The sequence below is a fragment of the Paenibacillus sp. sgz302115 genome (genome assembly GCF_056120445.1).
Map to the genome: position 1 here is coordinate 1 of NZ_JBVYOK010000026.1, position 57671 is coordinate 57671.

Consider the following 57671-nt stretch of genomic DNA (forward strand, 5'->3'; position numbering starts at 1 on the left):
TCCCAGAGAGTGCTTCTTTCACAATCTCGAGTCGGATTTCCTCATAGGCTTTTCTCTTCTTCATGAAACTCGCCTCCCTCTTCTTTCAGTGTAATAAATTGGGGGGCAACTCTCCAGTTTCATTAGGGGGCCTAGGAGGAAATGCCGTTGTTGGAGCAAGATGGGGTGGTAGGCCCAGAAATAACGGCAGAAATGCCGTTGTTGGAACGTGGAGGGTGAAGTGGAGAAATTCCAACTCAGTTACCTGGCAAATAGGGTGAACGCTTTCGAAGCCATTATTTCCTGAAACTTTGAGTACAGGGTTGAAAACAATCCGTAAGCAGTTGCCCCGGGGTTTTGCCGAAAAGCGCCAGATGCTGTGCCCGGATGATGGTATACTGATAAGATTGAAGGGGGATGAGTGCGTTGTACATATGTGGCGGGGTAATACCGGTCCTTACAGGACAGAGAGTGAAGCTGCGCGCGATGGCTGCTCAGGATGCAGCGGCGCTGTATGCGGTCTGGCGTCATCCCCTGGTTACCCCTTGGCTGGATGCACCGCCGCTCTCTTCACCGCAGGATGCAGAGGAGCTGATACGCCTCCTTGTGCAAATGGCGGCTGTGGAAGAGAGTCTGCGCTGGAGTATTGTCGGGCCGGAAGGTGAAGTGATCGGCAGTTGCGGTTATAACAGTTGGCAGCTCCAGGGAGCTTACCGGGGCGAGATCGGGTGCGAGCTGCTGCCGGCTTATTGGGGACAGGGCTATATGCGGGAGGCGCTTGCGCTTGCGCTGGCTTTTGGCTTCGGCACGATGGGCCTGAACCGGATTGAGGGGTTATGCCATCCTGACAATACCCGGGCCGAGGGGCTGTTCCGGGGACTCGGTTTTCAGCGGGAAGGCTTGCTGCGTGAGTACCGGCATACGGCGGCGGGTTTTCAGGACGTTGTTCTGTATGCCCTGCTGCGCAGCGGGCAGCTATGAAGTAAGGAAAGGATCAAGCAGAGAGAGGATATGGATTCATTGAACGCAATTGCAGGAACAGAACGCAAGCTTATATTGACAGGGGTGCTGCTGGCTACATTTCTAGCGGCGATTGAAGGGACCGTAACCGGACCGGCTGGACCTTCTATCGTCAGCGAGTTTCAAGGGATGCAGTGGCTGAGCTGGATATTTACGGCCTATCTGCTGGCGATGGCGGTTACAACGCCGATCTTCGGCAAGCTCAGCGACCTGATTGGCCGGAAGCCGGTGTTCATCGGCGGAACGGCTGTTTTTCTCATGGGCTCACTGCTGTGCGGTGTTTCGCAGAGTATGGAGCAGCTGATTATTTTTCGGGGCATTCAGGGAATTGGTGCTGGTGCGCTGATTCCGATGACCTTTACGATTATAGGAGATATTTACAGCATTAAGGAACGGGCCAAAACCCAGGGGCTGGTTAGCTCCGTATGGGGCATCTCCTCTCTGGTAGGCCCGCTGCTGGGCGGGTATGTGGTGGATTACCTGAGCTGGCGCTGGGTATTCGTATTTAATCTGCCTTTTGGGCTATTATCCATTGTCTTTATCACCCGCTTCCTGAAGGAAGAGAGAGTTAAGCGCAAGACAAAGATTGACGTGTTAGGGGGACTGCTGTTCGCGGCAGGCATGGGGGCACTGCTCTTCGGACTTACCGTAGGAGGCCAGAATCTGCCTTGGAACTCTCCGCTGCTGCTGCTCACACTCGCTGCCGCCGTCTGTCTGCTGGTCTTCTTCTGGTTTGTGGAGCGCCGCACTGAGGAGCCGATGCTTCCGCTTGGACTGTTCTCCATCCGCAATATCGCGGTGTCCACCGGGGCCAATCTGCTAGTGAGCACCCTGATTATTGGCTTAACCACATATGTGCCGCTTTGGGTACAAGGAGTGTTCGGAAAAAGCGCGGCCCTATCAGGACTGCTCTTGGCCCCGATGTCCGTAGGCTGGATGCTGGGCTCGATCGCCGGGGGAAGAATGATTTTGCGCTCCGGCTCACGGCGGACAACCATGCTTGGTCTGACTTTAATCGCAGTAGGGGCCATCGGCCTGACATTTATGACCGCGGAGTCTTCGCAACTACTGCTCCTGTGTCTGATGCTGTTCTGCGGCGTAGGCTTCGGTTATGCCTCCACCGTGTTCACGATTATCGCCCAGTCCTCGGTTGAGCACAACCAGCGCGGAGCTTCTACAGCACTTAATACCTTTACACGCTCGCTTGGACAGACAGTGGGGGTGGCGATTTTTGGCTCCTGGCTGAACCTGAGTATCGACAGGCAACTGGCCGAAGAGCCAGGTGCTGCTGCAGCCGGCACTGACATCAATCAACTGCTTCACCCGCATGAAGGTGCTGCATTGTCCGGCGAAGCCTGGAGCAGTCTGCGGGGCGCGCTGGAAGGCGGTCTGCATTCGCTTTTTATTGTGATGGCTGTGTTTGCTGTTCTATCGCTGGTGATATCCTCAGGGCTGCATAAAGGTCTGCCGTCGGTCATGGAGGAGAATAAGGCACTTAAGAAGGTTTAGCTCTCGTTGTTCGAATCATATTTCTGTGCAAAAAAAGCTGCACCACCCTGAACAGGATGTTGCAGCTTTTTGCAGCATATAGCCGATGATCTAATAAGTGAATAGATTCACAACCCCTGTTGACTTAAGCTACTTGCGGGGAAGAGGAGAGAGCTTCTCAGCCTGCAGGCCCATCTTCTTCAAAAGGGTAATCATTTGTTCCTTCTCTTCATCACTCAGTCCGCTGAACGCAAGATGCAGGCGCTCTGAATACTTCGGATACATTTCGTTCATCAGGCGTTCGCCCTCTGTAGTCAGCTCGGCAAAAATCACCCGCCGGTCGCTCGGACAAGGCTTGCGCTGCAGGTAGCCGCGTTCTTCCAGCTTGTCGATGACATAAGTAACGTTGCCGCTCTGCAGCAGCAGCTTGGCGCCGATCTGCTGGATAGGCTGTGGTCCTTTATAATAAAGAACCTCCATTACGGCAAAGGCTGTAGGATTGAAGCCTTCGATCTTGCTGCCGGTTACGGCGTGCTCATTAATGCTCTTGAAGGACTTGGCAAAAACCCGGTACAAATGCAGTGTCAGTTGAGTATCGCGTTCATAGGATTGTATCATGCTTCTCCACCTCTATTGTTAATCGTGAGGGTTGCCCCGCACGGTTTGGAATATAAACGTTATTGATATAATCTTACAATACGGCAAACAATGGACGAAGAACATGTGATTTGTCACAATGAGCACACTTTTAATTATTAAAAATCAAACAATTTTTCGACGGTGCATGAAAGTTGTGAAAATCCTTCTTTTTTTATCGTTATCCGCCTTGAGTTGGAGAGGATATTCAGCCTCTGGCGCAGCAGACAGTTACACCTGCGGGTCGATGAATATACCTTCAAATTTCCTTAAGATGGGTTACAGGAGATAACCAATCGAACGGGAGAGTGGACGAAGGATGAGTAAGTCTCAAGGTTATGAAGAAAAGACGGGTAAACTGACTGCGAACAAGCCGTTTATGCTGCTGATCTCAGCACAGCTTGTGTCGAACGTAGGGGATTGGCTGCATGTGCTGGCGCTGTTAACTATGGTTGGCTTGAAGTGGCAGGCTACACCTTGGGAGATTACGGCAGTATCGCTGTGTATGGCGGTGCCTATGCTGCTGGGCGGACCCTTTGCGGGGTATTTAAGCGATAAGATGGACCGCAAAGCAATCATGATCGGATCAGATCTTGTGCGTGCGGGAATCGTGGTTTGTCTGGTATTTGCCGGATCATTATGGCAGGTGTATATTCTGCTGCTGGCCAAGGGAGTTCTGGATGTGCTGTTCTCTCCGGCCAAAAGCGGCAAGCTCAAGGAGCTTGTACCTCCCGGACAAATGGATCAGGCTGTGGCGCTTAGCGCATCCATTGAGCAGCTTACGAAGATTGTCGGCCCGGCCCTTGGCGGCCTGCTCGTTGCGGCCTTCGGCATTTCCGCGTGTTATGTAATCGACTCGGCAAGTTATCTGGTGTCTGCGGTCATCCTGCTGGGACTGCCGCGAGTGGGGATGTTCAAGACAGAACGGGCAAGTGATAATGCAGAGAACCCGCAGGTGCGCAAATCATTCCGCAGTGAAGCGGGTGCCGGCTTGCGGCTGATTGCAAGTATGCCGGTAGTGCTCAGCGGAGTTGTGATGATTGTAGCGGTGCTTCTGGTGCTTCAAATTGCTGATTCCCAGACGATAACCCTGTTCCGGGAAATTCCTGGTGTGAGCGGCGATTTGCTGGGCTGGTGTGTAGCCGCCAGCGGCTTCGGCACACTGCTCGCGGCGGTGACATCAGGAAGGCTGGGGAGCAGTAAACGTCCGCTTGTCTTTATGGGTGCAGGCACTTTTCTTATGGGCTCGGTCTTTACCATTGCCGCACTGGTGACCGCTTACGGTCAGGCAGGCCTCTGGATGAACATCATTCTGTTCGGAACGTTTATTCTGGCAGGAATGGGCGGCGGCTTTGTTATCATTCCTTTTAATTCGCTGCTGCAGAACCGGACGCCGGAAGCCTACACAGGCCGGGTATTCGGAATCATTGGCAGCCTGACGAGCGCTGCGGTTATTCTTGGACCGGTAGCCGGGGGAGCCCTGGTTACAGCCTCAGGACCGGTTCCGGCTTTTATTGTCTCGGGGGTGCTTGCGGCCCTGCTCGGGGCCCTGCTGCTCTTCCTGCGGACCGGGATTGAGAACAGGGATGCGGCGGCTGCACGAACCTTGGCGGAACCGGCAGCAGATCTTTCCTAGCATAGGGCCGCTGAGGGTGATATGATCGGATTACTGGATTCTACTCAGTCCGGTAAGCGATATATACCAAAGCTATTAATGTAGGAGATGGAGCTGCATGGAAGAGACGGAAGCGCTGCAGGCACAGAAGCCTGAAGCAATCAAAGAAAGTGAAGAGGACAGCACAGAGCGTGACATCGTACTCGATGTCTTCATTGACCAGGCCGGTTACGAGGCTGGCGATGCAAGGATCTCCAACATCTCCTTTAAGGTGCGGCGGGGCCAGCTTCTGGGATTAATTGGACCGAACGGGGCCGGCAAAAGCACTACGATCAAGACGCTGCTCGGGCTGCTGAAGCATGCCAAAGCCAAGGTGAGCCTTGGCGGAGAGAACAAATCCTATGCTTACGTGCCGGAGCAGCCTGTCTTTTATGAGGATTTAACGCTGTGGGAGCATCTGGATCTGGCTGCCGCAGCTTATGGCTTGACTTATGAAGCCTTTGAGGCGACTGCCGGGAAGCTTCTGACCCAGTTCGGCATGGAGCATGTGCGCAACGATCTCCCGGCAGGCTTCTCCAAGGGCATGAAGCAAAAAATGATGCTAATGCTGGGCTTCCTGGTCCAGCCTGATGTCTACATCGTGGATGAGCCGTTCATCGGGCTTGACCCGCGCGCGACGAAGGACTTCCTGCGGCTGCTTGCGGCGGAGCGGGAGCGGGGAGCCGGGGTGCTGATGTCTACGCACGTACTGGATACGGCTGAGAAGATTTGCGACAGCTTCGTGCTGATCTCCGGCGGGAGAATGAGCGCCACGGGTACACTGGAAGAGATCCGCACTCAGGCGGGATTGCCGGAGGGGTCGTTGTTTGATTGCTTCGACGAGTTGACATGAGCAGGAATTCATTTGCTTTTCCTACGGCGCAAAGATTGTTTCGGCGGCGGCTGACCTCTCACTGGCGCGAGCAGTGGGCAATTATCCGCACTGCGGCAGACTGGACGGTGCTGCTGTATATTATTATTCCCGGGGGGCTGCTCGGCGGACGTTTTTATTACGGGTTATGGAATCATGATCTGCCCTCCTGGGTGACAGTTCTGCCCTTCATGATGCTTCCGGTCCTGCTGGCTATTATTGTGGCTACGGGAGGGATGGTTCTGCTTCTGCAAGAGGGCGATCTGCTGTTCCTCAGGCAGAGGGAGGGCTGGATCAGGACGATTATGCTGCGGGGGATGAGCTACAGTCTCATTGTTACAGCACTGAAAATGGCTGCTGTGTATGTTGTTTTGCTCCCCTTCACAATCCGGGGCTACGGAGTCAGCCCGGGAGCGGCCTGGGCCCTGCTCGCTATGACCATTGCGTGTAGCTGGTGCGTCAAGCTGCTGGGGCATATCGTCAAGGTCCAGCGTCAGGGGTTCCGCCGCTGGCTGTGGCTGATTCCGGCGGTGACCGTGCCCTGTGCCATCTATATCCGGGCTGCGCTGTACTGGAAGGACAGCCCGCTGCTTCTGCTGCTGACCACCGCCGTATTTGCGGCAGTGACGGCCTGGGCGATCCTCTACCGCTTGCGGCTGCGCGGCACGTTCATGAATGATGTGCGCGAGGACTACAAGCAGCGGATGAGGATCGCCGCGCTCATGCTGCGTAATGTTCTGGACAAGCCGCGCCCTACACGGCATAAGCCGTGGATCTTCCGCAAGTCGCAGCCGCTGCTGAAATCCAAGCTGCCGGAGAGCCGGTTCACGGCGGCGGCAATCAAAGCGCTGCTGCGGAATCCGGCGCATTTCAAGCTGTACCTGCAGTTTACGGGGGTGGGGCTGGTAGCGGTGCTCATCGTGCCTTCCGTGCTGAAGTGGCTCATCTTCGCGCTGCTGATCGCGTTAATGTCCTACTGGCTGTCTTCCTTCTGGCTGCTGTTCTCCGGGGATGATTATATCGGAATTCTGCCGTTTACCAAGCAGCAGAAGGCGGAGGCCGGCTCGAAGGCGCTGCCGATCATGCTGATGCCGTTTGCCCTGCTGTGCTCGGCGGCTGTCTGTCTGCCGCTGTATGGCTGGTGGGGGCTTGTGCTGTTTATCCCTATTGGCGGTGTGGCCGGATATTTAATCTCCTCCATGTTCAGTGCATTTCGTTTTGCCAAATAATTCTGAATTAAAAAAAGCCAGCCTCCGGTTGTATTGGAGGCTGGCTTCTTTACTATTATTATGAACCTGCACGAAGAACTGGCGGTTCCTTATTGATCCCGCTGCAATGCCGCATGTTTGCCTGCGGTATATCCTGTGGAGAAGGCGGCGGTAATATTGTAGCCTCCGGTATACCCATGAATATCGAGCACCTCGCCGCAAAAATAGAGCCCCTGCATCAGCTTCGATTCCATCGTTTTGGGATCAATCTCCTTCAGATTGACGCCCCCTCCGGTAACAAAAGCTTCTGCCAGGGAACGGGTGCCATGCACATGAACAGGCATCCGTTTCAGCAGAGCCGTTATCGCCTGTTGTCCACTTTTGGGCAGCTGATGGCCGGTGATGTCGCCGTTCAGCCCCGCTTTATCCAGCAGCAGCGGTATAAGGCGTTCCGGGAGCAGCCCCTTCAGCGAATTGCGGATCGCTTTCCTCTGCTCCAGCTCCAGCTTGTTCTGCAGCTCAGCCTCCACCTCCTGCAGATTGAGATCGGGGAACAGGTCGATAGACAGCTCCACGGTGTCTGTCCCGGATTTGCGCTGAACCTGGCGCAGAAATTGGCTGCAGCGCAGCGCAATTGGCCCGGACAGGCCAAAATGGGTGAAAATCATGTCGCCCCGGTGCGAGATCACCTTCTTGCCCTTGGGATTCCAGACCGTAAGCGTTACATCGCGCAGAGAGAGGCCTTGAAGCTCCCCCGACTTAATCCATTCCTCCCGTGAGACAATGGGGACTTCTGTTGGGAAAAGCTCGGTGATGGTGTGCCCTGCGGCAATGGCCCACGGGTATCCATCTCCTGTAGAGCCGGTCTGCGGCACAGATTTGCCGCCGGTGGCGATTACAACAGCGCCCGCGGTCAGCTTTTTCCCGGAGGATAAAAGAACGCCTTCCACCCGGCCGTCCCCGTACAGCACTTCCCGCACCGGACTATCCTTTATGATCTGCACACCAAGACTGCGAACCTTGCCTACGAGTGCGGAGACGACGCTTGAAGCTTTATCGGAGACGGGGAACATGCGGCCGTTGTCTTCTTCTTTTAGGGCAATGCCAAGCTCCTCGAAGAAATTGATAATATCAAGATTGTTGAAGTGATCAAACGCGCTGTACAAAAAACGGCCGTTGCCGGGAATATGGGCGATCAGCTCGGAGGTTTCCTTGACGTTGGTCACATTGCAGCGGCCGCCGCCGGATATCCCCAGCTTCCGTCCCAGCTTGGCCCCTTTATCCACCAGCAGAACGGCTGCTCCGCGCTCGGCTGCGGCGATACTGGCCATCAGGCCGGAGGGACCCCCTCCAATGATGATCACATCGTAATTGCTCATGAATATGCTCCTTTACATGTTAAGGCACTGTGAAAACCGGTGCTTCTCTAACCGCATCATACCATTCCGGCAGCGGATGGGCCAGGGCTGCGGGGGTGACGCTGTTTTACATTGTCAGGATAGCGCGGGTATGCTTTAATTTAAGAGAATAGGGTAATTTGTCCAATTTGAGGAGTGATTGCAATTATTTATGCTGTAAAGGATATTTTATTGCAAATCTCGGCTGCGTGCTCCTTTTTGTTCATGTTTCAGTGGTGGCTGGATCAGAGCCACATTGTCCGCAGGAAACACAGATTTCCGGACGACCAGTCATTTTTGATCATCTGCTGTGCGCTTAGCATTGTGTTCTGCATGGTTCTGTCCACTACTCTGTTTGGAGTCGTCTATCTGAATTTAGCGATTTTACCGGCCTATATCGGCATTCTATACGCAGGCTTCCGCTCGGGGATCAGCCTGGCTGGTTTTTTTCTGCTCTGTACGGCCTTATTCTCCGAGCCGCCCGGAATCACCAATCTGGTGCTGAATACAGGATTGCTCTTCTATCCGCTATTGTTCGCGATCGCCAAATCCTTTAAGAAGGGCACACTTATGGAGAAGATCGGCATGTTATGGAGTGTTCTGTTCCCGAGCATGCTGTTTATTGTGCTTGCGCCCAAAATGTACGACAGGAGGATATCAAATGCCTATACGAGTGAAATGCTTCTGTTAATCATATATTTCCTGGTCTCGGTTATCCTGGGAGGGGGCTTTGTATATTTTATAGAGACCGCCTGGGACAGGCTGCAAATCAAGGAACAATTGAAGGGAATCTCTGAGAAATTCGAACGTGAATCGGAAAAGCTGCAGCAGATCACCAATGCGGTGCCGCTTAATATTATGACACTTGATGATAACGGTTATGTGACAGACCTTAATGAATGTATGCTGAACCTGATCCGGTGCCACATTCCCCAGATCACCAGAGAAGCAATTATTGACCGGCCAGCCAGTCAGTTGATCGGCTATCAAATGGATGATACGATGCGGCGTTTCTCGGAGACCGCCAATAATAAACAACGGTGCAGTGAGAAGATTATTTATGATTCCAGGACCTATCATGTATTCTCTGCTCCTCTGCAGCATGGAATCGGGGGAGGACCAGGCGGAAGAGTGGTGATTGTCCAGGACCTGACGGATGAAGAGAAATTCCGCAGCGAGCTGGATAACGTGGAACGGCTAACCCTGGTCGGGCAGATGGCGGCTGGAATCACCCATGAAATCCGCAACCCGATGGCGGTTGTGCGCGGGTTTCTGCAGCTTATGCGGGAGAAAAGCCCCGGGGAGCTGGATTCGTATTATCAGATTGTAATGGAGGAGCTGGACCGGGCCAACGGAATCATCAATGATTTTCTATCATTGGCGCAGAGCCGGATTTCGGATAAAGAGACTGTGCAACTGCATCATATAATAGAAGAGCTTACTCCGCTTCTCTGGGCGGACGCCAATCTTCGCGGCCAAAGCGTGGAGCTGAGATTATGCCCGTCGCTGCCGCTGTTCCAGTTAAACAAAAGAGAAATTAAGCAGCTCATTCTCAATCTGGCCCGCAACGGCATGGAGGCGATGGAGGCCAAGGGGGTGCTGGTTCTGGAGACGCGGATAAGCGCTGACAGGGCAGAGCTGATTATACGGGATACAGGCAGCGGCATTCCCCAGAGTCAGCTTGAAAAGCTGTTTGTGCCTTTTTTTACAACAAAAAGCCAGGGGACGGGCCTCGGATTGCCGCTGTGCTTGAGCATCGCCGAACGGCATAATGGCACAATCACGGTGGACTCCAAGGAAGGGTCCGGCACGGCGTTTACCGTATCTTTGCCATACGGGCAGGAATACAGGATGGAAGCCGCAACTGCAAAGGAATAAAGACATGTGTACAGCCTTCACGTTATGCAGGACGGACGAGCCCTTTTTGTTTGCTTTCACAGAGTATGTATGTATAATAAAGTTAGTAAAATTTAATGGATTAAAGGAGAGTGCCAAGAATGTCCATGTCATTCAATCAATATATGAGAGACTCCATTCAGCCAATGCGTGATGATCTGACAAGCATCGGGTTTCAGGAGCTGTTGACTCCAGAAGAGGTGGAAGCCGCTCTTCCGAACGCCAAAGGAACTTCACTTGTTGTCATCAATTCCGTCTGCGGGTGTGCCGCCGGCCAATGCCGTCCCGGTGTAGCGCAGGCGCTGCAGAATGAAATCCTGCCGGATCACTTGTTCACCGTATTCGCCGGACAGGAGAAGGAAGCCACCGCGAAAGCGCGCGAGTACTTTGCTCCATATCCGCCTTCTTCGCCTTCCATCGCTCTAATGAAGGATGGGGAGCTCGTTCATTTCATTGAACGTCATGGGGTAGAAGACCGTTCGGCTGCTGAAATCGCCGCTGAGCTGAAGGATGTATTCAACCGTCTGTGCCAATAGAATAATACGGTATTATAGGTCTCGCAGGCAACCGGAAGTCCGGCGGTCTGCGGGATTTTTTGTTTTTGTTGAAGACGATGAAACGGGGTGTATCTGGTGAGTATGCAGGCAGAGATTATAGCCGCCCTTGGGGTAAAGCCGTCCATTACGGTGGAGGCGGAGGTGCGCAGACGTGTGGATTTCTTGAAAAAGTATGTGCTGGAAGCCGGGGCAAAAGGACTGCTGATCGCCATCAGCGGCGGGGTGGACAGCGCGGTGGCTGCAGGACTGTGCAAGCAGGCGACGGATGAGCTGACCGCCGGGGAAGGCAAGGAGTATATCACGCTTGGCGTCTTCCAGCCTTATGGCGTTCAGGAGGATATCGGGCACAGCTATGCGGTGGCTGAGGCTTTTAAGCTGGCCCATACGGTGGAGACCAATATTGAGGATACTGTTAACGAGATTGCGCTTGAGGTTGAGCACAGCCTGAAATCGCTGGGGCAATACCGTCATCTGACACATCAAGGCAAAGGCAATGTAAAAGCGAGAACCCGCATGGTGATGCAGTATGCGCTTGCCTTCGAGAACAATCTGCTGGTAGTAGGGACAGACCATGCTTCCGAAGCTATAACCGGATTCTATACCAAGTGGGGGGATGGTGCAGTGGATATTACGCCGTTAAGCTCCCTGAACAAACGTCAGGTGCGCCAGTTGGCTGAATTTCTTGGAGTGCCTGCGGATATTGTGACCAAAGCGCCGACGGCAGGCCTCTGGCCAGGACAGACGGATGAGACCGAGCTGGGCGTTACCTACGATGACAACAGTGATTATCTGGAGGGCAAGCCGGTAAACCCCAAAGTGGCGGAGAAGCTGGAAGGCTTCTACCGGAGAACCGCGCATAAGCGGAATGCGATTCCAGGCATCTAAGGGCTTGTGACAAAAGAACCGCCGGGGAAGCTATGATTCTTCGCAGACTTTGCGGCGGTTCTCTATGTGCCGGCTACCCGGCTAATGTGCGGCTGATGAACTCTTCGGTTGCGGATATCGCCTGCTCCAGTTGTGGAGTGGCTCCGGCAAAAGGATGGACGGTGCCGAAGGTGTGATTGCCGCCCGGTATTCTCACCCAGCCGATGTCCGGGCGGAGCTTGACTAGCTGCTCTGATCCGCGCTGCAGCTTCTCGCCGTCCTCGCTTCCCTGAACCAGAACAACCGGGAAGCTGGCATGCTTCATCCGCTCCAGTATATTGTACCGCTCTGCCTGCTGCTCCAGATCCTCCATGATCACGGCATCCAGTGGCATCTGCTGGCCTGTCCGTCCATTAAGCACATGCGTCCGGCCCTTTTCTCTCATTTCACGCTTCTGATCCTCCGTGAGCAAATCAAGATTGGTTACGCCGTTCCAGGAGATGACACCGAATATTTCATCCGGGTGGTCCAGGGCGTAAACCAGGCTGACGCCGCCCCCCAGACTGTGTCCCAGCAGGAATACTGGCAGACTTCCGAACTTGTGATGCTGGCTGAGATAGGAGAGCAGAATCTCCATATCCTTGATCTCGCGCTGGGCGGTATTGCGGGCGAACTTCTCCAGCTCGGTGAAATTCTGCAGGTCCTCGCCGATTCCGCCATGTGAGAAGTTGAAGCTGATCACCTCATGCTCACGGCTCAGCGCAGCGGCGATGTAAGGGAACATGCCCCAATCCTTAAAGCCCTTGTATCCGTGTGCAATAACAATAAGGCTTTTGGCTGCGCTTTGGGCAGGGAAATGGGAGCAGCGGAGAAACGCATCCTCGCCGGCAGGCAGTTCAAAATTACGGTTCATAGGGTAATCTCCCTTTTGTCAATTTTGAGAAGCGGGAACAGGCCCGCAATAGACTTTGGCGGTTTTTTCTTTTAAGATAGCAGAAAGAATGCGCTAAGACTATCATTTATAGCATTTACGAACCTTGTTTATTGGCTATCTTTGTAAAGAACAATCAGGAAGATCATACCATTACTATCCCCGTTAAGGATAGAAGGTATATTATAGCGGTTAACGACTGCACGTCCATGAGGAGCGTGGAATTTTTGATTTACGGAATCGGACATGATGTGCTGGAAATTCAGCGGATTGCAAATATAACGAGCCGGGGGCTCGGCTCCAAATTCATCTCCCGCATTCTTACGGAGCAGGAGCTTGTGCTGGCTGAGCGGCGGGGCGGTAACGCAGCGGAATTCATCGCCGGACGTTTCTCGGCCAAGGAAGCAGTGGTGAAGGCGCTTGGCTGCGGAATCGGAGCGGAGGTGGGGTTTCAGGATATCGAGATTCTGCCTGATGCGCACGGCAAGCCTGTAGCCGCACTCTCGGAACAGGCGTGGGCCCGGCTTCATTTGACGGAGCGGGAGTATACTATTCATCTTACAATTACACACAGCCGTGATCTGGCTTCGGCGTTTGCTGTGGTGGAACAAATAAATTAACGGCAAGGAGAAAAATGATGACAACGCATGAACAGCAGGAGCAAGCGCAGCAGGATGCCAAGTTGTTTTTCAGCCGCTATCTGCTGGAATGGTATCAGGGACAGAAACGGGATTTGCCATGGCGGCGCCACCGCAATCCATACTATATCTGGATTTCAGAAATCATGCTGCAGCAGACGAGAGTGGATACGGTTATTCCTTACTTCAACCGCTTTATTGAGCGTTTCCCTACGGTAGAGTCGCTTGCTGATGCGCCGGAGGAAGATGTACTGAAATGCTGGGAGGGGCTGGGCTACTATTCGCGCGCCCGGAACCTGCAGCATGCAGCAAGGCAGGTGAAGGAGCAATACGGCGGACAGGTCCCGGATGACCGCGATGCCGTATTTGGCCTCAAGGGGGTAGGCCCCTACACCGCAGGGGCCATTCTCAGCATTGCCTTCAACCGGCCTGAGCCTGCGGTGGACGGCAATGTCATGCGGGTGCTGTCCCGTTATTTCCTGATCGAGGACGATATCGCCAAGGGACCCACCCGCGTGAAAATGGAGCGCCTGGCGGCAGAGCTGATCCCGGAGGGAGAGGCTTCGCATTTCAACCAGGCGCTGATGGAGCTTGGCGCGCTGGTCTGCACGCCGAAATCACCGCGCTGCCTGCCCTGCCCGGTGATGAAGCACTGCGCCGCGCGGCTGGCGGGCTGCGAGACCTCGCTGCCCGTCAAGACCAAGGCCAAGCCGCCGCGCCCGGAGGAGCGGCTGGCGGCCCTGGTGGAGGGCCGCGGCGCACACGCGGGCCGGGTGCTCATCCGGCAGCGGCCATCCAGCGGGCTACTAGCCCGCATGTGGGAGCTGCCGCACTGGCCTGCGCCGCCTACGGAGGGCGGCGCGACCGGGGCGCTGCTGCCGGAGGCCGCAGCGCAGGACCGGCTGCGCCGGTCCTTGCGGCAGGCCGGGATTCTCGCCCGGCCTGAAGGGCACTGGATGGCTGCGGAGCATACATTCAGCCATATTGTGTGGACCCTGCAGGTCTACCGCTGCAGGGAAGAGGCCGCCAGCAGCCTGCCCCTGGCGGCGGAAGGGCGCGCGGCTTACAACGCGGAATCTGCCGATAACGGCAATATTCCGCCCGATTTGTTCGCCGCTGACAGCTCCATAGAGCTGTTCGCGGACGGAAGCGGGGACCCCGGGGACGGGGGAGCCATAAGGTGGATCAACCGTGAGGAAATGGCGAATTATGCGTTTCCGAACGTGTTTTTGAAGCTGCTGAACAGTTACTTTGACGAACAGGCTGCTACGTAGCTGGGATTTTCTTTTGTCGCAGATAAGGATGGAATCCGAAGGGCGACGGTGCGCTTCAACAACGGCAGAAATGCCGTTGTTGAAGCCCCGCTGGCCGATCCGCCCGGAAACAGCGGCAAAAATGCCGTTGTTGAAGCCCCGCTGGCCGATCCGCCCGGAAACAGCGGCAAAAATGCCGTTGTTGAAGCCCTGCTGGCCGATCCGCCCAGAAACAACGGTAAAAATGCCGTTGTTGAGTCCCCAGTGGCCGATCCGCCCGGATACAACGCCTAAATGCCATAAAAAAACAACCCCGACCTCCACTTACCGTGGATTTCGGGGTTGTTTTTGAACAGAGATTTATTTTGCGTTATCGTAGCGTTTGCCGACTTCTTCCCAGTTCACTACATTCCAGAAGGCTTTGATGTAGTCAGGGCGTTTGTTCTGATAGTTCAGGTAGTACGCATGCTCCCAAACATCCAGTCCAAGGATCGGAGTTGCGCCTTCGCTGATTGGGCTGTCCTGGTTCGGTGTGCTGGTAACCGCCAGCTTGCCGTCTTTAACCACGAGCCATGCCCAGCCGCTGCCGAAACGGGTAGTTGCCGCTGCAGCGAAATCTTCTTTGAATTTATCGAAGCCGCCGAGCTCGCTGTCAATTGCAGATGCCAGTGCGCCAGTTGGAGCGCCGCCGCCATTTGGTCCGATAACTTCCCAGAACAAAGTATGGTTGGCATGTCCGCCGCCATTGTTGCGAACGGCAGTGCGGATAGCTTCCGGTACAGCGTTCAGGTCTGTAAGTAGCTCGTCGATGCTCTTGTTTTGAAGTTCAGGTGCCTTTTCCAGAGCAGCGTTCAGGTTCGTCACGTATGTGTTGTGGTGTCTGTCATGGTGAATTTCCATCGTCAATGCGTCGATGTGCGGTTCAAGAGCGTTGTTCGGATAAGGAAGTGCCGGTAATTGAAATGCCATGGAAAAATCCCTCCTGAGTATATTGTATTTGTTTTGATATCCCTAATGGATCCTATAGGTTATTTACCCGATAAGATACTTTTATTAAACCGTATTTGGAACAATAATGCAACACTAAACAAACGAAAATGTTTAAAAACTGTGGATCAACCGGACCTGACTGTTAGTGTTAACGCTGTGTTAATGATATAGCACTCCGTCGCCGGACCGCGTTTACCTCTGGTTAATTTCCTGATTATGAAATTTGTGTAATCAAATCTAATGTAATCGCTTTATATTAAGCGCTTTCAAAAGAAAAATGATGATAACACAAGAAAAGTATGCTTTAATAGACTTAAAAGCAGGTATTCCTCGTTTTTTGGTGATTGAAGAAGCTGCTGACCTCCTTAACATTAGGTTAATACTTCTCTGATCATATGAAAAGCTTTTGGGAATGATGGATTCGCCGATTTCCTCGGGCTGGCGTCCATGTTGCTTTTCTTTGCTGTTTCCTCTACACACCGTCGTTACGGGAGCTTCCTTCTTTTTGTTAAATTCTAAGCCATAGAAAAGGGAGATTTTAAAGAATGCACGTTCGTTCCTTTCAATTAAGCGACGTTACCCCTGTAACTGAACTGCTGCAGACCGCATTATCGGAAGAATGTTTCGAGAGCACTATGGAACCTTTCTCCAGGCAGCTTTCATGGGATTCCGATCTCATTGTAGTTGCCGAAGATGAAGGAGAGATTGTTGGTGCGCTGATTGGTACGATTGAGAAGAATCACGGCTGTTATTTCCGCATTGCCGTCCATCCCGATTACCGCCGCAAAGGAGTCGGCAGAGGTCTTGTATCGGCGATGGAGCACAGATTCCAGGCGCGTAAGGTCAGCGGTATTTTTGTAGCCGTTGATGAGCATAATTCCTTTGCGCTGCCGCTGTATGAAGCAATGGGTTATGACGAGAACCACATCTTCAAATCCGTACGGAAGCTCAGCATTGTCGGATAACGATCTTCGATATCGGTACTGCGTAAGCGGAAACATTTACTAGAATAGAGAACTATAGCGACCTGTACGACTGCATGATTGCCCGAGTGATTGATGCCTAGGCGCGTACTTGCATAGTCTGTTTCATTATACTGAAGCATATCCACCGTCCATTGCAAATGGCTGGGAGATATGCTTTTCTATTGTTATGGATTAGAAATTCCAATTGAAGCTAGAGGGTGGCCTATGAACCGGGAGCTTGAAGGAAATTCCTTGCGGAGCCGCAAGCAAAGATACCGATCCGTTACACATCAGCGTCCCGGATTGCTGCCTGGAAAAGGCTGGATCGCGGAACTGCGGGATTGGATCATTACCGCCGCTATAGTATTTGCAATGATGTCGCTGCTTAACATTTATGTGTTCAATATCTCCACCGTTGTAGGCCGGTCCATGCAGCCGACGCTGCTGGAGGGCGAGAAGCTGATTATTAACAAAATAATTTTGGCGTTTGCCAGTCCCCATCGCGGGGATGTTGTTGTCCTGCACGACCCCAGCACCGGACCGGACCGCAAGGAATATCTGGTGAAACGGATCGTCGGGGTACCCGGAGACCGTGTCGAGGTGCGGGACCACAAGCTGTATGTGAACGGCAAGCTGGCTGACGAACCGTATGTGGATTCGGAAATAGAGGACTCGGATTTCTCTCCACTGACTGTGGAAGAGGGAACCTACTTTGTGATGGGCGACAACCGGCATGCCGGAGCCAGCAAGGACAGCAGGTATTTTGGCGCTGTTCCGCAGAACCGTATCGTCGGCAAGGCTGCTTATATCTGGTGGCCTTTTAACAAAATGAATGCATTATAAAGAGAAGGAGAAGGCGGAAATGAAAAATAACACCCAGGCACCTTACGCTCCCCCGCCTTCGAAGTGGGAAGATCTCAAAGCTGAAATTAAGGCGGCCGCACCGGCGCTCGGTATTGACGATATCGGATTTGCTACTGCGGAGCCGTTTTTATATTTGAAAAATATTCTTCAGGAGCACCGCGATAACGGCTATGAATCCGGTTTCGAGGAGCCTGATCTGGACAAGCGGACCATCCCCGCCTTGAAGTCTGGTGAGCAGCCGCAGTCTATCATCGCCATCGCCGTAGCTTATCCATCCAAAATGCAAGACCCGCCCAAGTCGGAGCCGGGTGCACGCCGGGGAATTCTGGCCCGGGCCTCCTGGGGCAAGGATTATCATCATGTGCTGCGGGAGGCACTGGCGAAGCTGGAAATGTTCATTCGGGAGCGGGTCCCGGGAGCGGAGCTGGACAGCATGGTTGATACTGGTGTGCTGGTAGACCGGGCGGTAGCTGAACGTGCGGGAATCGGCTTCAGCGGTAAAAATTGCAGCATCATCTCCCCGAAATGGGGCTCATGGATTTATCTGGGGGAGATGGTGACAAACATCCCGTTCCCGCCGGATGTCCCGGTGCAGGAGGGCTGCGGGGACTGCACGAAATGTATTGACGCTTGTCCGACCGGGGCGTTAGTAGGTCCTGGAGAGCTGAATGCCCAGGCCTGCATCTCCTACCTGACACAGACCAAAGGTTTCTTGAGCGAAGAGTATATGACCAAGATAGGCAACCGGCTGTACGGCTGCGATACCTGCCAGATCGTCTGCCCGCATAACCGCGGGAAGAATTGGAGCCACCGCCCGGAGCTGCTTCCTGATCCGGAGATTGTGAAGCCGCTGCTGCTGCCGATTCTTGAGCTCAGCAACCGCGAGTTCAAGGACCGGTTCGGCAGCAGCGCGGCAGCCTGGCGGGGCAAGAAGCCCATTCAGCGCAATGCGGTGATCGCGCTTGGCAATTTCAAGGAGGCCGGTGCTGTGCCGAAGCTGACTGAAATTGTGCTGCGGGAAACCCGGCCGGAAATGCGCGGAAGCGCAGCTTGGGCGCTTGGGCGCATCGGCGGAGCGGAGGCCCTGGAGGCGGTAGAGCAGGCGCTGCGGGGCGAAGAGGATGTCACGGTCCGGGAGATGCTGGAGCGGGCGCAGGATAAGCTGCGTAAGCAGGAGGAGGTATAGAGCGATGGGTAAGTCTACGGAAGACGCAGCGAATTCGGGGAGTACGGAAATTGCCGTCTATTATGACGAAATGGATTCTCCCATTGGCCCGCTGACGCTCTGCGCAACGGAGCTTGGCCTGTGCCTGATCAGGTTCGGGACATACGCGGAGACCGGGGCGGATATTAAGCAATGGCTCAAGCGGCAGATGGGACAGGCTGGGTTATATCAGGAGAAGGGAAAGCTGTCCGAGGCTGTGCGGCAGCTAACAGCCTATTTTGCCGGAGAACTGCGGGACTTCTCGCTGCCGCTTGATATGCGGGGGACCGAGTTTCAGCGGCAGGTGTGGGAGGCGCTACGTACAGTGGCCTACGGAGAGTCGGCCTCGTACAAGGATATCGCTGTGCTGATCGGCAATCCGCAGGCTGTGCGTGCAGTCGGCGGAGCCAATAACCGCAACCCTGTGGCTGTCATTGTACCGTGCCACAGGATCATCGGTGCGGGCGGCACACTCGTCGGGTATGCTGGCGGACTGGGGATCAAGAGCCGCTTGCTGGAGCTGGAGGCGGAACATGGCATGCCAGGCGGAGCCTACCTTTTTTAGTGTGGGAACACGCCCTCAAGATCGAAGGATTTGACAATTGCTGTCCAGTTCTTGAAATGCTATGATATATTCGCATGCCCACAGCGGTATTGCAGACAATAGAGCACAAAGGTGGACTTTAGATGAACATTGCATTGCCAATTATTACGCTTGTCGTAGGTCTGATCGGCGGATTCTTCATCGGTGTATATTATCTGCGCAGACAAATGACAACGATGCAGAATGATCCTGAAATGCTGCAAAAGGTCGCCAAGCAAATGGGTTATAACTTGAACGGAAAACAAATGCAGCGTGCCCAGCAGATGATGAAGAACAACAATCAGCCGGGCCGCGCTCCTGCGGCAAACAGAGGGCAGCGCCGTAAGGGAAAGTAACAGGCCCAAATAGATGAAATTAGATGCGGGTACGGAAGGGGGAGGCTTCATGGGGGGCGTCAATGAATACATCAACGGCAAGGTTGCTGCGAACCGTGAGCAAATCGAGTACCACGTTGAGAAAATATTGGAATTAATCGGTGAAGACACAGGCCGCGAAGGGCTGCTGGAAACACCGGCCAGAGTTACAAGAATGTACGAGGAGATCTTCGGCGGCTATTCGATAGATCCCCGTGAGGCGCTCGGCGTGACCTTTGATGAGTCTCATGAAGAGCTGGTCATTGTAAAAGATATCGTATATTACAGTCAATGCGAGCATCACATGGCTCCGTTCTTCGGTAAGGTGCACATCGGCTACGTTCCAAGCGGAAGAATTGCCGGACTCAGCAAGCTGGCCCGTCTCGTTGAGGCGGTGAGCCGGCGTCTGCAGGTGCAGGAACGCATCACGGCGCAAATCGCCGACATTATGACAGAGGTGCTGAACCCGCATGGTGTGATGGTCGTTGTGGAAGGGGAGCATCTGTGCATGTGCGCCCGCGGGGTGAAAAAGCCCGGCAGCAAGACCGTTACTATGGCAACGCGGGGGTCCTTCCGTGAGGACGCCGCTGCCCGGGCGGAGTTTCTGGCCTTAATCAAGGAATAGAAGATAGCATATACAAAAATCCCGTTCATCACGCAAAGTGACGGACGGGATTTTTATAAATATAAGGATTTATATGTTTCACACCATAAATCATCTTTCTATTTCTCGCTGAAACGGATACCTGAAGGCGATACAGAGCATTGCTGCTTCGGAAGCATAGGCTTCTTTTAAGGACGGCGAAGCCGTTTCTGCTTGCTGCCTGTGAGTTTCCTCTACTGGATGTCCAAAAAAATTTTACTAGAAATGAAACCTTTCTGCCCATATAATTTGTATTGTTATATGATTTACACATTCTGGGAGGGTTATTACATAATGAAGAAGTTTATAGCAGGGTTTGTTTCGGGGGCATTGATTTTTGGGGGGGCTTCCGCTTTTGCCGCATCGGGGCTGCTTGGACAGAAAGTGCAGGGAATATACACTGTCGTGAAGAACGGGGTTAAAGTAGCGGATGGAGCTGTCATTAATGGCGCTACCTACGTTCCGGTACGGGCGATCGCCGATGCGACCGGTACGAAATTAACCATTGAGGGAAAGAAAATAATTATCAACGGGTCCGGCGGTTCAACAACCACCGGACAGAATGCAGTCTCCCAGCAGCTCGCGGAGAACGAGGCGATTAAACAATTCACCGATGCCAACCCGTTAGAGGTTGTCCAGAAGAAGGGATTGGTCAAGGAGAATGGGACCACCGTCTTGTACGCCTATGACCGGGATGATACCTTTATTAAGGTATTTAACGATCAAGACAGCATGAAGGTGGCTCTAGCCCGGATGGAGGGTACCAGCTTACCGCCGCTTATTGCCGACGGTTGGCTTGATGCCAACTTCCTCGCAGAGATTTATGGGCGGGTGGAGCTGGACGATCAGGATTTGGTTGTAAAGACGGGACCGTTTAAAACAAAACAGGTAGAATATCACCGCTTCAGCTTGCCGGATGGATTTAATAATTCCAAGAACAGTGATATTGAAGTGGATGGTGTGAAAATAAAAACATGGGGAGGCGGCTTCTTCTTCAGTATTGCCGGTTTACAGAAGCTGGGTTTGCTAAAATAGAACGTTATACTACTGAAACCATGGGGAGACCTGCCCTTATGGCTTCAGTACATTATTTGGTCATTAATCCAAAAGGGCACTCTGAGCTAATCGGGGTGTCCTTTGCTTTTTCCGTTAATGTATTGATAGAGCGACTATCCGGCTTCAGATACAGCAATATTTAGCGAAACTGGATGCTGTGGAAACGGGGCTTAACGATCTGCAGAACCTAAAAGATGAAAGGACGACAGTGTCTATGACCAAGGCCGCGAATAAGGAGTATGAGCGCTGGGATCAGGAACTGAATGAGATTTATGCCGGGCTTAAGCAACAGCTCTCTGAGAGTGATATGGCTGAGCTCAAAGAGAAGCAGCTGGACTGGATAGCTACGTTGTGGTGAATCATGAAGGAGCCAGGGTATTTCGGGAAAAGTACGGCGAGGAAGCTGTACGTGTGTTTATATACGTGAATAAGAGTGATATCCAGCTAAGGCTGGAGCGAGAAGGCGCACCATTCGCCATCATAGATGAATACCTCGGAAATTATACGGAGTAAGTGGCCTACAAAAGAGAATCGGAGTTTTTACTGCAGAATATGGACCCTGAAGTCACGTTCCAGAAAATTAAGGAGTTAGTGCAGACGCAAATATAGGCCGCAGACTGGCGGAACAATAATCAGCGCATACAAAAAGACACCTTGAGGGGTGTCTTTCCTAGAGTGATGCGCCAGGCATATGCAATAAATCGGCGGTGGGAGCTTCTTTTTACGGCGTGCTTCACAGCTTGGGCAAGAAGATTAATGCCTATTCGCTGACGCTCAATAAGGCTGCCAGACAAGCTTGCGGGCGGAGGCATACCGTTCGGAGACATAAGGCCAGTTGACAACCTTCCACCAGTCCTTAATATAATCTGCGCGGTTATTCTGATGCTTGAGGTAATAGGCATGCTCCCATACATCCAGAGCGAGCAGCGGAACCACATCCCATTGCGACAGGTTCTGGTGCTTCTCTGCGGTCAGAATTTCCAGCCTGCGGCTGCGCGGACTCCAGACAAGAATGGCCCAGCCTCCGCCCTCGACCTTATTCGCCGCTTCGGTGAACTGCTCTTTGAAGGCATCATAGCTGCCGAAGCTGCGTTCAATGGCATCCATCAGCGCACCGGTCGGACGGCCTCCGCCCTGCGGGGACATGACGTTCCAGAAGATCGTATGCAGATAATGTCCGGCCCCGTTAAAAGCAAGCTCACGCTCCCAATGCTTCACAAGATCAAAATCCTTGGCTTTGCGGGCCTCGGCCAGCTTGGTCTCCGCCTTGTTCAGCCCGTCTACGTAGCTTTGATGATGCTTGTCATGATGAATGATCATCGTCTTCTCGTCGATGTACGGCTCCAGCGCATTGTAAGCGTAGGGAAGCGGCGGCAGAGTATGGCCCCCTATGGGTACAGAACCTTGTTCCCGTCTTTCCGCATCCGGGTCTGAACGCTCTCCGGTATCCTCGCGCATCCATCCGGTGGTGTGGCTGGCTATGGTCAAGCCGTTTAGCTTAACCAGGAAATATTCCGACTCCCGGATGATATGCAGCAGGACGGTCCCGGCCAGCGGTTGGGCCTTTACGGCTGCGCTTCCTTCCATCAGAGCATATAGCTGCCGGACGAACTCCTGGGACTGGGCGCAGGCGACATGCAGCAGCTGCTCTGTTTCGGCTGCCAGCGCCGGCTGGCCGGAGGTTGCCGGAGCCAGCCAAGCCGCCAGAAGCTGCTGTGCTGCCTGCTCCGTAGCCCCAAAGACGACGGCCCATTCATCCAGCAGTTTAACGTACGGCTCCTCCAACTGAGGAACAATGGCTTTGATTACAGCCGTATGCTCTTGCTCTTGTTTTTTCCAGAATACGATCTCTTCCAGAATACGTACTGGCATCAGCGGTCCGTATATATCCAGCATTGCATGCAGTCCTCCCGTCATAGATCTTTAACAGTTCATTCTATGTACGGGAACAGCAGTTTATGTTTTCGCATCGAATTCTTAGCGCTTCATAACAGGGTGATTCTCCAAATCCATCGGTTCTGCAAACTTAACATTCTTAAATACTTGATTTACATTCAATTGTTGTTCTACACGCAGCGGTAATGGGGACGCTGTAATCTCTTTGACAGTTGTGCCGGTTGCATCGCTTAGGGTAGCCGTCAATTCAAGTTCTGTCCGGGTAATTTTCAGCTCACAATCATTGTCCACTTCAATTTGCAGGAGCTTAAAAGGAGCTATATCAATAACTGCCGTGAGTCCGATTCCCTTAAACCCGTAAAGATACGTTTGTTCAGTTGCAGATGTAGCTTTACAGGTTATGTCAATGGTTCCATTTCCAATCTTTACGCGGGCCTGTAAATCTCCGATCTCCCCGGGAATCCGGGGCGCAAGCGTAAGCGCCTGATTAATCATATCCGGCCGGAACCCTAGAAAATACTGATACCACACACGTAACTGCTCAGCATTGGACCAGGCTTGCAGGTATGCTCCCGTAAGTTTGGCCCAGCTCTGGCCTTCCTGCGGATAAGCATCCATATTCTCGCTCAGTCCCCCGACTACTCCCAGGTTCAGCGCCTGCCGGTTCATATTCTTGAAAAGCTGATAAGCAGTTTCTGTCTGCCCGGCCTCGATCATACGCTGCATGGCTATGCCGTTTAACCAGAGCCACACCGTACCATTGTGGTAAGCTTCATCCTTATGGTAAAGGCTGGTTAAGTGAAATGGATGGAAAAACGGATGTTTTTGCTCTAGTGAAGCAACCCCCCATGGATACACGAGCTTTTCCCATGCTGTACGAATCACTTCACATTTGAAGGCATCGTCTTCAATCATGTCCAAGGCAAACAATTGGTTGGGCCGCAGTGAGAATTCCGGCTCATCCTCGGAGTTCAGCCGGTCAGCCAGATAGGGATGTGCCTGATCCCTGAAATCCTCGGCAAAGTTTCTTTTGAGTTTGTCAGCAATATTGCTCCATTTCTTCGCGCTGCCGCTGTCGCCCATGTACTCGGCAAAGTATACCCCGGCTCGGAGCTGGCCAAACCAAAGCGCTTGAATGTCATTGGCCCGGGTGTCTCTGGGAGAGTAGGACACCAGATTGGCATCCCGGGCATCCATCCAGGTTTCGTTATCATCGTGCATAAGGTAGCCTTTATCGTCCACCCAATGCTTAATAGAGCCTTCTATACTGTTTTGTACCGCCGGGTAAAGCTCTGTGATGATCGCCGTGTCACCCGAATATTTAACATAATCCTGTAATTGGATGATAAACCGCGGTGTCCCGTCAGTTGTATGATAGTCTACATTTTGTAAGGCAAGAATATTGGGCACCCTGCCGAAGTATTTGGAAGTAGCATCGGTGTTCTGAAATTTCGCAAAGGATAGCAGTATATTCTTGGCAGTTTCAAATTGCCCGGTCACCAGTACGGCTCCCGGAAGCGCAATAAATTGGTCTCTTCCCCAATATTCATTAAACCAGGGGAGGCCGGCATAGATCCCGTCGCCCTGCTGTCTGGTCACCAGTTGGTCCATCGTTATATTTAACCAATTCAATGACAAGGCGAGCGAATCACTGCTGCTGGCAATATACACCTTCTTCTGCAAAAAATCCTCCATACGTTTCATTCGCTCGTGCTTCATAGGGATGATGTCCCGTCTCGTCTCATGAATCATCTCTGCTGCTTCGGCAGCCGTTTTGCCTACGGCTATATAGAAGCCTCCGGCGTTGGCGTCGGAATAAACGATAGGGTTCTTAGCTTCCACCGGCTGGTTGCTTACTGCGCCTACAGCAATAACCCATCCGCCTTCTATTGACTTGAAAAAAGCGATGCCGTCACGCGGGTTCAGCGGGCTGAGCTGATCTCCCAATAATTCAATCCCAATGGTTGTTTGAGCACCGGAGAGAGTAATCTCCAGCACATTTTTGTAGTCAAACATCCACAGCTCTTCTGTCAGACTTCCATGCCTGCGCACCATTTTATAGGGGTACACATAGACTTCAGCTTCTTGATTATCCAGCTTCTGTTGATCTGCAATTAAAGTGTAACCGCTGAAAATTCTGCTTTTCGCGATGTTCAAGCCCGCAAAATAAGCATGCTCCACATGATTGTTGAGATGGGATTGAGTATAGTAATAAGCAGCCTCCTTATTCGTAAAGGAAACTCCACGATTCTCTTCGCGGGAAACGTTTATTTTCATTTCATCCAATTTCACTATTGCTTACCTCCTGAAATAAAATTTTATACGTTACTCCTTAACAGAACCCACCACGATTCCTGTAACAAAGTATTTTTGCATAAAAGGATAAATCAGGAGTAATGGCAATGTGGAAATAACAATTTTGGCAGCATTCAGCGTCCGGTTCGAAATCTTGGAATATTCTATGAGCTTTTGAGGATCAGTTATATTCTGAATGTCCACGCTAAGCTGCTGGATATAAGTCTGCAAAGGGTAATTCGATGTTTTATTGATATACACCAAAGCACTGAAGTAGTCATTCCAATGTCCGACAATCGTAAACAGCAATACAGTGGCAAGTGTAGGCAGCACCACAGGCACATATATCGTTGAGAGAATTCTCCACTGTGAAGCCCCGTCAATGGTTGCGGCCTCTTCCAGAGATTTCGGTACGGCGCGGAACGCATTCATCAGCAGAATGACATTGGCAATCGGCACTGCTCCCGGCAGAATCAAAGCCCAGATGGAATCCAGAAGATGAAGCCCTTTGACAACCATAAAGGTTGGAATGAGACCGCCGGAGAACAGCATGGCGAAAATTACAATATTCATATACACCTTCTGTGCCCGGAATTGCTTTGAGCTTTTGGATAACGGATAAGCAGCAAGAATCATCAGCACCATATTGACGATCAAACCAAGAACAACCCGTTCCACCGAGATCATAAAGGAGCGCCAGAACTGGGAGTCCGACAACAGCTTCTCATAGGAGCTTAACGTAAAATTAACCGGGAAAATACTTACCATGTTTGCGGAAGCCGCTGCGTTGTCACTGAACGAAATGGCAACCAGATTAATTAAAGGTATGAGGCAGGATAAAGTGAAGGTTAATACCAATATCCAGATTATAGCATCTGCAATTCGGCTTTTAATAGAATGAGTGAAAATGAATAACACCCCCTTATTCAGAAGATTCTGTAATCTGTAAGTTTTTGCGCCAGCTTATTGGCGGAAAGTATGAGGACAATTCCGACAACCGACCGCAGGAGCCCTACCGCTGTTCCCAGGCTGTATTGTCTCTCTACCAGGCCCACCCGGTATACATAGGTGTCGATAATATCGGACGTTGCGTAAACCAAAGGATTATAAAGATTGAAAATCTGGTCAAACCCGGCATTGAGCACGTTGGGCAGATTTAAAGTTGTAACCAGCAGGATGGTAGGCATCAAGCCGGGCAGCGTCACATACCACAGTTGTTTGAATCTATTGGCGCCGTCAATGGATGACGCTTCATACAGTCCCGGATCAATTGCTGTCAGGGAGGCCAAATAGATGATAGAGCCATATCCAAACCCTTTCCAGACATCGGTTAATACCAGCATAGGTCTGAACCAGTCATTACTGGCCATGAACAAAACCGGATCAATGCCAAACCATCCCAAAAATGCGTTAACCGGACCTTCGTAAGAAAAAATATTCATAACGACAGTAGCCAGCACGGCCCAGGACAGAAAATTCGGCAGATAAACAACGGTCTGCATGAACTTTTTGACAAACCGTACACGGATTTCGTTTAACAGCAGGGCGAACACAATTGAAACAAAAGTGCCTACAATAATTTTCCATAAGGCTATGACTACAGTATTGATTAATATTTGCTTACTGTCAGGAATTTGAAACATAAACTTGAAATTATCAAGTCCCACCCACGCCGATTCGCTGATACCTTTAGCAGGAATGTAATTTTGGAAAGCCATCACGATACCGAACATTGGAATAAACGAGAAGATAATCAAGAACACTATACTTGGTGCGAGCATAAGGTGGAACGCAGCCTGATCTTTTTTATTGTTCATTTAGAATCATCTCTTTCAGCATCATTTGGAAGCAATCGCTTCATTAACTTCGCCCGTAATCGTATCGCCGCCTGTTTTTTTCCAGCTGCTTACAAAGCTATCAAAAGCATCAGGAGATTGCTCACCGGTAATGATCTTCAGAAACATTTCCAGCTCCATTTTCGTCAGCGTCGGCCACTTCAGTGCCATGGAAGGCGTCGTTCCAAAAAATACAGGGTTCACTTCCTTGATCTTTGAATTTTTGACCAGGTTGGCAGTCGTGATGCTCGATGTATACCCGGCCCATCCACCTGAATCCAGTGTCTCCCCGTTTTTCACGTTATCCAGATACTTCTTGTAGGAGCGGTAGGCGTTTCTATCGTTGCTGGTGAGCAGTTTGCTGCTGTCCCCTGTATTCAGCGCATCTTCCATAATCCCGACATTACGGTAAAAGGCATCATAGTAATCAATATTTATTGCAAGCGGAGATTCCCCGACGTTATAGCTGCTGTAGTCCTCAAATTCCTTCAAGACTGCTGCATCCTTTTCTTGATAACGCAGATAATCAAACTGAAGGCTGGCGATTTTTACAGCGGCTTCGGGATGCTCGAACCCTTTCCGGACCACAAGGTAACTGCTTGAAGGGTTGCCGGTGAACATCGTAACTGAACCATCCTCCGACTGCGGAGCCACATAAGACACCCACTTGGCATTTGGATTTAATTTAAGCGTATCCGCTACCGTCCAGCTTCCCCACCAGTTGTCCATGAACGAGCCGCTTTTTCCGCTGGTAAGCAGCGCCTTTCGGTCATCGGCTGTGCGTACGGCAAACTGCCGGTCGATCAATCCCTTCTTGTACATATCCGCCAGCTTTGCCAGGGCCGGCTTCATTTCGGGCTGCACGGAACCATACACCGCCTTGCCGCTTCCATCATCAATCCATTGTTTCGGGAATGCGCCATACAGCGTAAAGATGTTGTTCACTTCATACTGGCCGCCGGATACACCAGCGGTATTTTCATTGTCGACCACAAGACCGACCGTGTTTCCTGCTCCATTGCCGCCAGGGTCCTTTTCAACGAACTGGGTGATGATGTTCTCTACATCTTCCATCGTTTTGGGATCTTTGAGTCCCAATTTATCCATCCAGTCTTTGCGCAACCAAAGTACCCCTGGGCCATGTGAAATTTCCGTAGTCGGCAGCGCCATCAGTTTTCCGTCAAACTTTGCAGTATCCAGAACACGGCCCTTATAGGAGTCGTAAATCTCCTTAATCTGGTCGCTGGCACATTGATTATAAGCATCTGTCATATCCGCAATAAGATCGTTTTCATAAAGCTGCTGCAGCGTAGCGAGGTCAGGGACAACCATGATATCAGGAATCGTACCGCCTACAATGGCCATTGACACCTTTTGGGTATAGTCTGTGCCGTCATTCGCTTCAAATGCAGCTTTGTTTTGCACGTTGAGTTTACTTTTGAAATATCTGGTCCAGACATTATCGGTCGCATTATCCTTTTCATATTGCGTTCCCGCAAGCGCGGAGTAGTTGGAGGCTACCTGCCCAATCGTATAGGTAACGGTTTCAGGATACGGGGCAAAAGGAGACGTTTGGGCTTCTTTCCACGCTGGATCATTTGAATTTGTAGTGGGACTTTTACCCGAATCATTAGAATTGGAATTGGAGCTTTGACAGCCTGCGACTGAAGCGGCTAAAAGCGCTGTCAATAAAATAGCGCAAGTCTTTGTAATCTTGGATGACATATAAGAACCCCCCTTAATAAATATCTGCTTCTTTATTGTAGGGTCCGTTACTTTTGAGCGTAAATACAAATAAATTACGTTTTACACAAATAAATAACCTACTTGAAGCAGAGCGTTCTGCTTGTCTGAACAGCTCAATTAAAACATGGTACAATACACATCATTAGGGACAAATGGATTACTGCGCATTGAGAGGGCGGCCGGGATGTTAACTATACTAATAGCAGATGACCAAAGGGAAGAACGGGAGGGCATTGAATTTCTCATTCATGAACTGGGGTTTTCCTTACATATCGAAACAGCGGAAAATGGCCGAAAGGCGCTTGAGTATTTGAAGCAGAATCCTGTCGATATTCTCTTTACTGATGTCCGGATGCCCATAATGGATGGCTTGCAGCTTACAACAGAAGCTTTAAAGCTTCAACCCAAATTAAAGGTTATTCTTTTCAGCGGGTACGCTGAATTTGAATATGCGCAAACCGCCATCTCCCTTGGTGTTTCAGAATATCTTCTCAAGCCGATCAATGTTGAAGCTTTTCAAATCACGATGCAAAAGGTAATTGCTCAGCTCACCGATCAGGAACAGGAACACATTGCTTCGCAAATTAAACTTGAGTATGTCAAAAAGCATGTGCTTTTTAACCTTGTAAATGGCCTCGGAATACCTCCTTCCATGAAGGAGATTTCGTTCGGGCTTCCAGAGCATTATCATGGAATGTTTTTGCTGGAATTTGACAAGAATTTTTTTGAAAATGCCGGACCGGAGTTTGAGGAGTTTATCCTGTCTTTACTACAGGACCCTGTTGATTATGTAAATTTGAATAGCTGTCAAAGCTTGCTGTTATTTCCCGATCTGCAAGCAGGGGCCTGCTCTTTCCGTGAATTAGGCTCGTTTTTGCATGATCGTATACTAGAAAAGTATAAAGTACATTGCTATCTCGCGATCAATGATGAATTCACGGTGCTGCAGGAGCTTTCCGCTGCTTTGATTCAATTAGATCAACTGATGGAATACCGGTTCTTCTCACCGGATTATTTTGTATTTGAAGTGAAGAAGGATTTTTATTTTTCTAATGACATGCTCCCTGAGCTATCAGATCACGATCTTTTAAATCACATCAGAAATAATCTGAAGGAAAGGGACATTTTCAGTCTTAGAGCAAATACAGATCTTTTGTATCAGAAATATGCGAATCAGGCCCAATTTTCACAATTATATGTGAAGTATATGTTCTCTTCGTTGTATCAGGAAATTATGACATATTCTGCACCTGTATCTGAAATTGAATTGAGCCATGGAATCGAAAAAATATATAAGTCCGAAGAATTAAAGGAAATAAAAGAGATTATCATTGCCGGGATTGCTCTCCTTGACCAGGAGTATGGCAGTTCAGAGTTTTTAAACCGGGATATTGCCGCCGTAAGGCAGTACATCGAGGAGCATTATGGCGAGGATTTGAGCTTGGACCTTCTTGCCGCAAAGATCCATTTATCGCCCCATTATTTAAGTTCTATTTTCAAAAAAAATACGGGCTGCGGATTGAACAAGTACATTAAAAATGTCCGTATGAATATAGCCAAAGACATGCTGCAGCAAACACATCTTAAGGTTTCGGATATTTGTTATGCAGTGGGGTTTCAAAACGTTTCTTATTTTTGTCAGAATTTCAGAGATTTTTTTGGGCAGACTCCTGAGAAATTCCGGCAGTACAATCAGAAATAATCCCAGCCCGGGAGGAACAGCATGCAAACGTGGAAGGCTTTTAAACAGAAAATTGGAGACTTCAGATTTCAAACTAAAATAAAGCTTTCATTTTTGCTGGTTAGCATGATTCCTGTGATTGTTCTCGGAAGCTTTTGCTTCTCAGAAACCAGATCGCTCTTAGTGCAGCAGTCAAAAGCCGACCTGAATGCCACATTAAAACAAAGCGTCCTGGCTGTAAACAATCAACTGGATGTCTACAATAAAATAATGAACTTTCTGAGCTTCAACCAGGAAATTGTTAATGCCGCCAACACCACTTATACCAGTGCGTATGAAATGTATGACCAGTTAAATAACGTCATTGATCAAAATTTCTTTACAGCGCGTTACTTAAATACCGGGGTAGAACAAATCACCCTGTATACCGGAACTAATCTGCCTCAGCATGGAAACACCGTAATGCCTATTGATGAAGTAAAAGAGACCTCATGGTATCCGCACGTAATGAAATCGGTTGATGTTCTTTGGTTTTCCAGCAACAAGAGTGTGTATAGTGTCCGGCGTATCCTCAGCACGAAACAAGAAAATCCCAAAGATAACATTCTGTTTGCACTTGTAGATTATGATGCACTATTTAAAACGTTTGAACCCCTCCAATCTCATGGAGCGGAAATACTTATATTGGACTCGAGTGGAGCTTCTATCTATTCCTCGGGAGCTGACCGTAAAAATTCAGATATTCCCATTTCCGATAAGACAACTGATGAGCTTCATTGGAGCGGGAAGAACTACACTGTCCTGCAATCTTCGATCCCGATTACAGGCTGGAAAGTATATTTGTATAAGCCGACAAGTCTGATCACTAAATCCGCATGGTGGATTGCTTTGACTGTCCTGTTGATGATTGCCGCCTGCATCGCTGCAGTCGTTGTGGCCGGCACACTCTTTTCCCGGAAAATTATGCTGCCTATTCACCGCCTGCACAAAAATATGAAACTTATAGGAGAAGGGAATTTAGAGATCAAAGTTTTTAGCGATTCTAAAGATGAGATTGGAGATTTGATCCGGGGGTTTGGAAGTATGTTAGGAAGAACCAAGACTCTCATAGATACTGTGTATGTGGGAGAAATCACACGCAAGGAATACGAAATGAAAGCTCTGCAGGCACAGATCAATCCTCATTTTCTGTACAATTCCCTGTCATTAATAAATTGGCGAGCGCTGCGGATACATGCGACGGATATTAGTGAAATGGCACAGCTTTTATCTACCTTTTATCGTACTACGCTCAATAAGGGTGAGAATCTTATTTTGGTTTCGGACGAAATTCTTAATGTTCAGTCCTATATTAATATCCAGTTGATTATGCACAGCAACAGCTTCAAGATAGACTATCAGATTGATGAGTCCATTCTTTCCTGCCGTATGCCCAATTTAATGCTCCAGCCTTTAATTGAAAATGCGATCATTCATGGAATTGAAAACCGGGAAGACGGCGGTGGAGTCATACAGCTCTCAGGCCAGAAAGAAGATCAAAGTATAGTTTTTCTGATAACAGACAATGGAATTGGAGTAGAGCAAGAGCGGCTTGCTCTACTGCTTAAATCCCAGTCTAAAGGATACGGGCTTAAAAATGTGAATGATCGGGCAGTTTTGATGTACGGCGAACAGTATGGACTGACGATTAACAGTGTTCCCGGAGAAGGGACGCAAGTCTTGCTCAAAATTCCTTTTAATGACCACAATTAAGATTTGCCGCCACATGGGCTTGAAACTTACGTGTCTGTTCTACTGGGCTTTTGCCAACTGCACGTTGCCCAGAAAAGCGGAGACACGCCGCAGATATTCGCGCGGATGCTCCCGGAACAGCAGTTCATGGTGACTGTCCTTTACGATCCAGGAACCGGAATACGGGTTGGTCTGGTTGGCTGCCAGCTCCTCGGCAATCGGATAAGGCGCTTTATCATCCTTGGTGCCGTGCATGAACAGTATCGGGAACGGATAATCCTCTGATTTTACCTTGGTATAAGGGATCTGGTTCAGACCTGTGCCGTTCAGCACCGGGAAGAGCAGCTTCATAATCTCCAGGGATGGCTGCCGGGGCAGGTCGATATTCTGCTTGATGTTATGATACAGCGTATCCGGCTCGAGCAGGAAGGTGCTGTCCAGAATCATGGCATCCACATCCTTGGTAACCAGTCCCGCCTGCAGCGCAGTGCCTGCACCCATGGAAAAACCCCAGACGACGATTTCTTTGGCTCCGCGTTCCTTGGCGTATTTTATGGCCCCGAGGAGCTGCTGGGATTCCTTTTTGCCGCCGGTGGCGATATCCCTGTTGGTCTTGGAGGCAAAGCCGTAATCGAACATGATGACATTAAAATGAAGGCTGTGCGCATAATGGGCGAGATCGTACATCGGCACCCAGGCTTCTTCGCGATTGGCGCCGTAGCCGTGGCTGAATACGATGGTTTTGGTCGCGCCTTTGGATGGGATATACCAGCCCTGCATCGTACGGCTGCCGTCCAGTGCCGGAAAGGTGATATCCTCATAATCCAGTCCCTTAGCCAGTGACGGGTTGGAGTAGAGCGGGGCCACTGTGGGATTGGACAGCACCCAGGCGATATAGCCGTGCAGTGCAATGAAGCAGAAGGCAAAGAAGAAAAAAACGGACAGCAGCAAAGCGACGATAATATGCTTGAAGCGGATCATCCGCAGTGAGAGCTTGAGTGCGGAGCTTGGCGTAGGCTCATCGGGTTTACGGGAGACCGGCCTGCCGGCACGCGTGGTTGCTAAATCCATAAGGTCCCCTCCAATACATGGTCCATAATTACGTTATTAATTCATATATTTAATCGTATGATTCTCCCCTTACAAAGTCAATGAAATCGCCGCTTTTGTAATCTAACTGTAAAGTGCGGCCCAGTCTTTTCCGCCCTCTGAATATGCTGGACTTTTCTTGGGTTTTTGCTCTAAGATAGAGTTGATCACAATAAAATATGTAACCGGGTTTCATTTAGTGAAACAGCCAAAGGGGAGATCGCTGTGGAGGACCGTAAACTGACCGTACGTGCCGTGGAACGTGCGCTGGATATATTGCTTTGCTTCACACAGGAAAGTGAAAGTGATTTGAGCTTGACGGAGATTGCTTCCAAAATCAATTTACATAAAAGCACCGTACACCGGCTGCTGACGACTCTGGAGGAGAAGGGCTTCCTGATCCGCAATGAAGCTACGGAGAAGTACCGTCTGGGCATCCGCATCTGGGAGCTGTCCACGCATTTGCCGACACTGGATGAACCGGCTGTGCTGCTGCTTCCGGCGATGGAGCGGCTGCGCGACCGGCTAGGGGAGACCGTCAGCCTGTATTTGCGCGACGATCTGGAGCGCGTGCGCATTCAGGCGGTGCAGAGCCAGCAGGCCATCCGCCGGGTTGCGCAGATTGGCGCCAGGCTACCGTTGTCTGTGGGCGCGTCAAGCAAGGTGCTGGCCGCATACGCGCCGCATGAGGTGCAGGCACGGCTGCTGGCTGACCCGGGCTGGCCGGAGTCTGTTGACAGAAGCGTGTACATGGAGCAGCTGCGGGAGATTACCCGCCTGGGTTATGCGACAAGCTTCGAGGAGCGGGAGCCGGGTGCGGCTGCGGTAGCGGTGCCCATCGTCGGGCGCAGAGGTACGGTGGTGGCTGCGCTCTCCCTGTCGGGGCCTGTCAGCCGCCTGTCCCGGGAGACACTGGAGGAGTATGCGGTGATTTTGAAGGAAAATGCTGCAGAAATGGGACTTATGATGGGATAATATAAAAAGCCTCCGACAATCCCTTAGGGAGATGGCGGAGGCTTTGTTGTGTTTTGAGAAGAGGGTAAGCGGGCGATGAAGTCCGCTTACCCTCTTTGTCTGATTTATTCTACAGTCAGTGCAGAGTCCGAAGTGGTGGCATCGGCCAGCATCTGGCGGAGCACGGTCTGCAGGATGCCGCCATTGCGGTAGTAGTCGATATCAACGGTGCTGTCTAGGCGGGCGATAACCGGGAACTCGAACTGTGTGCCGTCTTCGCGGGTAGCGGTAACGGTCAGCTCCTGACCCGGGAGGACATCGTTGCCAAGTCCGGTGATATTGAAGGTCTCGCGTCCGGTCAGCCCCATGCTGCTCCAGCTATGGCCTTCCTGGAATTGCAGCGGCAGTACGCCCATGCCGACAAGATTACTGCGGTGAATCCGCTCGAAGCTCTCGGCGATGACGGCTTTGACGCCCAGCAGAAGCGTGCCCTTGGCTGCCCAGTCGCGCGAGCTGCCTGTGCCGTATTCCTTGCCCGCGATAACGATCAGATTCTGTCCGGCTGATTGATACAGCATAGACGCATCATAGATCGACATGACCTCTTCGCTTGGCAGGAAGGTGGTGACGCCGCCTTCCGTTCCTGGAGCGACTGCGTTGCGGATACGGATGTTGGCAAAGGTACCGCGCATCATCACTTCATGGTTCCCGCGGCGTGAGCCGTAGGAGTTGAAGTCGGCGCGTTCCACGCCATGACTCCGCAGATATTCACCGGCCGGACCGGAGGTGGAGATATTGCCCGCCGGCGAGATATGGTCGGTGGTCACGGAATCGCCCAGCAGCGCAAGCACGCGGGCATTGCGGATGTCCTCGATATCGCCAACACCGTCTGCCAGATCCTCGAAGAATGGCGGGTTCTGGATGTACGTAGAGTTGTCATCCCATTCGTACAGCTCGCCTTCCGGTACCGGAATCGAATTCCAGCGTTCATTGGCGGTGAATACATTCTCATATTTGCGGCGGAACATCTCCGGACTAAGGGAGAGTCCGATTGCTTCACTGATCTCAGCGGAGGTCGGCCAGATGTCGGCAAGGTATACTGGTTCACCTTGCGGATCATAGCCGAGCGGCTCGGTCTTCAGATCAATGTTGACCGTACCTGCCAGCGCGTACGCTACGACAAGCGGCGGAGATGCCAGGTAGTTCGCTTTGACCTGGGCATGCACACGGCCCTCAAAGTTCCGGTTCCCGGAGATTACGGCAGCTACCGTCATATCATTGTCCGCAATCGCCTGGCTGACTTCATCCGGCAGCGGGCCGGAGTTGCCGATACAGGTGGCGCAGCCGTAACCGGCCAGATAGAAGCCGAGCGCTTCCAACGGCTTCAGCAGGTCTGCTTTTTCCAGATATTCAGTCACGACCAGTGATCCCGGTGTAAGACTGCTTTTTACATAGCCGGGTTTGGTCAGTCCGCGCTCTACTGCCTTCTTAGCAAGCAAACCGGCTCCGAGCATTACGCTTGGGTTGGAGGTATTGGTGCAGCTCGTAATGGCTGCGATTACGACCGCGCCTGTGCTGAGCTTGCTGGTGGTGCCGTTCTTGTGCTGCACTTCGATGGTCTCGCTGATTTTCTCGTCACTGAGGCCATAGCCGCCTTTGTCCACCGGGGTGCGGATGATGCCTTCGAAGTTCTCTTTCATCTGTGTCAGCTCAACACGGTCCTGAGGACGCTTAGGTCCGGCAAGGCTTGGAACAACAGAAGCAAGATCAAGCTCAATCACGTCGCTGAACTGCGGGTCCGGCGTATCCGAGGTGCGGAACATGCCTTGCGCCTTGTAATAGTCGCCGACCAGTTGCACTAGCTCTTCAGGACGGCCGGTGCTGCGCAGATAGGCCAGTGTCTCGTCATCAACCGGGAAGAAGCCGATGGTTGCCCCGTATTCAGGAGCCATGTTGGCTACGGTCGCGCGGTCAGCCAGACTGATGTTGGCCAGGCCCGGTCCGTAGAATTCGACGAATTTGCCGACTACGCCTTTTTTGCGCAGCATTTGGGTGACGGTCAGCGCCAGATCGGTTGCCGTAGCGCCTTCCATCAGGCTGCCGGTAAGCTTGAAGCCGACAACATCCGGGGTTACAAAATAAAGCGGCTGCCCAAGCATCCCGGCTTCCGCCTCGATTCCGCCTACGCCCCAGCCAACAACGCCGAGGCCGTTGATCATCGTCGTATGCGAGTCGGTGCCGACCAGGGAATCCGGGTACACGACGGTTTCGCCGTGGGTGGTCTTGGTAGCTGCCACAGAGGCCAGATACTCCAGATTGACCTGATGGACAATACCGGTTGCCGGAGGAACGGCGCGGAAATTGTTGAAGGCCGTCTGCGCCCAGCGCAGGAACCGGTAGCGCTCCTCGTTGCGCTCGAACTCCACATTCATGTTGTATTCCAGCGCATCGGCTGTACCAAAAGCGTCAACCATAACCGAGTGGTCGATAACTAAATCAACCGGGACTAGCGGGTTGATCTTCTTGGGATCGCCGCCGGCTTTTTTGACAGTATCGCGCATAGCTGCCAGATCGACAACCACCGGTACGCCGGTGAAGTCCTGCAGCACGATCCGGGCCGGGATGAAGGGGATTTCTTTATTGCGGTCGATGCCGCCTGACCAGCCGGCCAGCTGCTTCACATGTTCTTCTGTAATCGCCCGTCCGTCATATTGGCGGACAGCCGCCTCAAGCAATACTTTGATCGAAAACGGCAGGGAGGAAATGTTGCCTGCGCCCTGCTCTTCCAGAGAATTAAGATGGTAGTAGCGATAGCTTTTGCCGCCTGACTCCAGGGTACGGGCCAGCGAAAAATGGTCCTTGCTTGGCATATATGCGCCTCCTTGTTTCATCTGGTGAAACTATATTTCATATTGAGTATATTTCAAGTATAACGGTTACAAAGGGGGGAGTAAAGTTTTTTTTGCTGTTAAAAAGCCTGGATTTCCCCCGCCGCATGCGGTTTTTTTGGCTTGGGAAAATGAGGAAGGGACCGCTGGCGGGAAGTGGGCGAAACAACGGCAGAAATGCCGTTGTTGGAGGGCCGCCGGCGGGAAAGGGGGGGAACAACTGCAGAAATGCCGTTGTTGGCGCACCACCAGCGGGAAGTGGACGAAACAACGGCAGAAGTGCCGTTGTTGGAGGGCCATCGGCGGGAAGTGGGCGAAACAACGGCAGAAATGCCGTTGTTGGAAGGCCGTCGGCGGGAAGTGGGCGGAACAACGGCAGAAGTGCCGTTGTTGGGGCGCTACCGCCGGAACCCGGGCCAAACAACGGCAAAACTGCCGTTGTTAGAGCTCCGCCGCCGGAATGCCCCTCCATAGGCCGCCCCCAACTGCTTCTTACTTCTAGCTGTATAGCTGCGAGGCTTTCTTCATATACATAGAACAGCAGCCAAAATGGGATGAAGGGGCGGGGATGGAATGGAGCAGCAGTGGAAGCAAAGTCTCTATGTGTACGTGGATCAAGTGAATAAGGGGAGAGTTGCGCCGGGGACTGACCTGCAGCGCAGCAGTGTCAGGGACCCGCGGTTTCTGCTGGAGCACGGAGAGCGCTCCCGGCGGCTGGCGCAGTGGTATAAACGGCGCGAAATTACTCCGCTGCGCGGGGAGACCGGTGTGCGTACGCTGCGGACTGTGCGGCAGAATCCCGCTGAGGTGGTGGCGGATGTGGCGCTGCACAGTGCGCTGTATTATGAGAAGGGCGGGATCACGCACCGCGAGGATGTCATTGAGTCTGAACGCCTGACCTTTGTGCGGGAGGGGGGCGCATGGGAGATTGCGACTGTGGAGCGCAGCGTGCCGGAACGGAATTCCGTGCGCAAAGTGGTGGACGCAGAGCCGGCGCTGCGGCTGTCCAAATGGGGCGGGGTTCTCCCTGCCCCGCAGCCGTCCCAGCCGCTGCTCAACCGGAATATTCTCGGGGGGATTACAAGCAGCAGGGAGGTGCACTACAACAGGGAAGAAGCGGCGGACTACGCCGACCGCTGGTGGAAGGACGGCAACCCGGAGTTCGAGGTTTTTGACGTGGACTGCACCAATTATGTCTCCCAATGTCTCTTTGCAGGGGGAGCGCCTATCAACTATACTGGTAAAAGAGAAACGGGCTGGTGGTACAAAGGCTACAACGGCGCGCAGGAATGGTGGAGCTTCAGTTGGGCTGTATCGGATAGTCTGAAGCGTTATTTGAGTGCAGGCCGCAGCAGCGGGCTTCGTGCCGAAGCGGTGGAACGGGCCGATCAGCTAATGCTTGGCGACGTCATCCAGTACGATTGGGACGGCAACGGCCATTTTCAGCACAGTACGATTGTTACCGCTTTTGACGCGGGGGGCATGCCGCTGGTGAATGCGCGGACGGTCAGCAGCCGTCACCGTTATTGGGATTACCGTGATTCCTATGCGTGGACCGACAGAACGGCCTACCGTTTTTTTCATATTAATGACTATTTATAAATCAGAAAGAGGTTAGGGTATGAGTAACACAAAATTAACCGTAGGACTGGTGTACGGCGGCAAATCCGGAGAGCACGAGGTATCGCTGCAGACGGCGTTTGCGGTCATGAACGCTTTTGACTACGCTAAATATGAGATTGTACCTTTTTATATTTCCAAGCAGGGGCTGTGGAAGGTTGGAGCAACGCTTAATGCTCCTTTTAGCGGGATTGAGCAGCTCAAGCTGGGCGGTGAATCCGGGGATATGGGCGCGGCCTTAAATGCTGTATTCAGCAGACTGACCGGCGGAGAAGCAGCCATTGATGTGATGTTCCCGCTCCTGCACGGCACCAATGGGGAGGACGGAACGATTCAAGGCTTGTTCGAAATGGCTAATATTCCTTATATCGGTGCGGGTGTGCTGGCTTCATCGGCAGGCATGGATAAGGTAGTCATGAAGAAGCTTTTTGGGGAAGCAGGTCTGGATCAGTGTGAATATTGTTATTTTAATGTCGGGGCATGGAAAAGCAAAAGCCACGAGCTGATCGTTGCTGTGGAGGATAAGCTGGGCTATCCCGTCTTCGTCAAGCCGGCCAATCTGGGCTCCAGTGTGGGCATCTCCAAAGCCGTTGACAAGGACAGCCTGACCAAAGCTATTGACTTTGCTTTCCGCTATGACACCAAGGTCATTATTGAAGAGTTCGTTGATGCGCGTGAGGTGGAAGTCAGTGTGCTGGGAAATGAAGAGCCGGAGGCTTCGGTTCCGGGTGAAATCGTCTCTTCCGGTGAATATTATGATTACGCGGCAAAATACACCGACGGCAAATCACAGATGCTGATCCCGGCGCCTGTAGACCCTGAGGTTGCCGACCGCCTGCGTGAATCAGCCATTCAGGCCTTCAAGGCAATTGAGGGCAGCGGGATTACCCGTGCTGACTTCTTCCTGCGCAAATCCGACGGCAAAATCCTTATTAATGAAGTGAATACGATGCCGGGCTTCACGCCATACAGCATGTATCCGCTGCTGTGGCGCGAGACCGGTGTATCTTATCAGGCGCTGTTGGACCGGATGATTGAGCTGGCACTGGAGCGCTATAATTTCAAGCAGAATCTGAAATACGACAACGAATAACATTAGGCAGCGGCGGGAGCATTCCGGCCGGGAAGGAGCGGGAAAACGATGGGGTTTCAATCGGAATTCAATTCAGTCTGCAAGTTCAAGAATGAGCAGGAACTGTACGAACTGCTCGAATACGGCCGCACCAAAATGGTGAAGATGGGCTTCCGGGTGTATCCGACCGGCCAGAAGGTTATCGCCTACACGCCGGAGAATGTCGCCGTAGCGATTGTCAAAATTTCCGCCTCTATTGCAGAAATCAACTTTCAGGGCAATGAGGTTACGGCGGTTGAGATGGACCTGGTGCGCAAACTGAATGAGGAAGAATCCCGGGTGCAGACGGCGCTGGCTTATGAGATGTTTTTTGGGGAAGAGGGATGATTGTCCGCTTTGGTTATGTGGCCATGTCCACGGTGATCCAGGACTGCTCGCCTTCCAAGACCATGACGCTGGCAAGCTTCAAGAAGCTTGACGACCGTGAGGCCGGACTGCGGCGGCTTGCAGCCATCGCCCGTACGAACCTTCATAACACGCTGCGCCTGCTTAAGCACAATGTTGGCTCGGATATCAAGGTTTACCGCCTGACCTCCAAACTGATTCCGCTGGCGACCCATCCTGATTTGCAGGACTGGAATCCTTTCGCTGAATTAGCCGGGGATTTTGCCGAAGTGGGCGGCTATGTGAAAAAGCACGGGCTGAGAGTGTCCTTTCATCCCGACCATTTTACCGTGCTGAGCACGCCCCGGCCGGAGGTGCTGGCCAGCTCTGTCCGTGATCTGCAGCATCATGTGGATATGCTGAAGGCTATGGGCCTGCCGGCAACCGCCAAGAACAACATCCATATCGGCGGGGCTTACGGGGACAAGCCGGTTGCTGCGGCGCGTTTCATTGAGCATTTTGCCCTCCTGCCGCCGGAGCTGCAGGAACGGTTGACGCTGGAGAACGATGACAAAACCTTTAATGCGCCGGAGACGCTTGAGGTCAGCCGGAGGCTGGGCCTGCCCATGGTGTTGGATATTCATCATCAATGGGTCAACAATGAAGGGGAGCTTCCCTGGGAGCTGTGGCCGGAGATTCAGAAGACTTGGCAGAGCCCGCTGGCGGTGAAGGACATCCTTCCCGGTGAATCACTGCCGCCGAAGATTCATGTCTCAAGCCCCCGCAGCCCTTCTGACCCGCGCAGTCATGCGGATGGTGTGGAACCTGCGCCGCTGCTGGCTTTTCTTAAGCGGATTGCTGCAGATACCCCTGCTGTCGATGTCATGATTGAGGCGAAGGCGAAGGACGGGGCGCTGTTTGGTCTAATGGAGGCACTGGGGGAGCTGGCGGAAGCCGGAAGCGGAATTACGGTATTAGATGGTGCAAGCGTCAATATTGAACCATAAACGGCAGGTAACCTGGTGCTAGAGGCCGGAAACGGGCCAAGGTTTGACTTGATAAGTAGCCTGAAATAAGGTACGTTGAATGAAACTTTAGCAAAAACAAGGCCGGCGCTCTCAAGGCTCATTGCCTGGCCTATCGCCGGATGTCTGACTGAAGCAAGAGCGCACCTTGTCTTTACATAAGAGAACGATCATGTTCAAGAAAGCGGAGTGAAGAGATGAATCCTACAAATTCTGATAACCGGAATGAACGTGAGCCTTACGTCGTGACAAGTAAGGGGCATACAGCGGTAGCGATCAATGCGGCTGCCAAAGCGGGCGAATGGATCAAGAGCAGACAAGGCCAAGTGAAGGAGCTGGGCAGCAAGACCTCGGCTCAGGATCTGGTGACTGAAGTGGATAAAGGCGTTGAGCAGATGATCCGCCGGCTGATCCTGACCCATTTTCCCGACCATGCCATTCTTGGGGAAGAAAGTGTTCAGCCAGGGGCGGATGCTTTGACCACTGCCCTGGAAGAAGGACGTAAGCATGAATACTTGTGGATTGTGGATCCGATAGACGGGACTACTAATTTTGTACACGGATTTCCCTTTTACTGTGTCTCCATTGCACTGGTTATCAAGGGAGAGCTGACGGTTGGGGTGATCTATGACCCAATCCGCGATGAGATGTTTGTTGCCGAGAAGGGCAAAGGAGCCTATATGCACGGTATCCCTACCGCTGTGTCTGCTGAAGTTGACCCGGGAAGCAGTCTGATCGCGATGGGCTTTCCGCCGGACCGCACCTTCGCCCAGCCGGCGAATATGGCGGGGCTGCAGCATATTCTTCCGCAGATCCGCGGTGTCCGCGCCGGCGGCTCGGCGGCACTTCATCTGGCTTATGTTGCGGCAGGCCGGGTGGACGGTTACTGGGAGGTCGGCCTCAGTCCGTGGGACTGTGCGGCAGGCGTGCTGCTGGTGCTGGAATCCGGCGGCAAGGTTACGGATACGCTGGGCAACCCCTACGACATCGGCACCCGTCATGTAGTGGCGAGCAACGGGCGAATTCATGATTTTCTGATTGCATCGCTGAAGGAAGCGGCAGCAACGGGGTACAAGGGCTAAGGAGGCAGCCGGGAGCATGAGCGATAAAGATGATCTGGAGCGCAAGCTGAGCGAACTGCTGGAGGACGGAGAGATGGAAGCGGGCGAACGGACAGCCAAGGAAATCCGTCAGATTTCTCCCAAGTATGAGATCCGTATTCAGACCACGCTCGATCCGATTGTAGAAGAAACGCTGCGTTATCGTAAAATTGGCCATGAGCTTGATGACAGATACGATAAGTATCTGGAGCGGGCGGGGAAGAAACCCGGACCGGAAGACACAGATGGTCCGAGCAAATGACCGGATGCATACCTGGAGCGGTTTCCCGATAATGGGAGACCGCTCTTTTGCATAGGCAGGCTGGATGATAGAATGGAATTATATTAATTTGGGAGGGATACGATGCTTAACGCATGGAAAAGGATTTTCGCTGCCGCCTCAAGCAGCCTGCTGCTGTTCACCTTATTGATCAGCGCAGGAGCTGGTTCGGCTAGTGCAGCAGAGGCCGCCGCAGTAACGCAAGCTTCGGAGCCGGATGTTTTTCGCATCGTAGCGCTGGGGGATTCCATCACCGCCGGCTATGAGCCGGGAATGACCGATCCGAATGTGAAGCCTTACGGATATGCAGAGAGACTGCTGGAGCAGGGCTGGTATCACGGCCGAAGCGCTCTCTTTAACTATGGCATTCTGGGACTGACTTCAACGGGACTGCTGAATTATACAGCAGCGATTAAGGATGGGGCTGCCACTACTCCGGGAGGGATACAGGCTGATCTCCCTGATCCACGGATTTCCCATTTTGCCGAACTTACTCCGCAGATCAAAACCGAGCTTGCCGAAGCGGATCTGATCACCCTGACAATTGGCGGAAACGATGTCAGCAGCCTGCTGCTTACAGCCAAGGATCTGACAGAGGATGAGTTCAAGGCTAAGCTGGACCAGCTTATGGCAAGCTACAGCAGCAATGTAAAGGCGGCACTGGAGAATATTCGCACGGTCAATCCGCAGGCAACCATACTGCTTGCCGATCAATATCAGCCAGCACCCAAAATCGCCGTAAGCAGCTCGTATGACAAGCTTATGAGCGCAGCCCAGCAGTTCACTGCGACGGCGGAAAGCGTAGCTGCCAGCGTCAATCAGGCGAATGCACCAGTGAAAGTGGCGCATGTAGCAGAGAAGTTCGCAGGTGTGGAAGGCTCCTTGACTCATATCATTGGCGCGGGAAAAGCGGATTTTCATCCGACTCAGCTAGGGTATGAAACGATTGCCCGGGTGTTTGCCGAAACGTATTGGGGAGAGTATCGTACTCCGTCCGTCTCCGCTTGGACTGCCGCATCGGCGCCTATGTCGATTGTGGTGAAGGGAGTGGAGCTGAATACGCCGAACAAGCCGATTCTTAAGAATGGCCAGAACTTCCTGGCGCTGAAGGATATTCTTAACGCTGTGGGAGCAGCAGGGAAATGGGATAATAAAACCTCCAGCGCAACCATCGTGTACGGCGGGAGAACAGTAGTTATTACTATCGGCTCGAAGACAATCAAGGTAGATGGAAAGGCTGTGGCGATTGATACACCGGCTTTCCTGCAAAAGGTTGGCAAAGAGGAGAAGACCTATTTGCCGCTTGGCGCGCTCGCTACCGGACTTGGATTTGATGTGAATTACAGCAGCAAGCTGCGGACGGCTTTCATAAATCCATAAACGCACATAAGCTATATAAGTTGAACTAAAGAAAATATAAAGGGCGGAAGTGACGGAGGGGAAGTTTGGATACTTACGGAGCGAACGCGTCCACCTTTATGATTGAATTTCTACTGCGATCAGCGGTTTAAATCAGGAAATTCAATCATAACAGCGGCCGGAAGTCCAAACATTCCCCGCAGTTACGACCAGACCCCAATATGAAATCTATAGTTCAACTTATATATATTTAGATAAAATTAAATTCAGCCCGTACGGCATAAAGGTGGATGAAGGTTGTTGTCTAGCGCAAAATATAATACAGAATATATCATCACAATGGATGACATTGTACGGGAGGGCGATCCTGTGCTGCGCACTGTAACGGAGCCGGTACAGCTTCCGCTACAGGCGGAGGATCAAGAGGCCCTGCAGTGTATGATGCAGTTTTTGAAGAATAGCCAGGACGTGGAGCTTTCTGCCAAATACAAGCTGCGCTCCGGCGTGGGTTTGTCGGCGAATCAGGTCGGGCTTCAGCAGCGGATGTTTGTGATGTACCTGAAGGATGAGAAGGGAAGAACGGTGGAGCATGCCTGGGTTAATCCCAAGATCATCAGCCATTCACTCGCAATGGTATATCTGCCGGAGAGCGAGGGCTGCCTGTCCGTTGACCGTCCGGTGCATGGCTTTGTGCCAAGGTATGAATCGGTAAAGGTGAAGGGCTATGATATAAGCGGCAAGGAGGTCGTCATGAAATTCAAGGGCTATCAGGCCATTGTGATCCAGCATGAAATGGACCATTTGGACGGAATCATGTTCTACGACCGGATTAATCAGGAGAACCCGTTCAAGCTTCCCCAGGGTGTGGAGATCCGCAGCCTCTACGATAAGAAGAGCGATTAAAGTTAATGTTGTATTGCATAAGCCGTGTCTCCAATAGGGGATGACGGCTTTTTTCTGTCTTGGACAGGTTTTTCTTGTATATGGAAAATAATGCTATACTATTAGTGCTGGTGCGAATGATATGGATAAAGGGAGGGAGTAGCACAATGAATTGGGCAAGAATGCCGATTAGGGGTATAACCAATGAGTATAATGATGAAGCGAAACAGATTGATGCACAAATTCTGGAACTGTTCCGGCAGCGCAAGGCCGTTGCGGGAGGAAAAGGGCTTTTTCCGGAAATGGAAACCATAGAGCAGTGGGCTGCTGAATTTGGGCTTGAGGTTGCTGAGATCACGTTTATTCTGAGCAATCTGAATGAGGCACGGCCAAGACGGCGCTTCTGGGATGAGCTTGGCGCTGTGATCGGCGTGCTGCCGATTATGAAAACTACGCTGGAAGGGGATGCCGAATACACCCTGACCCATGCCATACAGCATGAGAAGCTTAGTATCGTCACGCTGGAAATTAAGTATATGAAAGAGACAGTGCTTGCTGTAAACATTCAGCCAGAGCTTACCCTTGCGGTTCAGGGTGATACCGATTACGAGATTGCTGAACATGGTGCGCGAGGCGGAGGCGCGCATCTTCAACTGCAGTTTATGGTCTCCCCGCCACTTCCGGAAGACCTGAGCAACGTTAGCTTCTCACTGGTGCCCGGCAGCAGCAGCTTCATACGGCCCCGGTTAGAAGAAGTTATATTGGACAAGCCGGTTGATTTTCAATAACGGATTGGGGCTGTAGATAAGTTGAACTTGAAAAAAGAATAAAAAGGGCAGAAGTGACGGAGGGAAGGTCCAAACATTCCCCGCAGTTACGACTAAGCACAAATATGAAAAACTTGTACAGCATCAGTTTACACCTTTTGCAGCAATAAAAATAACCCACTGCGCAAACAACGCAGTGGGTTTGATTTTCTATAGGCAGCAATATTATCTCTCTGCCGCCATAGCCTCGAACGAAGCCTCTGCCGCTGCCAGCGTGGCGTCGATATCGGCATCGGTATGCGCCGTGGTCAGGAACCAGGCTTCATACTTGGACGGGGCCAGGTTAATGCCGCGGTTCAGCATATGGCGGAAGAAGCTGGCGAACAGCTCGCCGTCTGTATCCTGCGCTTCATCGTAATTGGTCACCGGATGCTTGCAGAAATGGGTGGAGAACGCGCCGCGGATACGGTTGATCGTCATTGGGATGCCATGACGGTCAGCGGATGCCTGCAGCCCTTCGGTCAGACGGATGGCCAGCCGTTCCATCTCGTCGTAGACGCCTTCGGCGGCAAGCACCTCCAGGCAGGCGATGCCCGCGGAGATGGAAGCGGGATTGCCCGCCATTGTACCGGCCTGATAAGCAGGGCCGAGCGGAGCAACCTGCTCCATGATATGCTTGCGGCCGCCGTAAGCGCCAATCGGCAGGCCGCCGCCGATGATTTTGCCAAGCGCCGTCAGGTCAGGGATAATCTCTTCATGATTTTGCAGCAAGGCATAGGTTTGCGTAGAGCCGTAATGGAAGCGGAATGCGGTAATGACTTCGTCGTAAATAACCAGTGAACCATTGTCATGTGCCTGCTTGCACAGCCCTTCCAGGAAGCCGGCTTTTGGCATAACCATGCCGAAGTTGCCGACAATCGGCTCCACCATCACCGCAGCCACATCGTCGCCCCATTTGCTGAGTGCTTCACGCAGCGCGTCCAGATCATTGAAGGGAACTGTAATAACCTCTTGGGCGATGCTGGCCGGTACACCGGCGCTGTCCGGTATGCCAAGGGTGGACGGGCCAGAGCCTGCAGCCACCAACACAAGGTCGGAATGGCCGTGGTAGCAGCCGGCAAATTTTACGATCTTGCTGCGCTTCGTGTACGCACGGGCTACACGGATCGTGGTCATGACGGCCTCTGTGCCGGAATTGACGAAGCGTACTTTATCCATTGACGGGATAGCCTCTTTCAGCATCTTCGCCAGCTTAATCTCAAGCTGGGTGGGAGTACCGTACAGCAGGCCCTTCTCTGCCGCCTTGGTAATCGCGGCTGTAATATGAGGATGGGCATGGCCGGTAATGATCGGTCCATAGGCGGCCAAATAATCTATGTATTCATTGCCGTCTTCGTCCCAGAAGCGGGAGCCGCCGGCGCGTTTCATGAAGACCGGAGCGCCGCCGCCAACGGCTTTGAAAGAACGGGAGGGACTGTTGACGCCTCCGACGATATGCTGCAGGGCTTCTTCATACAGATGTTCAGATGTGGTACGGTTCATAATTAATCATCCTTTCTTTCTATTATGCCGGCGCAAGGGAAAGGGCGAACCGCGGAAAGTTCCGCTGTTCGCCCGCCCTTATGCCTAGCATGGGTAGATTGTTGTTTTATTGCCCTATTTGCTGCCGGCGCTTGCGGAAGGGCTGTTGCCTGGAGAAGCCTCCGGTGAAGGCGAGGGCTCAGGGGCAGTCATTGTGTCTTGCACAAATTGCTTCAGCTTATCTTCGCTGCTGATGCCGATGACAGCGGAGCCGCCTTTTGTCTTCTCTTCGGTGAGCAGATCCATCGGCGGAATCTGTTCACTGCCGCCCATAGAGCTGTCGTAGCCGACGGTAGCCAGCTTCCACATATCATCGACCTTCAGGTTGGTATCAATAAAAGGAGTAACCTGGGACAGGATGCTTGGCAGCTTGATGATAGAGGTTGTGCTGATCACTTTGTCCGCTACAGCCTTGAGGAAGCCGCGCTGGCGTTCCGTCCGGGTGAAGTCGGAAGTGGCATCGTGACGGAAACGCACATATTGCAGCGCCTTATTGCCGTCGAGATGCTGGAAGCCTTTTTTCAGATCAATGTCATATTCCGGTCCATCAGCCTTCGTCTTGTAGACCATGTCCTTCTCGACATCGTAATCGACGCCGCCGACCGCATCTACAAGCTTGATGAAGCCCTGGAAATCGGTATAGACATAATATTGAATCGGAATGCCGAGCAGGTCGCTGACCGTCTGCATCGCCGTCTCGGGTCCGTGGGTAATCGCCGTATTGATACGTTCCTTGCCATGCTGAGGAATATCTACATAGGTATCACGGAGAATAGAGAAAACAAAGAATTTCTTTTTAACAGGATCAAGGGAGGCGACCAGCATCGTATCGGAGCGTGGCACTTCGCCCTTCTTCACCCCGCGCGCATCTACACCCATAAGCAGGATGTTCACTGGCTCCGTGCCTTCCCATTTAGGTGGCTGAACCACTTCGGCAGAAGGAGAGGGGACTGCTGCAAACGGCGAGTCTTCGCCGGTCTTATGCAGGTTGTCGAGCTGATTGTAGATGGAGGTAAAATAATAAACAGCCCCGCCGATAATCAGGAGAAGTATGATTGCAAGAGTCCAGAGCAGCGGCTTCTTCTTTGACTTGCCGGCTTTTGCGTGCCGTTTCTTTCTTGGTGGCATTTCGTTCTTCCTTTCCGATTCACATTCTCTACATTATAATTTCTTTTAGGTATACAAGCAATTTCGGAATATTTAACCATAAATTTTAGGAGTGGACCTGAACATGAATGAACTAACAATCGGACAAAAGGTGCCGGATTTCACCCTTCCCGCTTCAACCGGGCAGAATATCAGCTTAAGTGATTACCGGGGCCGCAAAGTGCTGCTATATTTCTATCCCAAAAATATGACCCCTGCCTGCACGCAGGAGGCTTGTGAATTCCGTGACGCCGAGGACCCGATTGCCCGGGGAAATGCGGTTCTGCTGGGAATCAGCCCCGATAGTCTGGCTTCTCATAAGAAGTTCATTGCCAAGAACAGTCTGCCGTTTCCGCTGCTATCGGATGAAGAGCATACCATAAGTGAGTTATTTGGAGTCTGGCAGCTCAAGAAGCTGTACGGCAGAGAATTTATGGGCATTGTGCGCTCCACCTTTCTCATTGATGAACAGGGCATCCTGGTCAAAGAATGGCGGAAGGTACGGGTCAAGGGACATGTCGAAGCGGTATTAGAAGAAATCATGAAATAATTAAGTATGCTAGTAAATAATTGTAAATGTCTGTTACATTTTTAACAGCCTTCATAAGGCGCTCTCATGATATAGTTGCCTCATATTACTTCAAATTTGGAGCAAGGCATGGTGATAAATACATGATGATGCTGCGCATTGGGCTGGATGTCGGATCAACTACGGCCAAATTGGTTGTTATGGAACGCGATACGATTGTATATCAGGATTATGTGAGACATTATAGCGATATAAAAAAAGCAGCGCTATCCCTCCTGTCGGATGTACGTGACAGGTTCCCGGATAGCGAAGCAGCACTGACTGTAAGCGGTTCCTCGGGTTTGTCGCTCTCAAAGCTGGGCGAAGTGCCCTTCGTTCAGGAGGTGATTGCCTGCACCAAAGCGATCAGCTCGCTGATCCCGCAGTGTGATACAGCCATTGAGCTGGGGGGCGAGGATGCTAAGATTATTTATCTCAGCGGCGGCATCGAGCAGCGGATGAATACAGCCTGTGCCGGGGGCACGGGAGCGTTCATCGACCAGATGGCTTCCCTGCTGCAGACGGACCCGGCGGGGCTGAACGCCCTGGCGGAGCAGCATGAACGAATATACCCTATCGCATCGCGCTGTGGCGTATTTGCCAAGAGCGATGTGCAGCCGCTGCTCAACGAAGGCGCCCGCCGCGAAGATGTGGCGGCTTCGATTTTTCAGAGCATCGTCAACCAGACAATCAGCGGACTGGCCTGCGGCCGCCCGATCCGGGGGCGCGTAGCCTTCCTTGGCGGGCCGCTCACCTTCCTGCCTGCGCTGCGGGAGCGTTTTGCCGAGACGCTTGGGCTTAAGGAAGGCGAGATTCTGTTCCCTGAGCGCTCACAGTATTTCGTGGCGATTGGGTCGGCGCTGTCGCAGAAGGACCCGCTGGTGCTGCCGTTGTCCGGCTGGCTGGCGCGGATTGCCGCCGTGGATTTCAGAGCCGACCGCGCCGAGGATGCCGAGCTGAAGCCGCTGTTCGCATCGCCGGAGGAGCTTGCGCAGTTCCGTCAGCGCCATGCCCAGGCTTCAGCTCCCCGGTCAGAACTTTCTACATACAAAGGACCTTGCTATCTGGGCATTGATGCCGGGTCCACAACGACGAAGCTGGTCATTACCGGATCAGCGGATGAAATTCTCTATACCTTTTATGGAAGCAACAAAGGCAATCCGCTGCAGTCGGTCAGCGATGCCCTGAAGGAGATTTACCGCATACTGCCGGAGGGCTGCCACATCGCCGGAGCTTACGCAACCGGTTACGGTGAAGGCTTGGTGAAGGCGGCGCTGCGTACAGACGGCGGTGAAGTGGAGACGGTGGCCCACTACAAGGCAGCCTCTAAATTCATGCCGGAGGTTGATTTCATCCTCGATATCGGCGGCCAGGACATGAAGTGCATCAAAATCCGGGGCGGAGCCATCGACAGCCTGATGCTGAATGAGGCCTGCTCGGCGGGCTGCGGCTCCTTTCTGGAGAGCTTTGCCTCCGCGCTGGAGCTCGGGATCGGGGAATTTGCCGCAGCAGCACTGGAATCCACGGGACCTGTCAATCTGGGCTCGCGCTGTACGGTGTTCATGAATTCCAAGGTGAAGCAGGTGCAGAAGGAAGGGGCTTCTCTGGCTGACCTCTCGGCTGGGCTGGCCTATTCCGTCATCAAGAATGCGCTGCAAAAGGTGATCAAAATCCGCAATCCCGAGGATCTGGGGCGCAACATTATTGTGCAGGGCGGGACGTTCTATAACGAAGCGGTACTCCGGGCCTTCGAGCTGTTGACTGGCAGAACCGTGGTCAGACCGGATATTGCCGGCGTGATGGGAGCTTACGGCTGCGCGCTGATCGCCAGAGAGCATGCAGGACTTGACGGCCGCAGCACCCTCCTCAGTCCTGAAGAGCTGGAAGCCTTCAAATATGAGGTATCACCGGGCCGCTGCGGCCGCTGCGGCAACAACTGCGCACTGACGATCAGCCGGTTCCCGGACAAGAGCTTTCACGTTACCGGCAACCGTTGTGAGCGCGGGGCGGGAGGCAAGAAAGAGAAGAACAGTCTGCCGAACCTGATGCAGTATAAATATGAGCGGTTCTTTGATTATGAGGGACTGCCTGAGGAGCAGGCGGAGCGGGGAACGGTCGGCATTCCGCGGACTATGAACATGTTCGAGAACTATCCGTTCTGGCATACCTTCTTTACCGCACTGCGTTTCCGGACCGTGCTGTCCCCGAAGTCGAGCAAGAAGCTCTTCGAGAGCGGAATGGATACCATTCCTTCGGAATCCATCTGCTATCCGGCGAAGATGGCCCACGGGCATGTGCAGAATCTGCTCGGCAAAAACGTCGATTTTATCTTTTATCCGGCGGTCGTATATGAGAAAAAGGAAGATGACGCGGCACAGAATCATTTCAACTGTCCGGTCGTGGCTTCTTATCCCGAAGTAATCCGCAACAATATGGACGGACTGAAGGAAAAGGGTATTCCGCTGGTCAGCCCGTTTCTGACCTTCGACGATATTCCGGCGCTGACCCGGGTTCTGGTGAAGACCTTCGCGGATATCCCCAAGGAAGAGATCGCTGCTGCAGTGCAGGCAGGACTTGTGGAAGCCGAGAACGCTAAATATGATCTGCGGACCAAGGGCGAAGAGACGCTAGAGTTCCTTACACACAGTGATACCAAGGGCATTCTGCTCTGCGGACATCCCTATCATGCCGACCCGGAGATCAACCACGGCATCGCAGAGATGATTACCGGCATGGGGCTGGCTGTGCTGACGGAGGATGCAGTCTGCCATCTGGACCGCAGTGAAGGTGACGTGGCGGTGGTCAATCAGTGGACCTACCATGCCCGGATGTACCGCGCGGCGCGTCTGGCCGCCAGCAGAAACGATCTGGAGCTGGTGCAGCTTACCTCCTTCGGATGCGGCATTGATGCGATTACGTGCGATGCGGTTCAGGAGATCATGGAGCGCAACAACAAGGTGTATACCCTGATCAAGATTGATGAGATCAGCAACCTCGGTGCGGCACGCATCCGCCTGCGCTCGCTGCTCGCCGCAATGCGCGAGCGGGAGAAAGGCAACGTTCAGCCTCAGCTCCTGTATAAGACCCAGGCCAATGTGCCGTTCACGAAGGAAATGAAGGATACGTACACGATTCTTGCGCCGCAGATGTCGCCGATCCATTTTGAGTTGTTCGAGCGGGTCTTCCGTGATGCCGGATACCGCCTCAAGATTCTGGAAAGCACCGGACCGCAGGAGACGGAGGAAGGTCTCAGATATGTGAATAATGATGCCTGCTATCCGGCGATTGTCACCATCGGGCAGATGCTGTCAGCGCTGAAGAGCGGCGATTATGATCCGGACCGCACCGCTGTAATCATGTCGCAGACGGGCGGAGGCTGCCGTGCGACCAACTATATTTCACTGCTGCGCAAAGCGCTGAAGGATTCCGGTCTGGGGCAGATTCCGGTGATTTCGCTGAATGCCTCCGGTATGGAGAACCAGCCGGGTTTCCGCATTAGCCTTAAGCTGGCTAACCGGCTGATTGCCGCTGTGTGCTACGGCGACCTGATGATGCGTCTGTTGCACCGCTTCAGACCGTACGAGGTCATTCCGGGAAGCACAGAGGCCCTGTTCCGTAAAGGCATGGAGCGCTGCAAATCGAGTCTGTCGACCTTTTCATTCCGGGAATACAAGCGGCTGACCCGCGAGATCGTCGCTGAATTCAGTCAACTGCCGGTGACGAAGCCCACTAAGCCGCGAGTGGGGATAGTAGGGGAAATTCTGATCAAATTCCATCCGGACGCCAACAACCGCATCATCGAGATGATTGAGGCGGAGGGCGGCGAAGCGGTGATGCCGGATTTCTTGGATTTCATCTTTTATTGCGTCTACAACCCAATCTACAAAGCCGAGCAATTCGGCAAAAGCAAAAAGCTGGGCTACCTTAATCCGATGCTGATCTCCTATCTGGAAATCTACCGCAGACCGGTTAAGACGGCGCTTGTGGAAGCCGGGCTGGCCAAAGGCCGTGAGAATATTTACGGATTGGCCGAGAAGGCCAGCCGTCTTGTGTCCGTGGGGAATCAGATGGGGGAAGGCTGGTTCCTGACGGCGGAAATGATGGACCTGCTGGATAACGGGGTCAATAATATTGCTTGTATTCAGCCATTCGCCTGTCTGCCGAACCATATTACCGGCCGGGGAATGATAAAAGGGCTGAAGGAGCTGTATCCCGGCGCCAATATTGCCGCCATAGATTACGATGCCGGAGTCAGCGTAGTGAACCAGGCGAACCGGATCAAGCTGATGATGTCGATTGCCAGCGGACTGGAGAGTAAAGAGCAGCCTGCTCCCGTAAAAGCAAAAACGGGCAGCAAACTAAAGCCTGTTGTGGCGGGAAGCATCGAAAACGGGCTGTAGCATTTATTTTGTATAGGAAGAGCGTACCCTAAGCTGTTAAGGGGTACGCTCTTTTTTGGGAGCAGGTTATTTCTGCAGCTTTTGCTTGATGCGCATCGCTTTGTTCAAGTGGACAAAATTATGCCTGGTGGCCGGCATCAGGACCAGACCTGCGATGGTTTTCCCTCCCCAGTAATCTATGAGCCATTGCTCCGAGGCTTTGACTGCGCCTTCTTCGGTGATTCTGCGGATCTGTGCAGGACCGGGCTTGATCCGGAATTGTCCGGGAAGCAGTGCAGCGATGATAGAGCGTGTTCTGGCTGCAACATCCTTCCGGTAGGCGAGCAGTGCATCAATTTGGATGCCAGAGCTGAGCTCGGCGATTTCCTGCTCCTCCATGCCGTTTCCCGAGTGGTGAAAAGGGATGTGCAGCTTGTCTGCATATTGCTCTGACAGCAGAACCTGCTCTCCATCAGCGACGAGGAGGTTCATCGTGATGTCCTCAATACGTGCGCTGTGCCAAAGATGCCACACAACCGAATTGCGGCTGTCAGGCGTATGTACCGGATAACTGCGCATGGTTTGCTCGCTCAGCTCCCGCAGCAATTCGTCCTCATAGGTCGGCTGCTGCACATCGCTTCCGTCTGAAGCGTACAGGCGGGCATGCTGCTCCAGGAACAGCGCCACTGCATTAGCGTGCTCTTCCGGTTTTGTAATTATTCCTGTTAATTGCTTATGTTTCGCATTCCAGGTCTTGCGTGCTTCTTGATCCATGCTTTTCACCGCTTTCGCTATAATAATTTGATTATATAAAAAATTCCCCAAAGCTGGATGATTTTTAGAAGAGTCTGTCACAAGGAGGAAGTCCACACTAAGATGATGGGCCAAATCCCATGTTTCAGAAAATTTCTGCAAACTCCTTGACGCATAAATACGTAAATAGTAAAATAGTTCGCATACGAAATATTAATCAGTATACGGAGATGATGAATGTTGGAGGATAAAGAGCGGCAATTGGATGATATCTTTTCTTCATTCCGCTGCATCATTCATAATTTTCAACAGCTTATGTGGAAGGATGCAGAAGAGCTGGGCGTTACATCGACCCAGTTAATGGTCTTGCGCAAATTGGAGGCACACCCCGATGTGGGAATCACGGAGCTTGCGGACCTGCTGCACTTAGGGAACAGCGCCGCGAGCGGTGTAGTTGACCGGATGGTGAAGGCCGGACTGATTACCAGACAACGCTCAGAGAGCGACAAACGTATATTTAAGCTGGCCATGACCGACAAAGGCAGGGACATCAGGGTGCGAAGCAAACAGGCGCTCAGAAGCCATCTGGAGCCATTATCGAATTTATCTGCAGAGGATGCCCAAGAGCTGCTGCGACTGCATGGGGACATCATTAAAATTTTGGAGCAAGGGAGAGACAATAAAAAGCTATGAGTACAATTAACGCAAATGCCGCCGCGCCGGCCAAGACGATACGCAGGGGTCCAATCATTGCGGCGCTCTTGATCGGGGCATTCGTGGCGCTGCTCAATCAGACGCTGATGAACGTGGCGCTGCCGAAAATGATGGAGGACCTGAGCATCGCCGCCAATACGGCGCAATGGCTGACAACGGGATTCATGCTGGTCAACGGCGTGCTCATTCCACTCAGCGCCTATCTGGTGGAGAAATTTACAACCCGCCAACTGTTTACAACTGCAATGATCCTTTTTTCTATCGGGACCTTGGTCTGTGCCATAGGTACCGGGTTTGAAATGATTATGGTCGGCAGAGTCATTCAGGCTGTCGGCGCCGGCATTCTGATGCCGCTGATGAACATTGTGTTCCTGCGTATCTTCCCGATTGAAGAGCGCGGCAAAGCCATGGGGCTTATGGCGGTAGCGATGATTTTTGCCCCGGCTGTCGGCCCTACGCTGTCCGGTTGGGTTGTTCAGCATTATTCCTGGCGGGTACTGTTCTATATCGTGCTTCCGCTGGCGGTTCTCTCTACACTGCTTGGCATGAAGACGATGCAGAATGTCGGCAAGTTAACCTCACCCAAGCTGGATAAGATGGGGATTGTCCTATCAACCCTCGGCTTTGGCGGTCTGCTGTATGGCTTCAGTGACGCCGGTACGGACGGCTGGAACAGCGCGACTGTGTATAGCTGTCTGATCTTGGGGGTTGTAGCTTTGGCCTTGTTTGTATGGCGTGAGCTTACTCATGACAATCCGCTGCTGGAATTCCGTATTTTCCGGTATAACATGTATTCACTCACCACAGTGATCAACATTATTGTTACGATGGCGCTGTATTCCGGCATGATTCTGCTTCCGATCTATTTGCAGACCATCCGCGGATTCACACCGGTGGAATCTGGACTTATGCTGCTGCCGGGTGCGATTCTGATGGGCGTAATGTCTCCGATCACAGGGATTATTTTTGATAAAATCGGAGCAAGATGGCTGTCCGTCATCGGCCTGATCATCACTACCGTTACCACCTGGGAGTTCAGCCAAATTACCGACTCCACCACGTATACTCATCTGATCCTGACATATACAGCGCGGATGTTCGGGATGTCCATGCTGATGATGCCGATTGTAACCGCCGGTCTGAACCAACTTCCGCAGCGTTTGGCATCGCATGGTACGGCAATGTCCAACACACTGCGGACGGTAGGTGGAGCACTCGGGATGGCGCTGTTCGTCAGCCTGATGACCAACCGGACGAAGAGCGTAATTACAGATGCCGTGATGAGCGGCGCTGTATCGCAGACTGACAAGGCAGGCATGCTGAAGCTAACACAGGAAGCGACAATTAACGGGATTACCCATTCGTTTACCGTAGCCACCTGGGTTACAGTTGTAGCCTTGGTGCTGGCTTTGTTCATCAAGAAGACCTCGCCGCAGGCGGACTTTCTGAAGACAGAGGAGGCTGAGCCTGTGAAGCCCGAACAGCCGCAACTAGTCAAATCGCAGCAAGCTTAAGCATTGAATTGATTTAAGAACGGATTCTGTTAAAAAAGGACTATCCTGCCGCCTTCTCATTCAGCGCGCATGGTTAGTCCTTTTTGTTGATAGCTGCTGCAAAACCAGTTGAACTGTAGATTTTTTCATAATGGGGCTGGTCGTAACTGCGGGGAATGTTTGGACTTCCGGCCGCTGTTGTCTGCAGATTTCTTGATTGTTACCGCCCTTCGCGGTGGAAATCAGCAGACAGCCTAATCATACGGCCAGCTTTCCTACGGAAAGCTCTCAGGCGGTCGCGTTCGCTCCTTCAGTTCCAAACTTCCCCTCCGTCACTTCTGCCCTTGTTATACTTTCTTTAGTTCAACTGATACAGATCTGCCCCGCTTCTTATTGAGCTTCGGTTACTGTGCTCCAGCGTTTCAGCCGCGGCAGGGAGTCCGCCAGCATTTTACGCGCGGCGGCTTCGTCCATGCCTTCTTCGACCATGAATCCGGCGCATAGATCGGTCATTCCCTCCAGAGTAATATCCGGCTGCTTGAATTCCCCGCCTTCGTAACAGTACACGCAATATTCTGTTGTTTTATTACCTTCCCGGTCACTGCCCTGCATCCCCGCTTCAGGCATAGGCATTCCACAGCTTTGACAGTAATGAATCTCGTTCTGATGCGATGCTGCTGTTTCCATTTGCACACACGCTCCTTTATTTTTTGGAGGAGGCTTCGTCCCCCGCACACTCCTGTCCATTATAAAATAGTAAACCTGACAGCATTCGTTCAGGTTATTATGTATGGCTGTTATATTTTGCAGCAATCCCCGCCGCTATTTCTCCAAGCCTGCAGCGGATATGCTCCGGCTCCAGCACCTCAACCATTGTCCCGAAGCTCAGCAAAAATCCATACAGCCAGCCGTTTTCCGGATAATTCAGCTTAACGGTGTAACCGCCGCAGCCATCGGGCTGAAGCTCCTCAGAATCAAAGTGATCCTCCGCAAGATGCCTGCCCTCTGCTGAAAAATGCAGGACAACCGGCAGCAGGTTCACGGCATCCTTCCATCCTTCACCCCAAGGCAGGTCCTTCACCGGAATCTCCCGCCTGTTATATTTCTGCATCTCCTTGACCAGCGTTCGCATGCGGAGCAGCTTAAAGAGCCGGAAATCCTGGCGCTGTGTGCAGTAGCCGTATAAATACCATGCCGCTCCTTTATGCACGAGAGTGTAGGGCTCAACCAGCCGATGGCTTATATTGCCGTCTGCGTTGACATAATCAAAGCTGACAGCAGCTGTTTCCTCCAGCGCCTCCTTCAGGAGGGACAGACGTTCCTCCAGCGGCCCCTGCAGCCCCCAGGGGGAGAAATCTACAA

General features: G+C 52.2%; 49 protein-coding genes and 1 pseudogene (1 of these 50 running past the window's edge). 34 read left to right on the forward strand and 16 right to left on the reverse strand.

Features of this window, described 5'->3' with window-relative positions; genetic code table 11:
• Positions 1-396: 396 nt before the first annotated feature.
• Both AC0LWN_RS28620 and AC0LWN_RS28625 read left to right on the forward strand, forming a co-directional pair.
• Positions 397-960, forward strand: a complete 564-nt coding sequence (locus AC0LWN_RS28620) for a GNAT family N-acetyltransferase (RefSeq protein WP_474671393.1) — start codon at positions 397-399, stop codon at positions 958-960.
• 30 nt (positions 961-990) lie between these two features.
• Positions 991-2508, forward strand: a complete 1518-nt coding sequence (locus AC0LWN_RS28625; protein ID WP_474671395.1) for an MDR family MFS transporter — start codon at positions 991-993, stop codon at positions 2506-2508.
• A gap of 129 nt (positions 2509-2637) precedes the next feature.
• On the opposite strand, the gene AC0LWN_RS28630 is transcribed toward AC0LWN_RS28625, so the two are convergent.
• The gene (locus AC0LWN_RS28630; protein ID WP_019913747.1) at positions 2638-3105 is read right to left on the reverse strand and encodes a MarR family winged helix-turn-helix transcriptional regulator; all 468 of its coding nucleotides are present in this window, start codon (positions 3103-3105) and stop codon (positions 2638-2640) included.
• Positions 3106-3442: 337 nt separating this feature from the next.
• Here AC0LWN_RS28630 and AC0LWN_RS28635 point away from each other — a divergent pair, with 337 nt between their 5' ends.
• From AC0LWN_RS28635 to AC0LWN_RS28645, 3 genes are all read left to right on the forward strand, one after another.
• A complete protein-coding gene (locus AC0LWN_RS28635) occupies positions 3443-4759 on the forward strand; it encodes an MFS transporter (protein ID WP_474671397.1) in 1317 nt (438 codons plus the stop codon).
• Positions 4760-4856: 97 nt separating this feature from the next.
• On the forward strand, positions 4857-5630 hold the full coding sequence (locus tag AC0LWN_RS28640) for an ABC transporter ATP-binding protein (protein ID WP_474671399.1): 774 nt from the start codon (positions 4857-4859) through the stop codon (positions 5628-5630).
• On the forward strand, positions 5609-6877 hold the full coding sequence (locus AC0LWN_RS28645; protein ID WP_474671401.1) for an ABC transporter permease: 1269 nt from the start codon (positions 5609-5611) through the stop codon (positions 6875-6877). Before AC0LWN_RS28640 ends, AC0LWN_RS28645 begins: the two co-directional genes overlap by 22 nt.
• 89 nt (positions 6878-6966) lie before the next feature.
• On the opposite strand, the gene AC0LWN_RS28650 is transcribed toward AC0LWN_RS28645, so the two are convergent.
• The gene (locus AC0LWN_RS28650) at positions 6967-8235 is read right to left on the reverse strand and encodes a BaiN/RdsA family NAD(P)/FAD-dependent oxidoreductase (protein ID WP_474671403.1); all 1269 of its coding nucleotides are present in this window, start codon (positions 8233-8235) and stop codon (positions 6967-6969) included.
• A 174-nt stretch (positions 8236-8409) separates the two neighbouring features.
• Here AC0LWN_RS28650 and AC0LWN_RS28655 point away from each other — a divergent pair, with 174 nt between their 5' ends.
• From AC0LWN_RS28655 to nadE, 3 genes are all read left to right on the forward strand, one after another.
• Positions 8410-10131, forward strand: coding sequence for a two-component system sensor histidine kinase NtrB (locus AC0LWN_RS28655; RefSeq protein ID WP_474671405.1), 1722 nt, complete (start codon positions 8410-8412; stop codon positions 10129-10131).
• Between the two features lie 119 nt (positions 10132-10250).
• Positions 10251-10685, forward strand: coding sequence for a BrxA/BrxB family bacilliredoxin (locus AC0LWN_RS28660; RefSeq protein WP_474671407.1), 435 nt, complete (start codon positions 10251-10253; stop codon positions 10683-10685).
• A gap of 96 nt (positions 10686-10781) precedes the next feature.
• Positions 10782-11591 (forward strand): NAD(+) synthase, encoded by an 810-nt coding sequence (nadE, locus tag AC0LWN_RS28665; RefSeq protein WP_474671409.1) that lies wholly within the window; start codon positions 10782-10784, stop codon positions 11589-11591.
• A 73-nt stretch (positions 11592-11664) separates the two neighbouring features.
• Here nadE and AC0LWN_RS28670 read toward each other — a convergent pair whose 3' ends face one another.
• Positions 11665-12483, reverse strand: a complete 819-nt coding sequence (locus AC0LWN_RS28670; RefSeq protein WP_474671411.1) for an alpha/beta hydrolase family protein — start codon at positions 12481-12483, stop codon at positions 11665-11667.
• A 245-nt stretch (positions 12484-12728) separates the two neighbouring features.
• Here AC0LWN_RS28670 and acpS point away from each other — a divergent pair, with 245 nt between their 5' ends.
• Genes acpS through AC0LWN_RS28685 form a run of 3 tightly spaced genes read left to right on the forward strand, consistent with a single transcriptional unit; the run spans position 12729 to position 14686 of the window.
• Entirely contained in the window at positions 12729-13121 is a 393-nt protein-coding gene (gene acpS / locus AC0LWN_RS28675; RefSeq protein WP_474671413.1) for a holo-ACP synthase, read from the forward strand.
• Between the two features lie 17 nt (positions 13122-13138).
• Positions 13139-14413, forward strand: a complete 1275-nt coding sequence (gene mutY / locus AC0LWN_RS28680) for an A/G-specific adenine glycosylase (RefSeq protein ID WP_474671415.1) — start codon at positions 13139-13141, stop codon at positions 14411-14413.
• A 48-nt stretch (positions 14414-14461) separates the two neighbouring features.
• On the forward strand, positions 14462-14686 hold the full coding sequence (locus AC0LWN_RS28685) for a hypothetical protein (protein WP_474671417.1): 225 nt from the start codon (positions 14462-14464) through the stop codon (positions 14684-14686).
• A gap of 66 nt (positions 14687-14752) precedes the next feature.
• Here AC0LWN_RS28685 and AC0LWN_RS28690 read toward each other — a convergent pair whose 3' ends face one another.
• Entirely contained in the window at positions 14753-15361 is a 609-nt protein-coding gene (locus AC0LWN_RS28690) for a superoxide dismutase (protein ID WP_474671419.1), read from the reverse strand.
• 566 nt (positions 15362-15927) lie between these two features.
• Between AC0LWN_RS28690 and AC0LWN_RS28695 the strand changes: the two genes are divergently transcribed.
• The 7 genes and pseudogenes from AC0LWN_RS28695 (at position 15928) to AC0LWN_RS28725 (ending at position 21429) form a co-directional block, all read left to right on the forward strand.
• A complete protein-coding gene (locus AC0LWN_RS28695; protein WP_474671421.1) occupies positions 15928-16347 on the forward strand; it encodes a GNAT family N-acetyltransferase in 420 nt (139 codons plus the stop codon).
• A 225-nt stretch (positions 16348-16572) separates the two neighbouring features.
• Entirely contained in the window at positions 16573-17190 is a 618-nt protein-coding gene (gene lepB / locus AC0LWN_RS28700; RefSeq protein ID WP_474671423.1) for a signal peptidase I, read from the forward strand.
• A 19-nt stretch (positions 17191-17209) separates the two neighbouring features.
• Positions 17210-18980 (forward strand): annotated as a pseudogene (queG, locus tag AC0LWN_RS28705) (tRNA epoxyqueuosine(34) reductase QueG).
• A 122-nt stretch (positions 18981-19102) separates the two neighbouring features.
• Positions 19103-19354, forward strand: a complete 252-nt coding sequence (locus tag AC0LWN_RS28710; RefSeq protein WP_019913721.1) for a YneF family protein — start codon at positions 19103-19105, stop codon at positions 19352-19354.
• Between the two features lie 49 nt (positions 19355-19403).
• Positions 19404-19997: a GTP cyclohydrolase I FolE gene (gene folE, locus AC0LWN_RS28715; RefSeq protein WP_458967493.1), complete on the forward strand. Its 594-nt coding sequence runs from the start codon at positions 19404-19406 to the stop codon at positions 19995-19997.
• A gap of 312 nt (positions 19998-20309) precedes the next feature.
• Positions 20310-21050, forward strand: coding sequence for a hypothetical protein (locus AC0LWN_RS28720; protein ID WP_474671425.1), 741 nt, complete (start codon positions 20310-20312; stop codon positions 21048-21050).
• A gap of 178 nt (positions 21051-21228) precedes the next feature.
• Positions 21229-21429, forward strand: a complete 201-nt coding sequence (locus AC0LWN_RS28725) for a lysozyme inhibitor LprI family protein (protein ID WP_474671427.1) — start codon at positions 21229-21231, stop codon at positions 21427-21429.
• A 416-nt stretch (positions 21430-21845) separates the two neighbouring features.
• Here AC0LWN_RS28725 and AC0LWN_RS28730 read toward each other — a convergent pair whose 3' ends face one another.
• From AC0LWN_RS28730 to AC0LWN_RS28750, 5 genes are all read right to left on the reverse strand, one after another.
• The gene (locus AC0LWN_RS28730; protein WP_474671429.1) at positions 21846-22967 is read right to left on the reverse strand and encodes a Fe-Mn family superoxide dismutase; all 1122 of its coding nucleotides are present in this window, start codon (positions 22965-22967) and stop codon (positions 21846-21848) included.
• A gap of 81 nt (positions 22968-23048) precedes the next feature.
• Positions 23049-25259 carry an amylo-alpha-1,6-glucosidase gene (locus tag AC0LWN_RS28735; RefSeq protein WP_474671431.1) on the reverse strand — a complete coding sequence of 737 codons (2211 nt, stop codon included), beginning with the start codon at positions 25257-25259 and terminating at the stop codon, positions 23049-23051.
• Between the two features lie 33 nt (positions 25260-25292).
• Positions 25293-26030, reverse strand: a complete 738-nt coding sequence (locus AC0LWN_RS28740; RefSeq protein WP_474671433.1) for a carbohydrate ABC transporter permease — start codon at positions 26028-26030, stop codon at positions 25293-25295.
• A 158-nt stretch (positions 26031-26188) separates the two neighbouring features.
• Positions 26189-27079, reverse strand: coding sequence for an ABC transporter permease (locus AC0LWN_RS28745; RefSeq protein WP_474671435.1), 891 nt, complete (start codon positions 27077-27079; stop codon positions 26189-26191).
• A gap of 21 nt (positions 27080-27100) precedes the next feature.
• Entirely contained in the window at positions 27101-28822 is a 1722-nt protein-coding gene (locus AC0LWN_RS28750) for a type 2 periplasmic-binding domain-containing protein (protein ID WP_474671437.1), read from the reverse strand.
• A 205-nt stretch (positions 28823-29027) separates the two neighbouring features.
• On the opposite strand from AC0LWN_RS28750, the gene AC0LWN_RS28755 reads away from it, so the two are divergent.
• Both AC0LWN_RS28755 and AC0LWN_RS28760 read left to right on the forward strand, forming a co-directional pair.
• Positions 29028-30545 carry a response regulator transcription factor gene (locus AC0LWN_RS28755; RefSeq protein WP_474671439.1) on the forward strand — a complete coding sequence of 506 codons (1518 nt, stop codon included), beginning with the start codon at positions 29028-29030 and terminating at the stop codon, positions 30543-30545.
• Between the two features lie 21 nt (positions 30546-30566).
• Positions 30567-32276 (forward strand): cache domain-containing sensor histidine kinase, encoded by a 1710-nt coding sequence (locus tag AC0LWN_RS28760; protein ID WP_474671441.1) that lies wholly within the window; start codon positions 30567-30569, stop codon positions 32274-32276.
• A gap of 39 nt (positions 32277-32315) precedes the next feature.
• Here the strand turns inward: AC0LWN_RS28760 and AC0LWN_RS28765 are convergent, their stop codons facing one another.
• Positions 32316-33326 carry an alpha/beta hydrolase gene (locus AC0LWN_RS28765; protein ID WP_474671443.1) on the reverse strand — a complete coding sequence of 337 codons (1011 nt, stop codon included), beginning with the start codon at positions 33324-33326 and terminating at the stop codon, positions 32316-32318.
• A 243-nt stretch (positions 33327-33569) separates the two neighbouring features.
• Between AC0LWN_RS28765 and AC0LWN_RS28770 the strand changes: the two genes are divergently transcribed.
• Complete coding sequence (locus tag AC0LWN_RS28770; protein ID WP_458967502.1) at positions 33570-34319, forward strand: IclR family transcriptional regulator; 750 nt, start codon at positions 33570-33572, stop codon at positions 34317-34319.
• 104 nt (positions 34320-34423) lie between these two features.
• Here the strand turns inward: AC0LWN_RS28770 and acnA are convergent, their stop codons facing one another.
• Entirely contained in the window at positions 34424-37168 is a 2745-nt protein-coding gene (acnA, locus tag AC0LWN_RS28775) for an aconitate hydratase AcnA (RefSeq protein ID WP_474671445.1), read from the reverse strand.
• Positions 37169-37759: 591 nt separating this feature from the next.
• Here acnA and AC0LWN_RS28780 point away from each other — a divergent pair.
• The 9 genes from AC0LWN_RS28780 to AC0LWN_RS28820 all read left to right on the forward strand — a co-directional run bounded on the left by AC0LWN_RS28780 (position 37760) and on the right by AC0LWN_RS28820 (position 45696).
• Positions 37760-38788 carry an amidase domain-containing protein gene (locus AC0LWN_RS28780; RefSeq protein ID WP_474671447.1) on the forward strand — a complete coding sequence of 343 codons (1029 nt, stop codon included), beginning with the start codon at positions 37760-37762 and terminating at the stop codon, positions 38786-38788.
• 19 nt (positions 38789-38807) lie between these two features.
• A complete protein-coding gene (locus AC0LWN_RS28785; RefSeq protein WP_474671449.1) occupies positions 38808-39899 on the forward strand; it encodes a D-alanine--D-alanine ligase in 1092 nt (363 codons plus the stop codon).
• Between the two features lie 48 nt (positions 39900-39947).
• Positions 39948-40265 carry a hypothetical protein gene (locus tag AC0LWN_RS28790; RefSeq protein WP_458967507.1) on the forward strand — a complete coding sequence of 106 codons (318 nt, stop codon included), beginning with the start codon at positions 39948-39950 and terminating at the stop codon, positions 40263-40265.
• On the forward strand, positions 40262-41269 hold the full coding sequence (gene uvsE, locus AC0LWN_RS28795) for a UV DNA damage repair endonuclease UvsE (RefSeq protein ID WP_474671451.1): 1008 nt from the start codon (positions 40262-40264) through the stop codon (positions 41267-41269). The genes AC0LWN_RS28790 and uvsE overlap by 4 nt, the downstream gene beginning before the upstream one ends.
• Positions 41270-41484: 215 nt before the next feature.
• Positions 41485-42369 (forward strand): inositol monophosphatase family protein, encoded by an 885-nt coding sequence (locus AC0LWN_RS28800; protein ID WP_458967509.1) that lies wholly within the window; start codon positions 41485-41487, stop codon positions 42367-42369.
• 16 nt (positions 42370-42385) lie between these two features.
• Positions 42386-42649 carry a hypothetical protein gene (locus AC0LWN_RS28805; protein ID WP_474671453.1) on the forward strand — a complete coding sequence of 88 codons (264 nt, stop codon included), beginning with the start codon at positions 42386-42388 and terminating at the stop codon, positions 42647-42649.
• Positions 42650-42751: 102 nt separating this feature from the next.
• The gene (locus tag AC0LWN_RS28810; RefSeq protein ID WP_474671455.1) at positions 42752-44047 is read left to right on the forward strand and encodes a stalk domain-containing protein; all 1296 of its coding nucleotides are present in this window, start codon (positions 42752-42754) and stop codon (positions 44045-44047) included.
• A 318-nt stretch (positions 44048-44365) separates the two neighbouring features.
• On the forward strand, positions 44366-44929 hold the full coding sequence (gene def / locus AC0LWN_RS28815) for a peptide deformylase (protein WP_474671487.1): 564 nt from the start codon (positions 44366-44368) through the stop codon (positions 44927-44929).
• A gap of 146 nt (positions 44930-45075) precedes the next feature.
• Positions 45076-45696, forward strand: coding sequence for a hypothetical protein (locus AC0LWN_RS28820; RefSeq protein ID WP_474671457.1), 621 nt, complete (start codon positions 45076-45078; stop codon positions 45694-45696).
• A gap of 204 nt (positions 45697-45900) precedes the next feature.
• Here AC0LWN_RS28820 and AC0LWN_RS28825 read toward each other — a convergent pair whose 3' ends face one another.
• Together AC0LWN_RS28825 and AC0LWN_RS28830 are read right to left on the reverse strand one after the other, a co-directional pair.
• Positions 45901-47217, reverse strand: coding sequence for a glutamate-1-semialdehyde 2,1-aminomutase (locus tag AC0LWN_RS28825; RefSeq protein ID WP_474671459.1), 1317 nt, complete (start codon positions 47215-47217; stop codon positions 45901-45903).
• A gap of 114 nt (positions 47218-47331) precedes the next feature.
• A complete protein-coding gene (locus tag AC0LWN_RS28830) occupies positions 47332-48384 on the reverse strand; it encodes an LCP family protein (RefSeq protein WP_474671461.1) in 1053 nt (350 codons plus the stop codon).
• Between the two features lie 103 nt (positions 48385-48487).
• Here AC0LWN_RS28830 and bcp point away from each other — a divergent pair, with 103 nt between their 5' ends.
• Together bcp and AC0LWN_RS28840 are read left to right on the forward strand one after the other, a co-directional pair.
• The gene (gene bcp / locus AC0LWN_RS28835; RefSeq protein ID WP_474671463.1) at positions 48488-48952 is read left to right on the forward strand and encodes a thioredoxin-dependent thiol peroxidase; all 465 of its coding nucleotides are present in this window, start codon (positions 48488-48490) and stop codon (positions 48950-48952) included.
• Positions 48953-49080: 128 nt separating this feature from the next.
• Positions 49081-53370: an acyl-CoA dehydratase activase-related protein gene (locus tag AC0LWN_RS28840; RefSeq protein ID WP_474671489.1), complete on the forward strand. Its 4290-nt coding sequence runs from the start codon at positions 49081-49083 to the stop codon at positions 53368-53370.
• Between the two features lie 66 nt (positions 53371-53436).
• Here the strand turns inward: AC0LWN_RS28840 and AC0LWN_RS28845 are convergent, their stop codons facing one another.
• On the reverse strand, positions 53437-54123 hold the full coding sequence (locus AC0LWN_RS28845) for a DinB family protein (protein ID WP_474671465.1): 687 nt from the start codon (positions 54121-54123) through the stop codon (positions 53437-53439).
• A gap of 216 nt (positions 54124-54339) precedes the next feature.
• On the opposite strand from AC0LWN_RS28845, the gene AC0LWN_RS28850 reads away from it, so the two are divergent.
• Positions 54340-54795: a MarR family winged helix-turn-helix transcriptional regulator gene (locus tag AC0LWN_RS28850; RefSeq protein ID WP_474671467.1), complete on the forward strand. Its 456-nt coding sequence runs from the start codon at positions 54340-54342 to the stop codon at positions 54793-54795.
• Positions 54792-56330 (forward strand): DHA2 family efflux MFS transporter permease subunit, encoded by a 1539-nt coding sequence (locus AC0LWN_RS28855; protein WP_474671469.1) that lies wholly within the window; start codon positions 54792-54794, stop codon positions 56328-56330. The genes AC0LWN_RS28850 and AC0LWN_RS28855 overlap by 4 nt, the downstream gene beginning before the upstream one ends.
• 369 nt (positions 56331-56699) lie before the next feature.
• Here the strand turns inward: AC0LWN_RS28855 and AC0LWN_RS28860 are convergent, their stop codons facing one another.
• Together AC0LWN_RS28860 and AC0LWN_RS28865 are read right to left on the reverse strand one after the other, a co-directional pair.
• Positions 56700-56996 (reverse strand): zinc ribbon domain-containing protein, encoded by a 297-nt coding sequence (locus AC0LWN_RS28860; RefSeq protein WP_474671471.1) that lies wholly within the window; start codon positions 56994-56996, stop codon positions 56700-56702.
• Positions 56997-57093: 97 nt separating this feature from the next.
• Positions 57094-57671 carry the 3' portion of a helix-turn-helix transcriptional regulator gene (locus AC0LWN_RS28865; RefSeq protein WP_474671473.1) on the reverse strand. 364 nt of this gene lie beyond the right edge of the window, so 578 of the gene's 942 nt are visible here — the last part of the coding sequence; its start codon lies off the right edge, out of view; its stop codon occupies positions 57094-57096.

What these genes read in the sequence shown, in the direction of transcription:
- AC0LWN_RS28860 (WP_474671471.1), bottom strand. Translation starts at nt 56,996, where the DNA reads ATGGAAACAGCAGCATCGCATCAGAACGAGATTCATTACTGTCAAAGC.
- AC0LWN_RS28660 (WP_474671407.1), top strand. Translation starts at nt 10,251, where the DNA reads ATGTCCATGTCATTCAATCAATATATGAGAGACTCCATTCAGCCAATG.
- AC0LWN_RS28785 (WP_474671449.1), top strand. Translation starts at nt 38,808, where the DNA reads ATGAGTAACACAAAATTAACCGTAGGACTGGTGTACGGCGGCAAATCC.
- mutY (WP_474671415.1), top strand. Translation starts at nt 13,139, where the DNA reads ATGACAACGCATGAACAGCAGGAGCAAGCGCAGCAGGATGCCAAGTTG.
- def (WP_474671487.1), top strand. Translation starts at nt 44,366, where the DNA reads ATGGATGACATTGTACGGGAGGGCGATCCTGTGCTGCGCACTGTAACG.
- AC0LWN_RS28730 (WP_474671429.1), bottom strand. Translation starts at nt 22,967, where the DNA reads ATGCTGGATATATACGGACCGCTGATGCCAGTACGTATTCTGGAAGAG.
- AC0LWN_RS28690 (WP_474671419.1), bottom strand. Translation starts at nt 15,361, where the DNA reads ATGGCATTTCAATTACCGGCACTTCCTTATCCGAACAACGCTCTTGAA.
- AC0LWN_RS28830 (WP_474671461.1), bottom strand. Translation starts at nt 48,384, where the DNA reads ATGCCACCAAGAAAGAAACGGCACGCAAAAGCCGGCAAGTCAAAGAAG.
- AC0LWN_RS28850 (WP_474671467.1), top strand. Translation starts at nt 54,340, where the DNA reads ATGTTGGAGGATAAAGAGCGGCAATTGGATGATATCTTTTCTTCATTC.
- AC0LWN_RS28765 (WP_474671443.1), bottom strand. Translation starts at nt 33,326, where the DNA reads ATGGATTTAGCAACCACGCGTGCCGGCAGGCCGGTCTCCCGTAAACCC.
- uvsE (WP_474671451.1), top strand. Translation starts at nt 40,262, where the DNA reads ATGATTGTCCGCTTTGGTTATGTGGCCATGTCCACGGTGATCCAGGAC.
- AC0LWN_RS28630 (WP_019913747.1), bottom strand. Translation starts at nt 3,105, where the DNA reads ATGATACAATCCTATGAACGCGATACTCAACTGACACTGCATTTGTAC.
- AC0LWN_RS28760 (WP_474671441.1), top strand. Translation starts at nt 30,567, where the DNA reads ATGCAAACGTGGAAGGCTTTTAAACAGAAAATTGGAGACTTCAGATTT.
- AC0LWN_RS28635 (WP_474671397.1), top strand. Translation starts at nt 3,443, where the DNA reads ATGAGTAAGTCTCAAGGTTATGAAGAAAAGACGGGTAAACTGACTGCG.
- AC0LWN_RS28755 (WP_474671439.1), top strand. Translation starts at nt 29,028, where the DNA reads ATGTTAACTATACTAATAGCAGATGACCAAAGGGAAGAACGGGAGGGC.
- AC0LWN_RS28810 (WP_474671455.1), top strand. Translation starts at nt 42,752, where the DNA reads ATGCTTAACGCATGGAAAAGGATTTTCGCTGCCGCCTCAAGCAGCCTG.
- AC0LWN_RS28800 (WP_458967509.1), top strand. Translation starts at nt 41,485, where the DNA reads ATGAATCCTACAAATTCTGATAACCGGAATGAACGTGAGCCTTACGTC.
- AC0LWN_RS28640 (WP_474671399.1), top strand. Translation starts at nt 4,857, where the DNA reads ATGGAAGAGACGGAAGCGCTGCAGGCACAGAAGCCTGAAGCAATCAAA.
- AC0LWN_RS28745 (WP_474671435.1), bottom strand. Translation starts at nt 27,079, where the DNA reads ATGAACAATAAAAAAGATCAGGCTGCGTTCCACCTTATGCTCGCACCA.
- AC0LWN_RS28750 (WP_474671437.1), bottom strand. Translation starts at nt 28,822, where the DNA reads ATGTCATCCAAGATTACAAAGACTTGCGCTATTTTATTGACAGCGCTT.
- AC0LWN_RS28670 (WP_474671411.1), bottom strand. Translation starts at nt 12,483, where the DNA reads ATGAACCGTAATTTTGAACTGCCTGCCGGCGAGGATGCGTTTCTCCGC.
- AC0LWN_RS28825 (WP_474671459.1), bottom strand. Translation starts at nt 47,217, where the DNA reads ATGAACCGTACCACATCTGAACATCTGTATGAAGAAGCCCTGCAGCAT.
- AC0LWN_RS28840 (WP_474671489.1), top strand. Translation starts at nt 49,081, where the DNA reads ATGCTGCGCATTGGGCTGGATGTCGGATCAACTACGGCCAAATTGGTT.
- AC0LWN_RS28820 (WP_474671457.1), top strand. Translation starts at nt 45,076, where the DNA reads ATGAATTGGGCAAGAATGCCGATTAGGGGTATAACCAATGAGTATAAT.
- AC0LWN_RS28740 (WP_474671433.1), bottom strand. Translation starts at nt 26,030, where the DNA reads ATGGTAAGTATTTTCCCGGTTAATTTTACGTTAAGCTCCTATGAGAAG.
- AC0LWN_RS28720 (WP_474671425.1), top strand. Translation starts at nt 20,310, where the DNA reads ATGAAGAAGTTTATAGCAGGGTTTGTTTCGGGGGCATTGATTTTTGGG.
- AC0LWN_RS28695 (WP_474671421.1), top strand. Translation starts at nt 15,928, where the DNA reads ATGCACGTTCGTTCCTTTCAATTAAGCGACGTTACCCCTGTAACTGAA.
- lepB (WP_474671423.1), top strand. Translation starts at nt 16,573, where the DNA reads ATGAACCGGGAGCTTGAAGGAAATTCCTTGCGGAGCCGCAAGCAAAGA.
- AC0LWN_RS28620 (WP_474671393.1), top strand. Translation starts at nt 397, where the DNA reads ATGAGTGCGTTGTACATATGTGGCGGGGTAATACCGGTCCTTACAGGA.
- AC0LWN_RS28650 (WP_474671403.1), bottom strand. Translation starts at nt 8,235, where the DNA reads ATGAGCAATTACGATGTGATCATCATTGGAGGGGGTCCCTCCGGCCTG.
- AC0LWN_RS28710 (WP_019913721.1), top strand. Translation starts at nt 19,103, where the DNA reads ATGAACATTGCATTGCCAATTATTACGCTTGTCGTAGGTCTGATCGGC.
- acnA (WP_474671445.1), bottom strand. Translation starts at nt 37,168, where the DNA reads ATGCCAAGCAAGGACCATTTTTCGCTGGCCCGTACCCTGGAGTCAGGC.
- AC0LWN_RS28790 (WP_458967507.1), top strand. Translation starts at nt 39,948, where the DNA reads ATGGGGTTTCAATCGGAATTCAATTCAGTCTGCAAGTTCAAGAATGAG.
- AC0LWN_RS28625 (WP_474671395.1), top strand. Translation starts at nt 991, where the DNA reads ATGGATTCATTGAACGCAATTGCAGGAACAGAACGCAAGCTTATATTG.
- AC0LWN_RS28855 (WP_474671469.1), top strand. Translation starts at nt 54,792, where the DNA reads ATGAGTACAATTAACGCAAATGCCGCCGCGCCGGCCAAGACGATACGC.
- folE (WP_458967493.1), top strand. Translation starts at nt 19,404, where the DNA reads ATGGGGGGCGTCAATGAATACATCAACGGCAAGGTTGCTGCGAACCGT.
- AC0LWN_RS28780 (WP_474671447.1), top strand. Translation starts at nt 37,760, where the DNA reads ATGGAGCAGCAGTGGAAGCAAAGTCTCTATGTGTACGTGGATCAAGTG.
- bcp (WP_474671463.1), top strand. Translation starts at nt 48,488, where the DNA reads ATGAATGAACTAACAATCGGACAAAAGGTGCCGGATTTCACCCTTCCC.
- AC0LWN_RS28805 (WP_474671453.1), top strand. Translation starts at nt 42,386, where the DNA reads ATGAGCGATAAAGATGATCTGGAGCGCAAGCTGAGCGAACTGCTGGAG.
- AC0LWN_RS28845 (WP_474671465.1), bottom strand. Translation starts at nt 54,123, where the DNA reads ATGGATCAAGAAGCACGCAAGACCTGGAATGCGAAACATAAGCAATTA.